Here is a 55,448-nt window from a genome sequence, read left to right on the forward strand (position 1 = left end):
GACCCACAGCTCGTAGGTGGAGGCGTCGAACGCCAGCGGCGAGTGCAGCAGAACTCGCTCGTGCGCTCCGCCGGTGAACCGCGGGTCCGTGGCCAGCGCGACCACGTCGGCGTGCCGGACCGCCACGCCTTTCGGTACGCCGGTGGAGCCGGAGGTGTACTCGACATAGGCCAGGTTCGCGGGTTCGACCGTGACCGTGGCCGCGTCCCCGGTGGACGGCAGCGTCAGTATCCGTCCGTTGTGGACGGTGGCGGCGGTTCCGTGCCACGTCTCGTCGGTGAGCAGAAGCGAAGTGCCGTCGAGTAGAAGGCGCAGGCGGTCGGCCGGCGCACGCAGGTCCAGCGGCAGATAGGCGGCGCCGGCCTTGAGGATCGCCAGCAGCGCCACCACCAGGTCCGCCGAGCGGTCCATCAGCACGCCGACCCGGTCTTCCGGGCGCACACCGAGTTCGATCAGCCGTCCCGCCAGGCGGTCGGCCCGGGCGCGCAGCTCGCCGTAGTCGAGGCGGTCCGCACCGGAGACCACCGCGGGGGCCTGCGGATGCTGCTCGGCGTGATGGTCGAACAGGCGCGTGATGGTCATCGACGGAGCGGGGTACGGCGACGGCAGGAGCCGGCGGTCGGCCTCGGTGAGCAGCGGCAACTCGCCCACCGGACGATCCGGATCGGCGGCGATCCCGGTGAGGAGGGCTTCCAGGCTCGCGGTCAGCCGCTCGATCGTCGCGCTGTCGAAAAGCGCGGTGGCGTACTCGACGGTGATCCTCAGTCCGTCTTCCCTCGGCCAGAACTCGACGACGAGGTCGAACCTGGCCGACGGCCGGGGCAGGTCGTACTCCGAAACCCGCAGACCGGCGACCTCACGCGGGCGGACCAGCGGGCTCTGCAGGACGACGACCGCCTGCACCAGCGGCGTCCGCGACGGATCGCGCTCCGGCTGCACCGCTTCGACGACCCGGTCGAAGGGGACGTCGGCGTGCGCGAACGCCTCCAGCGCCGTCTCCCGGAACCCGGCCAGGAAAGCCGGGAAAGGGCGAGCGGGATCGATTTGCGAGCGAAGCACGAGGGTGTTCACGAAGAACCCCGTCAGCGGCTCCCATTCGGGCCGGTCGCGCCCGGCGACCGCGGTGCCGACCGCGATGTCGCGCTGACCGCCGTAGGCCGACAAGAGGAGTTGCACCGCCGCGGTCAGGGTCATGAACAACGTCGCCCCGTGCGGACGTCCCGCGTCCGTGAGGCCGCGGACGAGTTCCGAGGGCAGATCGTGGCGGTGCACCGCGCCTGCCGTACCGCGCCGGGCAGGCCTCGGGCGGTCGGTCGGGAAAGCCAGCGGTTCGAGTCCGTCGAGCGCGGCACGCCAGTAGCCGAGCTGGGCGTCGTTGTCGGTCTGACGGCGCCAGTGCGTGTAATCGCGGTAACCCGACTCCAGCGGCGGCGGGGTCACACCGGCGTAGAAGTCGAGCAGCTCGCCGGTCAGGATCCCGATCGACCGGCCGTCGGTGACGATGTGGTGCTGGCACAGGACGAGCAGGTGCTCCTCCGGTCCCTGGCGATAGAGCGTGGCCCTCGTCAGGGGGCCGCTGCGCAGGTCGAACGGAACGCTCAGGTCCGCCGCCAATGTGGCATCGTCGGCGGCGGTTCCCTTGACACACAGCGGTATCTCGGCCTTGTCGGCGATGCGCTGCGAACCTTCGTCGAAGGTCGTGCGCAGGGACTCGTGACGGGCGCAGAGCGCGGCCAGCGCACCGCGCAGAGCGTCGACGTCCAGCGGTCCGGAAAGCCGGAGACCGACCGCGGTGTTGTACTCCGCGCTGTCCCCGGTCAGCTCGTCGAGGAACCACAGGCGCCGCTGGGCGGGCGAAAGCGGGAGCACCTGGGTCGACGGTGCGGCCGGGAGCGCGTCGTTCCCGGCGGGTTGTGCCTCGTCGACCAGCCGGGCCAGTCCGGTCACGGTGGGTGCGTCGAACACGGCACGAGCCGACAAGGTCACGCCGAAGGTCCGGCGCAGCCGGGACAACGCCTGCACCGCGAGGAGCGAATCGCCGCCCAGGGCGAAGAAATCGTCATCGTTCGCGACGCGGTCCATTCCGAGCACGCCCGCCAGCACGTCGGCGACGGCACGTTCCGTTTCCGAACCCGGCCCGGTTTCCGTCCGGCTCTCCTCCGGGGGCGCGGGCAGGGCGCGGCGATCGACCTTCCCGTTGGCGTTGAGCGGAAGTGCGTCGAGGACGACGAACGCCGACGGCACCATGTAGTCCGGCAGCACCGCCGCGGCCACCTCCGCGAGATCGTCGAGCGCCTCGCCCGGCGCTGTCACGACGTAGGCGACCAACTGCTTGACGCCCGGCTTCCGCTCACGGGCGACGACCACGACCTCGCCCACACCCGGCGCGGCGGCCAGCACCGATTCGATCTCCCCGAGCTCGACCCGGAAACCGCGGACCTTGACCTGGTCGTCGGCCCGGCCGAGGAACTCCAGTTCGCCGTCGTCGTACCGCACCAGATCACCGGTCCGGTACATCCGGCCGCCGGGTACGCCGGGATCGGCCACGAAGCGGTCCGCGGTCGCACCCGGTCTGCCCCAGTACCCGCGGGCCAGCCCGGCCCCGGACAGGTGCAGCTCCCCCGCCTGCCCGGCCGGGACGGCGTTCAGCGCCTCGTCGAGGACGTGGGCGCGGACGCCGTCGAGTGGGCGGCCGATCGGCACGGGGTCCGGCACATCGTACTTTGTGGACATCGGACGCGAGGTGGCGAAGGTGGTGGTTTCGGTGGGGCCGTAGCCGTCGGTCACGGTGAGGCCGGGGCATGCCTCCAGCACCCGGCGGACGGCGGCCGCCGGGACCACGTCTCCGCCCGTCCATACCTCTTCCACACCAAGGAAACAGTCCGGCGCCTCCTGTGCCACGACCCGGAACAGCCCGGCGGTCAACCAGAGCGAGGTGACCTCGTACCGGCCGAGGATCTCGCGCAGCATCTCCACGTCCGGTTCACCCGGCGGCGCGATCACCACCGTCCCGCCGCCGAGCAGCGGCACCCACAATTCGTAGGTCGACGCGTCGAAGGCGGCCGGGGAATGCAGCAGGACCCGGCGGTGCGCGCCACCCGCGAACCGGGTGTCGGCCGCCAGCGCCGCGACATCCCGATGCCGGACCGCCACTCCCTTCGGCGTCCCGGTCGAGCCCGACGTGTGCATGAGATACGCCAGCTGGTCCGCGTCGACTCGCGGAAGCACCACGTCCGGTGGCGCGAGTGACCGTCCCGCGACGACGATTCGTCCATTGTGGATTCGCGCGGCGCGCTCCGGTTCGTCCGTGATCAGCACCGAGACACCCGCGGTGGCCAGCACCAGCCGCGAACGGTCGTCGGGGGCGCGCCGGTCGAGCGGCACGTAGACCCCGCCCGCCATCACGATCGCCAGCTCGGCGACGACGAGTTCGGCGGACCTTTCGAGCAGCAACCCGACCCTGTCCTCGGCACGCACTCCGAGCCGGACCAGCCGGGCGGCGAGGCGTGCGGCACGGTCGGCGAGTGCGGCGTAGGTCAGCTGTCCACCATGGCCGTCCACGGCGACCGCGTCCGGGGCGGAGCGCACCCGTGCGGCGAACAGTTCCGGCAGGGCGACGGCTCTTTCGGCTCCGGGGGTGGCCGTCGTGTCGAGCACGGTCATCTTTTCGGTACCTTCCAGGCACAACAAGCGAACCCACCGAGGTGGGCCAGGGGGACGGGGAGGGAGAAGGCGGCTCAGTGACGCCGCGCGAGGCGGCCGCCGATTTCGATCGCGGTCGCCTCACCGGGCGTTCCGCGCAGCCGGCCGCACGGTGTCGGGCGACCGGTGACGGGGTCGCGCACCGTGAACGAGGCGTCGTCGTGGAGGGTGAGTCCGGGGAAGACCTCGCCGTCGGCGACCAGTTCGGCTCCGCCGTGTTCGCCGGGACGGATCGTGTAGTCGAGGGCACCGTTGCGATAGGTGCCGAAGTCGCCGGCCGCGATCGGGACCGGGCGGGCCGGTGCGGGCGGCCGCCGCTCCGGGATCGCGAGGCCGAGCGCGCGGAGCTCGGCGACGAGGTCGTGCCACAGGTCCGTGCCAGCGGCACCGTTCGCGGTGAAGGCCACGACGCAGGCACCCGCCTGATCGATCCGCAACTGGCACGAGGTGCCGTCGGCGGTGCCGTCGTGGCCGAGCCAGACTTCGTCGCCGTCCTCGTAGTGCGCGATTCCCAGACCCCAGCCGTCGGCCAGACCGTACGGCTCGGCATCGGGCACCCGGCGGTGCATGTCCGCGGCGGTCACGACGTCGAGCAAGCCCGGCTTTCCCAAATGGACCCGGCCGAGTTCGACGAGGTCCGCGGCGCTCAACGCCAGCGCACCGGCGGGTTCGAGCATCGGCGGAAGGGCCTGCTCGACCGGACGGGCACCGGCCGGGCCCGTGGCGCGTCCGTGCCCGGGAACGGTTCTCGGACTTCCGGCGTAGGCGGGCTCGATCTTCAATGGTCGCAGGAGTATCGCCTCGACGGCTTCACGCCAGGTCATCCCGGTGACCGCTTCGATCAGCGATCCCGCCAAGGCGTAGCCCAGATTCGAATACGAGAACGCGGTGCCGGGCGGGCAGACGGAAACCGCCGCGCGGATCTCACGCAGGCACACCCCGGTGACGTCGGCCGGATCGGAGGGCAGGCCGCTGGTGTGGCTCAGCAGATGTCGTGGTGTCACTCCCTCGGCGAGACCGGGTTCGCCCAAGATCTCGCCGACCGGCTGGTCCAGTTCGAGATCGTCGTCCGCGATCAGCACCATCACGACCGTGGCGGTGGCCACTTTGGTGACCGATCCGATCGGTACGGCGGACGACGGGCCCATCGGTCTCTTTCTGTCCTGGTGCTCGACACCGGTCTGGACCACTGTCGTCACGCCACCGTCGAGCACCGCGAGCTGTGCTCCAGGAACGCCGTGCCTGCCGGCCAAGCGGGCCAGTATCTCTTGGAGCCGTCGTTTCGGCACCGGATTCCGTCCAGTGTGGCCGTACTGTTCCGACGCAGAGCGCATGACCGATTCCTCCCCTGTAGCAGTAAACCGCGATTTGATTGCCGCGTTCCGTACCGCGTCGCATTCCTTGTTCCCCCACCCGTGGAACCGGAAGTCCGCATCGGGCCGGAACAACACGCTGCCCGGACCGCGAGATCGTCTGTACCGCCGATGGTGGGAACAACGATTCGACCGGAAAGCGCCCGGCATTACACAGGGTGGCAATACCTGTCATTCATTTCATCGGACCGGTGTCAATCCACCGCACATCGTGGAATCGCGTCCGGTGGCACACCGAAAGAAGGCATGGACGGACCAGCACATCCACCAGTCGAAGGATGTGTTGACAAGAAATGAATTCCTCTGTTCCGACCGCCGAGCTTGGCCCCCGGCGGGACAATCGCAGACATCCTCCTCTCGTCGCTTTTTCCAGCTCAGCCGCCTTTTCGGAGATGGAACTCCCGAGACGGCGCCTGCTGGTTCCCCACGAGCCATCCGTTCAAACGTGGAAATGCGACAAGCGACCTCGAAGATCATTTCTCCCGCGTCGACGGCACCGCCAACAGCGAAAACAAGAAGGTGATCTTGAAGAATGGGATTCCCACCATGTGAGTAGCACGACCATGCGCACGTGCACCGTATCGTGCAATCTCGCGAACCTGGCGCACAACGGCGGTTTTCGATCATCGACGGCACCCGGAAAAACCGGAAACACGAAGATTCACCCGGTTGCCTGTAACGGTTCCGGCCTCGTCGTGGACACGACGATCGTCGGTTGCCCGGGTGACTCCTCGGCGGTAAATGGGGTCAGCGGGTGCGTGCCACCCCGGCGAGGCCGCGCGACCGGGCGGCGTCCTTGCCTACGCCCTCGGTGTCCGGGTGCCATTGCGGCAGCCACACCAGACCGGGCTCGACCAATTCCAGGTCTCCGAAGAACTCGGCGATCTGCTCACGCGAGCGCATGATCGCGGCGTGATTGGTCCGGCGCCCGTACTCCCGCGCCACTTTCTCGCCGGCGTTCCGCGTCTCGACATCCTCCGGCGCGACGTGAATATGCGAGACCGCCAGGAAACTGCCCGGTGGCAGCATCGTGCGATGGAAACCGAGCGCGGCGTGCGGGTTCTGTTCGTCGGGCATGAAATGCAGCAAGGCGACCAGCAGCAGCCCGATCGGCTGGGTCCGGTCGATCAGGCCCGTGTCGAGCACGCGGTCCCACAGCAGGCGCCGGTCGAAGAAATCGGCGTCCAATGCCGCGTGCCGGTTCGGGTCCGCGGTCTGCTCGAGCAGGATCTGCGCATGCGCTCGGGCGATCGGTTCGTTGTCGATGTAGACCACCCGGCATTGACCCGGCGCCACCTCGTCGGCGACCTCGTGCACGTTGCCCTGTGTCGGCAACCCGGAGCCGATGTCCACGAACTGCCGGATGCCTTGCCCGACCATGTAACGGACGGCACGACCGAGGAACGCGCGGTTCGCGCGGGCGAAGTCCCGGATCTCCGGCAGCACCGCGAGCTGCTGTTCGGCGAAAGCCTGATCGACGGCGTAGTTGTGCGTGCCGCCGAGCAGATAGTCGTACACCCGCCCCACCGAGACCTTGTCCACCGAGGCGGCCACACGGGCGGCGTCATCCATGCTCATCTTGTTCCCCAAGAGTCTTCGGCGAGTACCGGCACACTACTCGTCCCGGCGCCGCCTGGCGGGTAGAACCTGTGCATGGAGTTCTTCTGCTACCACCGCGACCGGCCCGGCTCCATGGCGCTGTGCGAAGAGCTGTCGGAAGAGCACTGGTCCTACATGGATCGGTACGCGGCGGAGATGATCGCCCGCGGGCCGACCCTCGCCGGCGAGGCTGCCACCGGCAGCGTGCACATCGTCGACCTGCCGGATCCCGGCGCCGCCCGCGCGTTCGCCTTCGACGAGCCCAACTATCAGGCCGGCGTTTACCGGGACGTGCAGCTGCGCCGGTGGCGCAACACGCTGGGGCGCACCATGTGGGATTTCCCCGGTGGCCGCACGGGTGGCAACCGGTACCTGGTGCTGGGCCTCGGCACGCGCCGTCCTGACCCAGAACCGGTACGCCGACATCGAGGTCCACGACTGGCGGTTCGGCGGGCGGCCGTCATGAACCGAGGTTTCCGCGTGTCGCCCACCACAGCGAAGAGAACGACAGGAATGCCTTGGGGTCCGCGTCGACACGGTCACCGACCGGATCGAGACGGTCCGGACCCGGACAGTCGCCAGGACTTCCGGGTTCACCGCCGTGCTCGGTCGCCAGTGGAGTGTCGGCACCAGCACATTCCACCGATCGGCCCGTTCCCTGAACCACTGGTAGGTTCGGGACAGGGGTTGAGGCGCCAGCCCTTTTGGCAGCACCCCTGAGCAGGAGTATCGATGACGATTGACGTCGCGCGGACCCGCCCCCGTCCGGCGAAACCGGACATCGGTCCTGCCGATGACTGAACCGGTGATCGCCGCCCCCGCCGGGCGGAGCTGGGACACCGCTCCTTCCCCCGCCCTGGTCGTCGACGGCGACGGGAACCTCCGGGACCTCAACGACGCCGCCCGCGCACTGTTTCCTGAGGCGAGGCCAGGGCTCCCTTTCCGGCACGGTGTGCCGTCCTGGCTTTCGGACGCCGACGGGCTTGTTAGAGGCGAGACGGGAGGCCGTAGCTGGACCGCGTCGCGGGTACCGCACGACGGAGTCGTCACCTGGTGGCTTACCGACCAGACCGAAGCCGAAGCCGCTCGTGACCTGCTGCGACAGGAACGGCAGCGCGTCGCGTTCCTCACCGACGCCTCGGCGGCATTGCTGAGCTCGCTGAACGTCGAACGCTGCATCGAGGTGGCCGCGCGGCTGGCCGCCGAACACCTTGCCGGGGCCGCGGTGGTGCTGGCCCTGCCGGTTCAGGGTGCTCATCCGGCGGCGGCGTGCGTCCGCGGTGAGGCGGTGTCGCTGTGCAGGCTGACCATCGAACCCGCGGAACTGCCGGGTCTGGACGAGGCACTGCGCGGCTTCCCGCCGGTGCCTTCGCGCTGGCTCGACCCCGGCGCCGCGCCGTCGTGGGTGCTGCCTGCCGGCTTCGGCCCGGCCACGTCGATCGTCGTCACGCCCTTGCCGGGACACGGTGTGCCCGCCGGGGCACTGATCCTGCTGCGGACCGGTGACCAGGCGGCGTTCACCGAGCAGGAAGAGATCTTCGCCCGGCTGTTCGCGGCCCGCGCGGGGGCCGCGATCTCGGCGGCCCGGATGTTCGCCCACCAGGCGTCGACGACCGAAACGCTCATGCGCGAACTGCTTCCGCCGCGGCTGGAGCAGCTCGGCGGCGTGGAATTCGCCGGGCGCTACCGGCCAGCCCAGGACGAGGATCGCATCGGCGGCGACTTCTACGACGTTCATTCCGCTGTCGACACCGGCGGCATGGAGTCGCTGGCCGTACTCGGCGATGTCTGCGGCAAGGGCCTCGACGCGGCCGTCCTGACCGGGAAGATCCGGACGACTCTGCGCGCGTTGCTCCCGATCGCCGAAGACCACCATCGGCTGCTGAGCCTGCTGAACGCCTCGCTGATCAGCCAGGACGGCAGCCGGTTCGCCACGCTCGCCCTCGCCTCTTCCCGGCGAGAGGGCGACGGGGTGTGGGTGCGTCTCACCTGCGCGGGACATCCGCCGCCACTGGTCGTCCGCTCGGACGGGGCAGTCGAAGAGGTGGACACCGGCGGCACTCTGATCGGCGTACTTCCCTCGATCCGGACGAGGTCCGCGGAGATCCTGCTCGCGCCCGGCGAAAGCTGCCTGCTCTACACGGACGGCATCGTGGAGGCCCGGGGCGGCCCGCTGGGCGACGAGATGTTCGGCGAGGACCGGCTGATCGCGGCCTTGGCCGAATGCGCGGGCCTGACGGCGGAAGCGGTCGCCGAACGGGTGCACATGCTGGCCGCGCAGTGGATCGGCCGCCGGTCGCACGACGACATGGCGGTGCTGGTGATCACCGCGCCGCCTCTCCCGCTGAGACCCGCGACCCCGTGACCGCCGAGTACTTCGAACGACTGTGGCAGGCGGTGACCACCGGCGACGAGTACGCGGCCGGGGAGGTCGTGGTCCAGGCGCTCGGCGCGGGGCTCGACGCGGAGACCGTGCTGCTGGACATGGTCGGCGCCGTCCAGCGCAAGGTCGGCCACGAATGGGCGGCGAACCGGCTCACCGTGGCGCAGGAACACGCCGCGACCGCGATCAACGACCGGGTGCTCGCGGGCTTCGGCTCCGTGCTCCCCAAGCCGCGGGAGCACCGGGGTCGCATCACGGTGGCGTGCGTCGACGGCGAATGGCACGCCATGCCCGCACGTCTGCTGGCCGAAGTGCTGAAGGTCCGCGGCTTCCGGGTCGACTATCTCGGCGCCCAGGTGCCCGCGCCGCGGCTGGTCGCGCACCTGCACCGCACCGGGCCCGACGCGGTGGCACTGTCGGCCTCGCTGGCCACTCGCCTGCCCGCCGCGCACGCGACGATCACCGCCTGTCGAGCGGCCGCGACCCCGGTCATCGCGGGCGGGGCGGCGTTCGGGCCGGACGGCCGGTACGCGCGCCTGCTCGGAGCGGACGCCTGGGCGCCGGAAGCGCGGGCGGCGGCCGATCTGCTGGCCTCTCCGCTGCCCCGTCCCCGTGCCGGGCATCAGCCGCTCGACGACCTGCCGCATCTGGCCGATCAGGAGTACACCCTCGTTTCCAGCACTTCGAGCGCGCTGGTGAAGGCGATTCTGGCCGGGCTTGAAGACCGTGTCCCGGCGATGCGCGAGTACACGAGCCGCCAGCGGCAGCACACCGCGGAAGATCTCGCGCACATCATCGAATACCTGGCGGTCTCGCTCTACGTGGGTGACGAAGAACTGTTCACCGAGTTCCTCGCCTGGACCGCGGAAATCCTGTCGGCACGCCGGGTCCCGGCCGGTTCCCTGCTGCCCGCGCTGGACCTCCTGCGCGCCGAACTGCACGACTTCCCGCGTTCACGGGCGATGATCGACGCCGCGCGCGTACGGGTGAGCAACGCCCTCTCCTCGTGAATCGCCGCCTTCCACCGTCGGCTTGTCCTTGAGCACCTGACGGCCCGCCGGGGCGGCGGTGACCTCACGGGTCTCGCGCAGGATCAGCAGGCCGGTGACCACCATCAAAGTCGCGGTCAGGCCGTGAACGCCGAACGCGGTGGCCACGGAGCCGTGGTGGGCCAGCACGGTGGTCATGTCGCCGTACGCGGCGAGGGCCTCGACCAGCAGCACCCAGCCCAGCGCCCGGCGGTGGCCCGTCATCAGCAGGATGCCCAGTACCAGTGCCAAGACGACGTCGCGGATTCCCTTGATGATCAGGAAGCCGCCGCCGTCGCCGGACGGCCAGCTCGGCAGGCCGAAGCCCGGCGCCGTCGTGTCCGGGCTCAGGATGAACTCCGCCCCGAACCAGAGGATGAAGAGGATGAAGGCGGCGGTCAGGACGGTGTTGATCTTCTTCAGTGACATTGTTATCTCCTTGTGAGGTGCGGGGTCAGGCCGCGCGGACGCGACGGATGTGGCGGGCGTAGCGGGGGCGGCCGACGACGTGCCAGATGCCGCGTACCGGTGCGGGGAGGGCGGACAGGAGCGTGGCGCGCTCGGCCGGGTTCGCGTCCTCCAAGACGAGGCCGAAGAGCGTGAGCATGGTGAGCTTGGGCGTGTTGGCCAGCATGTGATCGCCCAGAGAGGCCCATTCCTCGTCGGTGCTGTGCTTGGCAGCGAGCGGAAGAAGAGTGGTCTCCTCGTCGTCGAGGTGTTCGAGCAGGACCGCCTGGTGATCGGCGAGGACCGCCACGAGCGTGTCGCGCTCGGCGGCGCCGGCGGTGGCCTCCCACGCCGGGACCGCGGCGTCCAGCCTGGTCAGCGTGGCCGCGATGCGCTCGTGCTGGGCTTCCATGCGCAGGACGATGTCCGCCTCCAGATCGACCCGGGAGAGCAGCGGCGGCCACAGCAGCTCGTCCTCACCCTCGTGGTGGTTCTTCAGTCCCAGCCGGTAGTCGCGGAAGTGGTCGGCGATCACCTTGGCGCGAGCGGTGTCGCCCGGGGCGACCGCCGCGACGAGTTCCTTCAGCAGCCGCGACTCGCGGCGGAAGGCGCGGTGGACGATCTCCATGTCCTGGGTGTTGACGGTCATCTGTTCCTGCCCTTCATCTGTTCGACGTGCTCAAGACTGCTTCCGGGGGTTTGGAAGGCATTTGGAGCCGACTTGGAACGCCTGAGGCGGGCCGCGCATACGATGTGCCACGTCATGGTGTTGATCCGGGTGTTGGGCTCGTTCGCGGCCGAGGCAGGCGGCGAGTCCGTTCCCCTCGGCGGACCGCGGCAGCGTGGCGTGCTGGCCCTGCTGGTGGCTGCGCGTGGGCAGGTCGTGTCGGTCGACCGGATGGTCGAGGACCTGTGGCGCGGCGAACCGCCGTCGCGCGCGTTGGTGTCGTTGCAGGCGTACGTGTCCAACCTGCGCCGCTTGCTGGAACCCGGCCGCCCGCCGCGGGTCCCGGCCCGCCTGCTGGTGACCGCGGCGCCCGGCTACGCACTACGGCTGCCGCCGGGGGCGGTGGACGCATGGCGCTTCGAGGAGCTGCTCGACGAGGCCCGCACGCTCACCGATCCCCGTGCCGCCCGCGCCCGGCTGGACGAGGCACTGGCGCTGTGGCGGGGACCGGCGTTCGCCGAGGTCGCCGACGAGCCGTGGGCCACTGCCGAAACCGCCCGGCTGAACGAGCTGCGCCTGATCGCCCGCGAACTGCACATCACGGCGGGACTGCGGCTCGGCGACCCCGCGGCGGTGGTACCCGAGGCGGAGCGCCTCACCCGCGACGATCCCCTGCGCGAGGCGGGCTGGCGCCTGCACGCCCTCGCACTGTGGAGCAGCGGCCGCCAAGCCGACGCCCTGGCCGCGCTCCGCCGCGCCCGCGCCACCTTCGCCGACGAGCTGGGCCTCGACCCCGGGCCGAACCTGGTGGCCCTGGAAGAGGCGATCCTCACCCAGCGCACGGACGTCCTCCGCGCAGCCGTCCCCCCACCCCCAGCCGACCCGATCCGGGCAACCGCGCCGACGCGTTCGGACAACAGGCCCGGCGCGCCGGCGTTCGTGGGGCGGGAGGGCGAGCTGGCGGCGCTGATGGCGGCCACTGAGGAGGCCGCAGCCGAGGGAGCGCGCGTCGCGCTCGTCACCGGGGAGGCGGGGCTCGGCAAGTCGACGCTGCTGGAGCACCTCGGCACGCGACTCGGCCAGGACGGGTGGCTCGTGGCCACCGGGCGCTGTCCCGAGGTGGACAGCGCGCCGCCCGCGTGGGCGTGGGTCGAGGCGCTGCGCAGGGTGGCCATGAACGTCCCTCCAGGGGAGTTCGCGGACGACCTGGCGCCGCTGCTCTCCGACTCCGTGCCGGTGGACGGCGACGCGGCGGCCGGACGGTTCCGGCTGCGGCAGGCCGTGTGGAACTGGCTCGCGGCAGTCGCCGCCGACCGGCCGGTCGCCGTCGTCCTCGACGACCTCCACTGGGCGGACGCCGCCACGCTGGAACTGCTCGGCGGCGGTGTCGGCGCGCGGGCCCCGATCTTGATCGTCGCGGCCTACCGCGCGGACGAGAGCGAGCACCTCACCGACACGCTCGGGTCACTCGCCCGCAGCGCGCCCCTCCGGCTGGATCTGTCCGGGCTGAACGGCGACGCCGTCGCGGAGCTCGTCCGCGCCGAGTGCGAGGCCGACGACGCGACCGTGGCCGGGATCGCCGAACGGACCGGCGGCAACCCGTTCTACGTGCGGGAGAGCGCGCGACTGCTGAGCGGCGAGGGCGCGCTGGTCGCGCTGTCCGAGGTCCCCGAAGGCGTACGGGATGTGCTGCGGCGCCGGCTCGCGAGGCTCCCCGAGAGCGGCGTGTCCGTCCTGCGGCTGGCGGCGGTGGCCGGCCGGGAAAGCTCGGTGGACGTGCTCGTGAAGGCCGCCGACGCCGACGAGGACGGCGTGCTGGACGCGCTGGACGCGGGCATCATCGCCGGCTTGCTCGACGAGCCAGGGCCCGGGCGCGTCCGGTTCGTTCACGCCCTGGTCAGGGACACGCTCGTCGCCGACGTCAGCCGGCTTCGGGCCACCAGGATGCACGCCCGGATCGCCGCCGCCCTGGAGAGCACCGGCGACGTCGCGGCGCTCGCCTATCACTATGCGCGAGCGGGATCACCGAAGGCAGTCGGCTATTGCGTACGGGCCGCCGAGCTCGCTGAGGCGCGCTACGCCCACGACTTGGCCGCCACGCTCCTCACCGACGCTGTCACCAACTCCAGCGAACCGGACGAGCGTGTCGGACTGCTCGGCAGGCTGCTGCGCGCGCAGATCAGGGCCGGGGCCGTCGCCGCGGCCAGGGACACGCGCGAGCAGGCCGTGGAGTACGCCGAGTCGATCGGCCGCGACGACCTGATGATCGCCGCGTTCACCGCCTGGACCGAGCCCACCTCCTGGCAGGCCCGCACGTACGGCACGATCGACCGTCCGATCGTCGGCCGCCTCCGCCGCCTGCTCAGGCGGACCGACCTCGCCCCCGACGTGCGCTCCCGCCTGCTCACCGCGTACGCCAACGAGCTGGTGGGCGAGGACGACCCGGCGGTCATGGCGGCGGCGCGGGAAGCACTCGACCTCGCCACCGATCCCCGCCTCCGGGCCGCGGCGCTCTGGGTCCTCGCCCGCGACCCCGGACGGGAGGACTACGCCCGCGAGCTGGTGGAGATCGGCGTCGAGCACGACCTGCCCGTCTACCGCGTGAGCGGGCTGCTCAACCAGGCCGTGAACGCCGCCATGGCCAACGACCCGGCGACCATGCGCCGCGTAACCGGGGAGGCACTCGACCTCGCCCGCGCCTACCGGATGCCGGAGGCGATCGGCGCCGCCGAGATCGCGCTGGCGACCCTTGTACTCATCGAGGGCCGGTACGCCGACGCCGAGCGCCTCTACATCGAGGCCACCGAACGCATGAACCGCGCCGGATCGGTACACGTGGGCTTCCTCCCCCTCGTGCAGGCGGCGATCTGGCTGAACGACGGCACGCTCGGCGACCACCTGGACGACGTGCGCACTCTCCACGAGGCGCTCGGCCCGATGGTCGCCGACCTGCTCGCGCTCGCCCTCCACGCCGCCGGCCGCGGCGACGAGGCACGCCGGGCTCGCACGTCACCGAGCCCGATCCGGCCCGATTTCTTCTTCACCTTTCTCACAAGCCTGCGCGCGATGGCGATCGTCGCCCTGAACGACCATGACGCTGCCGAGGAGATCTACGCAGAACTGCTCCCCCACCGCGATGGCCCCCCTGCCGGCGCGGCGAGCCTGTCGCTGGCCCTGCGTCCGGTCGCCCACACCCTCGGCCGACTCGCCCTCCTCCTCGGTCGCGCCGACGAAGCCGCCGCCCACTTCGCCCAAGCCGCCACCATCGCCGACCGGTGGAACGCCCCCCACTGGTCCGCCGACGCCCGAACACACGCCGATCTCGCCCTCAGCGGCAAGATCCGCTGACTCGTCCCGGCCGGGGTAGCGGTTCGCTGTGATCTCGTCGGTGCGCTAGGTGGCGTCCCAGTAGTAGCGCACCGCAGACAGATCGCCTCGGGCTACGGCAGCGGGGTCGCCGAACAGATGCGCGATGCCGTGGTCGCCCCATCCAGTGTCGTACACATCCTCGTCGATCGTGATCAAGACCTGACCGGCAGGCTCACTGCTCGAGGGATAAGCGCGCCGCCCGCGTGGGTCTTCCTGGGTGAAGCCGGCACTGCCTCCCAGCGAACTACCGTGGACGAAGTCGTCACCGAACGAGCCGTGACTGCCGAGGACATGGAAGTTCCATCCGTTGTGCAAAAGATCCAGTGCGTGGTCACTGCGTTCACCGCCCAGCACGGCCAGTTCGCGGACCAGCCTCGCGAGATCCCCTTCCTCGGCAAGGTCGAACTCGGCCAGCTGCGGAAGCGCGCGGCCGACTGTGAACCTCACGCCACGCGCCTCGACGGGGCTGAAGGGGGCGTGCACACCGGGATCCTGGCTCGCCATGTGCCATGGTGTCGGCGACGACGGCGACGCCACCGAGCGCGCAGCAGTGTCTGGATACCAGCGAACCTCGAACCCTTGCGTCCCTTTCGTCTCCCCGTGCGTGAGACCGAAACTCGGACTGTCGGCGCCGACGAACCATTGGAACAACCCTGTCGACGGAAAGCCAGGCAACGGGCCGACATCGGCGAAGTTGACCTGAACAACACAGAACATCGGTACGTCATTGTATTGCGGCCACGGCGCGCCTTCAGGCAGGTAAGGATGACCAGCCAGATAGGACGCCACAGCCGACACAGGCCGGCCTCCATCCAGCCGCAGATCAGCGGCGGGAAGGGAAACCTGGTGGAGAAGCGGCCGCAACTCGTCGATCACTTGCCGACGTCGTGTCTCGTCGACGAACCCCTTCACGCCAACGACAATACAACGACGGAACCAGCGATCACGGCTACCGGAACACTCCCACCATGGAATTGTTTTCAGTACTCGAGGTAAGCGCTGAGCGGTCTGCCGGCGGCGTGCACCCCGGCTGGCGCGCCGGTCTCGCCGGCCGACCCGATGTCACCTTCCGCATTACCCCGCCGACGATCACCTGTTCTTCCCTGCACCGAACTGGCGACGTCAAGATCGGACCGTCCGGCATGCGAAGTACGTAAGCGGCTCTTCAGCCGGTGCCTAAGTCAGGCTCGGCTATCTGGATGCGTACCGTGTGCCGGAGACCGGTCTCCGCCTTGATCAGCTGTCCTCTGGGTTTCGCCGGTGCTCTCGTCGCGGTCTTCCTCGCACGGGCGGGCGACGGCTCACCTCAGCCGCTCGTTTCCGTGTTGCTCATGGTCGCGGTGATCGACGCCGTCGCCTTGCTCGGCACCGCACGGGCCGCCTTCGTCACCACGACGATCTGCTGGCTCCTGCATTCCTGGCTGGTACTGGGGCATCCGTCCGGGCGCGACGCCCTCGTGTTCGCGCTCAATGCCTTGGGCGCCACCGGTTTCGCGTTCCTGTCCCGGGGCGTCAGCGCGGCATCGGGTTCACCCGATTCGGTGTCAAGAACCCGTCAACGTCCTCGAACCGAAGACCAGCGGAACCCCACGCTGACGGCGTGACCACGACACTCACCCGCCCCGAGAGCGGGACCGACCGCTCCGAACGCCACCGCCTTTCCGTCGTCGGCGGGCTCGCCGCGCTCTCCTTGGACGCGATGGCGTCGGTCGCCTACGGACCCGAGGCCATCGTCATCGTGCTGGCCGTCGCCGGTGGCGCGGGACTGGGCTTCACCGTTCCGGTCACGCTCGCGATCGCGGTCCTGCTGGGCGTGCTGACGTTGTCCTACCGTCAGGTGATCGCCGCGTTCCCCGACGGTGGCGGCGCCTACGGGGTCAGCCGGACCTACCTCGGGCGCCGGGCCTCACTGGTCGCGGCGGCGTCGCTGATCGTCGACTACGTGCTCAACGTCGCGGTATCGGTGGCCGCCGGGGTTGCCGCGCTGACATCGGCGTTCCCCGGGCTCCTGCCGTACACGCTGTGGTTGTGCCTCGGCGTGCTGGCGCTGGTCACCGGCGTGAACCTGCGCGGCATCGCCGAGAGCGCCCGCATGTTCGTCGTGCCCACCGTGATCTACGTCGGCGCGATCCTGACCGTCATCGTCGCCGGCCTGTTCCGGTCCGGCCCCGCCGCGGCGGTCGTCGCGCCGGAACACGCGCAGAACCTGCAGACGGTCGGCATTCTGTTGCTGCTCAAGGCTTTCGCGAACGGCTGCGCGGCACTGACCGGAGTCGAGGCCATCGCCAACGCCGTACCGTCGTTCCGCAAGCCCCGGGTACGGCGCGCGCAGCACGCGGAGATCGCACTGGGCGGCCTGCTCGGCGTGATGCTCCTCGGGATCGCCGGACTGATCGGCAAATTCGCCATCCATCCGGTGGACGGCGTCACCGTGCTCTCGCAGGTGACGACCGCGGCGCTGGGCGACGGTTTCGGTTTCTACCTGGTCCAGTTCTCGACCGTGGTCCTGCTCGCCCTGGCCGCGAACACGTCCTTCGGCGGCCTGCCCGTGCTGGCCCAGTTGCTCGCCAAGCACAACAAGCTGCCGCATGTGTTCGCCTTGCGCGCGGAACGCCAGGTGTACCGCTACGGTGTCGGCTTCCTCGCGATCACCGCGGCTCTGCTGCTCGTCATCACCGACGGCGACACGAACACCCTGGTCCCCCTGTTCGCGATCGGGGTGTTCGTCGGGTTCACCCTCTCCCAGGTCGGGATGGTCCGGCACTGGCGGCGGAACCGCCCGTCCGGCTGGCGGGGCAAGGCCACGCTCAACGGCCTCGGCGCACTGCTCACCGCAGCCGCGGCGATCGTGGTCACGACGACCAAATTCGGCGAGGGCGGCTGGCTGATCGTCGTCGCCTTACCGGTCCTGGTGGCGGCCATGGAATGGGTGGAACGAAGCTACCGCCGGATCGGCGAGCGGCTCGAACTCGGCCTGCCCCCCGCTCCCCCGCGACCACACCGCTCACTCGTCGTCGTCCCCGTCCACACCGTCTCCCGCCTGACCCGTGACGCGCTCGCCGCCGCATTGTCGCTCGGCGACCACGTCGAGGCCGTCCACGTCATCCACCCCGAAGACGAACAGTCGGCGCGGAACTTCGTCGCCGCTTGGGAGAAGTGGCACCCCGAAGTGACGCTGGTCCTACTCCACGACGAACGACGCCGTCTCGGCGAGCCGCTGGTGGAACACCTCCGCACGGTCGCCGACCGGCACGTCTTCGTGCTCATCGCCGAGGTCGAACCGGAGCATTGGTGGCAGCGGATCCTGCAGAACCAGCGCGGCGGCGTACTCGCCCGCGCCCTGCGCCGCCACTCGGACGCCGTCGTCTGCCGGATGCGTTTCCGGTTGACCGCCCGATGAGCTTTGCCACAGAAGGAATAGGCCGAGTCCCGGTAGTCGAGCACCGTGAAGAGCGTTCGTGTTCCGGCCAGGCGCTACGCCATGTCGGCCAGCAGCAACGCCAAGCTTCCCAACGGGATCACGCTTCCGTCGCGCCGGGTGATCGTCTGGGCCAGCTGCCGGATCTCGGCGGCCCTGCCCGCGTCGACCTCCCGCACGGGCTGGGCGGCGGCGTCGAGACGGGCGAGCCGGACCGCACGGCGAAGTCGCGCGATCTGCGCACGGTCGCCGGTGCGTGCTGCGATCACCACCGCGTCGTAGACGCCGGGGTCGAGCAGGAGCGCGGTGTCCGCGGTGATGGCCGGATCGTTCTCATACCGTTCGCGTTCGCCACGCTCCCACAGCGCACCGAGCGCGCGCTGCCGTCGTCGCACTGCCTCCCGCCGCCGCTCCAGGGGAGTCACCTGACCACCGCGGCGATCCGGCCCGGCACTCCCGGGCGCGGCCGGGGCACGGCGTTCCGCGTCGCCGTAGACGAGACGCATCCGCTCGGCCCACGATCGGAAGGTGGTTCCCGCGATGGGCGGATCAGGCAGTTCGGAAGGTAGGCGGGTGATGTCGCGTGTGTCGTCCTGCTCGTCAGGATCGGCCGGGATCCAGGCATGCAGCCGCCGCGCGAGGTAGCTCTTCAGCGGTCCGATCGTCGGTGTGTCGCGATCGCTCAGCCACGGCGGCCGCCGGGTTCCGTCCGGGTCGGTGTCCAGCATTCGCACGATCGCCTCGTTGCACCAGCCCGCCCGATACAGCGGAGCGAACAACGCGGTCAGCTCCCGGGCCTGGTCCCGGGGCCAGCGAGCGTTCCCGATCAGGGTCAGGACCGCCGCGGTGATCTGCCGGTCGTTGCCCGGGACGACCTTGCCGGGCCACGAGCGGATCTGTCCCGACCATCCGCCGGCACTGCCACGCGCGGCGACCTGCAACTCGGCGGCGATGATGCCCGGTACCGGGCTGGGTTCGGCGACTGGCTGACTCATCGGACTGGCGTGACTTCCTGTGAGCGGGACCGGCGGCGTCCCCTGATCGTGCCATCGCCCTCCGCTGTGGGCTCGCAGCACCAGCCACGTGTCGCCCACAGCTTCGCCCCGTTGTTTTCTCGCCCGGGTGGCTACTTCGGGTCGTCGGTGTGCCAGGGATAGCGGAACTGTTCGGGGCGTAGGTGCCACGCATCGAGGATGGCGGCCAGTTCCGGTTCACCGGCGGCGGTCGCGGTCTTGATCAGGACTGCTCCGATGTCGTGGTCGAAGCCTTCGAGGCGGTCGGCGTCGTAATCCCAGTGCTGCACCGTGAAGGTGCGGGCGTGGTCGGCTCGTGTCCAGCCCTGGCCACGGGCTTCGGTGTCCGCCGGGGTGGCGAGCGGAGTGATGTCGACGAACGCGCGCCGTCCGGGCCGGGAGGCCGGTAGCTCGGCGACCAGTCGCCGGCCGAGCCGCAATGCGGTCAACGTGTCGGTGGGCCAGGTCGGGTGTGATGGCGTGCTCACGAGGCCCCCACCCGGCCGGTGTCATAGGCCCACATCGCGATCTCGACCCTGTTCCGGGCGCCGATTTTGGTCAGCAGGCTGGCGACGTGGGTCTTGGCGGTGGTCAAGCCGATGAACAGCTCGGCGGCGATCTCGGCGTTCGTGCGGCCGCTGGCGACCAGCGTCAGCACCTCCTCTTCGCGTTCGGTGAGCGGCTCGATCGGCTGGGTCCGTCGGCTCGATGGTTCCCTGCCCGCGAGCGTGGCCAGCAGCCGCCGGGTGATGTTCGGCGCGATCAGGGCATCGCCGACGGCGGCGGCATGGACGGCCTGGACGAGCAGCTCCGTCCCGGCGTCCTTGAGCAGAAAGCCCCGGGCTCCGGCCCGGAGCGCGCCGTGGACGTACTCGTCGAGGTCGAACGTCGTGATCACGACCACCGCGATCGGGTCCGGGACGCCCCGCCCGGAGAGGAGCTTCGTCACCTCGATGCCGTCGAGGCCGGGCATCTGGATGTCGACCAGGCACACGTCGGGGCGGAGCCGATGCGCCAGTTCGACGGCGGCGTGGCCGTCGGCGGCCTGGCCGACGACCTCGATGCCGGGCTGCGCTTCAAGGATCATCGAGAGGCCGGTGCGCACCAGATCCTGGTCGTCGGCCACCAGCACGCGCACCGTCATCGGCGTACTTTAGTCGGCAGTTCGGCGTCGACCGTCCACCCGCCCTCGGGCGTCGGCCCGGCACGCAGCGTGCCGCCGAGCTGCTGCACACGCTCGGTCATCCCCAGCAGCCCGAAACCGTGGCTCACCGACCGCGCCGGGTCGATCCGTCCGTCATCGGTCACGCGTAGCCGCAGCGTTCCCGCGCCGTCCACGACCCGGATCTCCACCCGCGAGGCGTCGCGGGCGTGCCGCAGGGCGTTGGTCAGCGCCTCCTGCGCCAGCCGGTAGACCGCCGCGTCGATCTGGGACGGAAGTTCGTCCAGATCGTCCGGCAACTCCACGTCGACGACCGGGACCGGGGCGCGTCTGGCGAGGAACACCAGGTCGGCAACGCCGGGCTGGGGCGCGAACCCCGCCGTCGCTCCGTCGCGCAGCACGCGGACCATCGCCCGCATCTCCGCGAGCGTTCGCGACGCTTCCCCTTCGATCGCCGCAAGCACCTCGAGCGCCGCCTCGGGTCGCTGCCCGGCGATCGCCCGGCCCGCCTGCGCCTGCACAGCGATCGCCGAGACGTGGTGGGCGACGATGTCGTGCAACTCGCGCGCGAGACCGACCCGCTCCTGGCCGCGGATCTGGTCCGCCTCCCGGCGCCGGCTGTCGGCGCGGTAGCGGAACGCCGCTCCACCCGCCGCCGCGGCCGCGAGGATGGCGAACCCGCCGAAGATCTCGGTCGGCCCGACGTGGTCGGGGACCATACCGATTCCCGCCGCGACCGCCACGACCGCCAGCCCGATGACGATCTCGCGCCCCGAGCCCCAGCGGACCAGCGCGTAGACGAACACCAGGACGTAGATCATCGTGTCGAGGCCCACGCTCGGGATCCCGCCCAGCAGGCTCGCCAGTCCCAACGCCATCGCGGTGCCGAAAGCCACCACGACACAGGCCAACGGGTGGGTACGCCGCCACAGCAGCACCGGCGCGAGTCCGACCGCCACGATCGTCGCGAACGGCCGCCAAGCGAGGTCGTCCCGGAGGACTCCTTCGAGCAGCGCCGTCACCATCAACGCCCCGACCAGCACCCAGTCGCGCGAAACCCGTTCGGGAGCGTCCGTGGCGCGCGGCTCGGCCCACAGCGAGCGCAGGGCATTGGTGGTCACGCGCCCAGCCTAGGGACCGCCGAGGCGTCGGGTACCGACCGAAAGAACGAGACGCCGCTCCTCCCCACGGCCGGGACGGGTCCGGCCTCGACGACGATGTGGCCGCCGCCGGGCTCGGCGATCGTTGGCCCACCGGTCCACACCACGACAACGGAGACCACGATGAGAACACGTCGACCCACCACGACCGCACTGGACGAGCAGCGGATCCCGGTGAGAGCCAAGCTCGCCGCAGCGTGGACGAGCCTCGTGCTCCTGTACGCCTACGTGGACATCCTCGCGTTCTTCAAACCCGGTGTCCTCAAAGACATCGAGGCCGGCGTCGTCTTCGAGTTCGACATCAGCCAGACGTTGTTCACCGTCTTCCTCACACTCATGGCGATCCCGACCCTCATGGTCGTGCTGTCGATGACCCTGCCCGCCAAGGCGAACCGCACCACGAACCTCATCGTGGCCTCGATACAGGTCCCCTTCGCGGCGTTCAACGCGGTCGGCGAGTCCTGGAGGTACTTCTACGGCCTCGGCGTCGCGCTGGAATTGATCGTTCTCGCCCTCATCCTCCGGTACGCCTGGACCTGGCCCACGCGTGAACCCAAGCCCGGTTCCCGTTCTGGGAGCCCGGCTCACCCACCTATTCCGTTGGCCGGGGCGGGCGGCGCGGCGGGAATCCGGCCCGACTCCGGGCCGGCGTTGGCGTCGAAGGACATGCCGGAGTAATCGGGGTCCAGCACGGAGATCGCGTACGTGGCGGGCGCGGCCACCACGGCCGCGGCCCCGACGACGAGCCCGGCGGTGACCAGACGGGGCGAGGTGGTCCTGACCACACGCACCAGGACCAGCGCGACGACAGCGGTCACGCCGAGCGCGAGCGCGCCCCATTTCGCCCACGGCAGGAAATTCGGGTAGTGCGACCAGAGCCACGCGGCCCAAACCACTTCGGCCGTCACCGCGATCGGCAACAGCCAAGACTGCTTGCCGCCCTTCCGGTACGCCCTCCAGAACAATACGAGGCCCAGAGCGGAGAGCGCGGCGACCGCCGGCGCGAGCGAGGCCACGTACGCGGTGTGCGGGACATCGGCGACGCTGAAGACCAGACCGAAGGTCAGCAGCCACACTCCCCACATCACCAGCCCGCCGCGCACCGGATCGATGCGCTCGGCCCCGCGCCGCCACCACAATCCGCACAGCAGGGCCAGCAACGCGAGCGGATACAGCCAGCCGACCGCGACGGCGAGGTGCCCGTCGAACAGTTTGGCCCAGCCCTTCTGGACCGGTCTGCTCGTCGCCTTCGTCGGGTCCTCATCGGGATTTCCCCGCATGGCGGGAAGAATGTCACGTTGCCCGGACGACCGCTGCGGGTCGATCTCGCCGCCGTCGTTGTCGAACTTCCTGGCGCCGGGCAACTGGATGCCGAGGTGCCCGAGGCCGTTGTAGCCGAACACCATGGCGACGGCGCTGTTGTTCGTGCTGCCGTCGACGTACGGCCGGGCATCGGCCGGGGTGAAGGTGTACAGCGCGATCCACGACAGCGACACCGCCAACGTCACCGCACCGGCGACCACCACGTGCTTCACCCGGCGACGCAACCCGGCCGGCGCACTCAGCAGGTAACCGATCGCCAACGCGGGCAAGATCATCCACGCCTGCAACATCTTCGCCTGGAAACCCAGCCCCACCCAGACCCCGGCCCAGACCAGCGACCGCAACCGCCCCTCCAGCACCGCCCGCTGATAGGCGTCGACTGCCAATACCAGGCACATCACGAGCGCGCCGTCCTGCATGCTGTGCCCGAACATCGACGCGGCGACCGGCGTCAGCGCGAAGATCCCGGCCGCCAGCAGACCGGGCACCACACCGGCCCAGCGCCGCACCACCCGGTACATCACCAGTACCGAGACCACGCCCTCGATCACCTGCGGCAACGCCAGCGACCAGGCGTGGAACCCGAAGATCTTCGCCGAGACCACCTGTGGCACGAAGGAACCGGCCAGCTTGTCCAAAGTGGACGTCTCGTCCACGGCCCCGAACAGGAACGCCTTCCAGCTGCCGGACATGGTCTTCACGGCGTCCGAATACAGCGGCGCGAAGTCCACCGTCGGCAGATTCCACGCGTACAGCACCGCTGCCACCGCCGCGATGCCCAGCAATACCGGCCGGGCCCAGCGGGGCTGATCGGCAGGCGAACGCCAGACGGCCCAGCGACGGGACCTGCTTTCGGAAGCGACGTCTTGGGACAACGGAAGACGGGCAAGTGTTTCGGGCACTACGATACCTCCAGGCGCGGCAAACCGGCCGAGTCGTTTCAGTGCTTCCCCAGTGTGCGAATCGGCTCCGCACGCGCGCTGCGGCCGGAGCTCTCGCCGACTCCGACGTTATCCACGAATGATCGTCACCCATACCGCCGATCGGATCTGCGGAGCCGAAAACACCTGTCGACACACGCCTGTGACGGATATCGTCTGTGCAGGAGGGCCGGGTTTCCCGTTCCTCGCAGGTTTCTTGCTCGGGCCTCCAGAACGGAGCACTCTCGTTTACGACCGCGTCCCGCCGAGCGACGAACACTCGCGTTCGGTCGCCTCACCTGCCGACAACGACTTCGCCCTCGCGCCCGGCGAACGCCTGCTCTGGGAAGGCGCGCCGAAACACGTCCGGATCGCCAGGAAGCAGGATCTCGTCGTCGTCTCGTTCCTGATCGTGCCGCTCTATTACCTCTACCCCACCTTCGACAAACCAGGAGGATGGTTCATCCTCGGCCTCACCGCGGGAATGATTGTGGTCAAAGGGGTGCACCGTTACCTGTCCATGCGCGCGAGCGCCTACATGGTGACCGACAGGCGCGTGGTCGCCTGGGCCCGCGGACAGCAGACCATCTCACGCTCTCTCGGCGAGCTCGGGCCGCCACAGGTGAAGGAGCACAAGAACGGCACCGGGACCATCACCTTCGGCGGGCCGGGCGCACCGCTCGTCTCGGTCGACGAAGACCCGCCGGCAGGCACCCCGAAACCTCCGCCGTCGCCCGAACTCGACGGCATCGAGCAGTATCGCCAGGTCCTCGACCTCATCACCAAGGCACAACGCCGGTCACGGCGACCGCGCCCGATCGGCGAAGACGGACTCGGTTCCGTCTGATCTCGACACAGTCACAGCTCCTCGACGAACAAGCGGAATCGCGGAGCACTACGCTTCAGGTAAGAAGGAAGACATCGGCTGAAGGGCACGGACGTGGAACACACCACGGTCAGCGGCCACGAGCGACCGGATGGGGCCGGGTTGCGGATCGTGGACCTGACCGGCACGTCCGGGATACAGGTCATCGGAGTGATCGATCCGGCGACCCGGCCGAGGTGGGAGCAGAGGTTGGACATGCTGGTGGCGGCCGGTGGCGGGACGATCGACCTGTCCCGGCTGGCGTTCGCCGACGTGCGAGGAGTGAGTGCCCTGGTCGACGCCGCCCGCCGGATCCGGCCGCCGCGCTCGCTGACCGTCCGGTACGCGCCCGAACCCGTACGGAAAGTGCTGCGCCTCTTCTGGGCCGAGGAGTACATGAAACTCCTGAACGAGGGTATGCGCCCGTGATGAGCCCGACCACCGAGACCGCGGGCACCGACCCGTTCGTCCACCCCGCGCTGTTCTACCGCGGACAGGACGACTACCTCGCGGGCACCGTCCCCTTCATCCGGCAATGCCTGGACCGCGGCGAACCGGTCGCCGTCTCCGTGCCGGGTCCCAACCTGGAACTCCTGCGCACCGCGCTGGGCCAGGACGCCGAGCGAGTGCGGCTGCTGGACATGACCGAGGAAGGCCGCAACCCCGGCCGCATCATCCCCGGCGTCCTCCGGGCGTTCGCCGACGCCCATCCCGGCCGGCACGTCCGGATCATCGGCGAGCCCATCTGGGCGGAACGGTCCGAGCTCGAATATCCGGCTTGCGCCCAGCACGAAGCGCTGATCAACCTCGCGTTCACCGGCCGCGAGGTCACCATCCTCTGCCCCTACGACGTCACCCGCCTCGACACCCGCGCACTCACCGACGCCGAAGCCACCCACCCGCTCCTGATCGACTCCACCGGTGAACGCGCCAGCAGCGGCTACGACCCCGGGCGCATCATCGACGGCTACAACACCCCTCTGCCCGATCCCGCGCCCATCGAACCCTCCCTGCACACCACCCTCGACGCCGTCACCGGCGACACCGTCTCCCTGGCCCAAGCCCGCGCGATGGCCCGCGACCAGGCACGCCGGGCCGGTCTCACCGACGAGCGAGTGGAAGACGTCGAACTCGTGGTCGCCGAACTCGTCGCCAACAGCGTCGACCACGGCGGCGGGCAAGGACGGCTCGCCATCTGGCCGGAGGACGGCCTGCTGGTCTGCGAAGTCCACGACGCCGGCCACCTGACCGACCCACTCGCCGGACGGCAACCCGCCCCCGCAGGACAGATACGAGGCCGAGGACTCCTGCTCATCAACCACCTCTCCGACCTCGTCCGAGTCCACACGGGCCCACACGGCACGACCGTCCGCGCCTGCTTCGCCACCCCAGGACACTGACTCCCGTCAGACCGATGGCGCGATTGCGTTTCGGCCGATCCGGGTACTAGAAGGATCATGTGGATGGTGCTGGTGATCCCGCTGCTGCTCATGTCCTTCGCGCTGCTGATGGAGCGCGTCGAGGCAGCCATGCCCAAACGGGATCCCAGTCGCTCCCCTGAACCGACCTAGTCACCATCCGGGCGGCCGCCTCTGGTCAGGCTCGGTTGCGCCAGACCTGGTTGCGCGCCGCGAGGCTGCACGGCCACTGGATGAGCTGGACCCCGCTGCTCGTGGAGCCGCCAGGTATGTCCAGGCACTTACCCGACCGTACGTTCTGGATGTAGTGGTAGTGCCAGCCGCCCTCGGAACGGATGTGGCGGAACTGCCACAACTGGCTGCCGCCGGAATCGGATCGGCAGTCCCAGAGGTGGATTTCGGCCCCGGCGGCGGTGCTCTTGTCGGTTACGTCGAGGCACTTGGAGTTTCCGCTTCTGACCTGTAGTTGCAAGGTGTTCTCCCGGTTGAAGTCCTGGGAGAAGTGCCACAGCTGGTTGGTGTCCCCATGACAAGGCCACTGGATGGCTTTCGCGCCTTTGGGCGTGACCTTGGGCCCGTTGCCGTGCGCGTCGAGACATTGGCCGTTCAACGCGCTGACAATCGGCGAGTCGATCACCGCCGCGGCAGGCTGGGCGGTCAGCAGGGCGGCGGCCAGCACCGCCGAGCAAATGGTGGCCATTGTGCGGAGGTTGGTCACGGCTTGCGGGCCTTCCGGTGGGCGGCTGGGTCGGTTTCGTGCTTTATGGACCCGTAACCCTATTTTGATTTGCAGGAAGCCAAATAGCGATAGTCCCAAACAGAATCAGTCATTCGGGTGGCCGTGCGGGCTTCACAGGGCCCGGCAGCCGGTCAATAGAGATCGAGAAGGACGAGCGTGCTTTCTTCGACCTTCACGTGTCCGGCTTCGACGAGATCCGCAGCACGGGCGAGGAACGCGGCCAGCGACGGCGCTATCGGCTCACCGAGGTCCGGCACGTTGGGGCGGGACACGACCTGTCCGAGGGTGCCGAGTTCGCCGGGATCCAGGTCCAGGAAGTAGCAATCGCCCTGGAAAGCGAGGAACGGCAACCAGGATTCCGACCACACCGTCCACCGGAGGCAGGCGGGTTGCTCGACGGGTTCGGCCATGTCGCTGACCACCTCGGTGAGCATCCGGTGCATCTCGATGATTTCGTCGACGGTCAAGAAATGGTGGAAGTTGAGCGGGCCGTCCAGTTGGTCGGGGTCGTCTTGACCCGCCGACACGCGCAGGAGGTCACACAGTTCGACGGGTAGGGCGAGCCCGGTCTCGGTGGCGAGCCGGTCGAGGTCCCGCTCGGACGCGCCGGGCAGGAACGGTGCGGTGTTAGGCAGTTCCCGCTCGATGATGCGCCGCAACCGGGCGAACTCGCGGGCGGTCTGGTTCATGGCGGCCAGTATTCACCACGGCCGGGCAAATCCGGATGACCTTGGCCCGGTCCGGCCAGTAGTCTCCACCCGAACCGGGAAACAGGGGGAGCCAGCGTGTCCAGCCACTTCGGGGCGATCGGGATCGACGTCACGAGCCAGGAAGAGTTCGGGGAACGGGTCGTTTCCCTGATCGGCGCGGGCACCGCCCGGCGGATCACCAAGAAGATCAGCGAGCACGTCTGGACCGATCCGTCCGGTGCCCGGTTGGTCGCGCAGGTCCACAATGGTCAGATCGAGTTCCTTCTGCCTTGTCTGGCAAGCAAAGCGCCCGCGGTTCCCGTGGGCGACATTCGCCTCGTCGACGACGAGACCGCGATGCTCGACCTCCTGGACGGTGTCGGCGGGGAAATGATCTGCCCCATCGCGGTCGAACTGGAGGACCGAGCGGTCCTCGCCCACTCCGGCGGGCGGCTCGAGTCCGGCTCGCTGGTGCTGGCGGCGCTGGCCGAGGAAGTCACCGTGCACGCCGACGCCGACGCGTACTCGGCCTCGCAGGACGGTGAACTGGAATTCGCCGCCGACCATTTCATCCCGTCCGGTACCTTCTCGCCGGGAGAACCCGCGCCAGGCTGGGTGCCCTCGGCCCACGCGCTGTTCGCCGGCGAGGTCGTCGAAGTCGAAACCCCCGTGAACACCGTCACCGGAACGGCATTCCATCGGATCCGGGTCCGCACCATCGCGGCCATCGAACTCGACGTCGCCATCGCGACCACCGAGCTCGAACGGCCGCCCGCACGCGGCAACATCGTGAACGGGACCTTCTTCCTGACCGGAAGTCTGGGTCTGCAGCCGGAAAACCCCGTGAAGCGGCGGAGCTGGTTCCGGCGGTGAGCCCGCCTGCGGTCACCAGTCCAGATCGGGATCTTCGGTGACCGAGTTCAGCGCGGTCACGGTCGCGTGGCCTTCGCTCAGCAGGCGGGCGTCACTGCCCGGCGACAACTCGCCCTCGACCGTGACCGCGGTCAGGGTGAACGCGCCGTCCTCGCCGTTCTGGATGTGACTGCGCACCGCGCCGAAGTCGGCCAGCCCGGTGCGTTTCGGCGGTCCCGCCTCGGCGCGATCCGGCACGTTCAGGTTCAGGACCGTACCGGCGGGCAGTTCCGTCAGCCGGTCGAACAGGGTCGCGGCAACGGCGACCGCGGTGTCCCAATGGGGTCGCGGGCCGGGATCCAGTCCCACGTCGAGAGATACCGCCAGCGCCCTCGCGCCGTTGATCGAGGCCGTCAGCGCCGCGCCCACCGTGCCCGAGTGCAGGATCGCGCGCCCGACGTTCGCCCCGTGGTTCACCCCGGACAACACGATCTCCGGCGCTTCGCCGAACGTCCCCTGCGCCGCCGCCAAGGCGATCAGACCGGGGTGCGCGGCCACGGCGAAGGCGGGGACACCGGCCAGACCGGGCAGCTCACGTCGTTCGATCGCGACCCGCCCCGCTCCCCCGGCGCCGGTCAGGCCCGCGCTGGTCCCGCTCGCCTCCGCCGCGGGCGCGGCGACCACCACGGTCCAGCCGTGGTCCACGGCGCCTTGGGCCAGCGCCGCCAGACCCGGCGAGTCGATACCGTCGTCGTTGGTGATCAGGGCACGCATCAGGAGGCCTCCCACGGTTTCAGGCGTACGCGTCCGGTGAGTTCCCGTACGGCGCCGTCACTACCCGAACCGAGACCATGTCGTGTCACGTTGATCGCGCCGGCCGCCGCCCCGAGCTTCACCGCGTCTTCCAGCGAACGGCCCTGCGCCAGGCCGACCGCGAGCCCCGCGGTCATCGAATCTCCGCCGCCGCGGGTGTCGACCGGCGTCAGATCGGGCGACTCCACCAGCACGAACCGCCCTTCCAGACAGGCGAGTGTCTCCTCGGCCGCGCGGGACACGACGACCGCCCGGGCGCCGCCCGACGCCAGCTCACGGCACCCGTCCGCGAGATCGGCCAGTGAGTCCGACTCGGCCAGTCCGTCCTCGACCATCTCCTCGTGGCTGACCTTGATCACCGCCGGATTTCCCGCGAGCGCCTTGGCGAGCCGTTCCCCGGAGAGGTCCACCACGACCGGCGTGCCGTGCGTGCCCAGATCGCGGGCGAGCCGCTCGTACACCGAATGCGGCACCGGGACGTCGTCCCCGTCCGGTCCGCTGAGTACGGCCACGTCCGCGCGCAAGGCCTGGACCAGGGTCAGCTCGTACAGATCGTCGAGTTCGTGCCGGGTCAACGCGTCCGCGGGCATCCGCACCATCTCGTCGCGACGGCCGTCGCGCCGGTCGTGCACGTAGGCGCCGTTGCGCGCCGCGACCTCGCGGACCTCCGCGTCGACGCCGATCAGATGCCGCAGCACCCGCCCGGTCTCCCCGCCGAGCGCGCAGCACACCACCGCCCGCGCGCCGAGGGCGTCGATCATCCGCGACTGCCACACTCCCTGCCCGCCCGCGTGGACGTGGACGTCGGGCGCCCCGTCCAGTTCCTCCACCGTCACCGTCAGCTGCGGCGACGGCGCGAACACCGCCACTCGACCCTCAGTCATACCGGCCTTTTACCCGTTTTGCCGGATTCCATGCGTGGGACAAGGCGGCCGCAGTGACGGCTAGTGCGTAGGGTGATCGGCAAGGGCCGGCGCTAGACCGACTGTTCGCGACGATAGTGACGAGCGGCTTTCGCGCGGTTGCCGCAGGTTTCCATCGAGCACCACCGCCTGGTGCCGTTCCGCGTCGTGTCGTCGAAGTACAGCGTGCACGCCGGATACGCCGAACACCGCTTGATCCGGTCCGGACGCGTGCGAAGCAGGCCCAAGTAGCCGTATGCCGCGAGCCACGCGGGCCGCCAGGCAGCGTCGTCGACCTCGATCACCTCTTCGACGCCGCCCTCCCGTAATTCCGGCCGCAGACGCCCACGCGCCAGCACCTCGTTCAGCGCACCCTCGGCGGGAGCACCAGGGTTTTCGAGCACCTCGCGCAGGACGGAACGCGTGTGGCGCAAGGGTTTCTCCGCGCCCGGCGGCTCCGGCAGGCCTCGCTCGGCCAGCCATGCGTCGACTCCCCCGGGCTCGTCGAAGACGTCGCGCCACTCACCACGGTCGGGCCACGTGGTGTTCAGCAGATCCAGCGCGAGGGGTTCACCGGTCAGAGGACGTTGCAGCACGAGCGCCATTCTACCCTCCGTCGACCGCTTGACAGGTTAGGTTGCCGCATGCTTGAGTCTAACCGTTCACACGTATTTAGACGGTTAGAGCCAAGGAGCACCTGTCATGTCCGAAGTCACCCGGTCCGCCGGCGAGGTCTTCCACCGCACCGCGACCATCGACGGCCGGAGCGTCTTCTACCGGGAAGCCGGCGACCCCAGCGCGCCGACGGTGGTCCTGCTGCACGGTTTCCCCACGTCGTCGCAGATGTTCCGCACGCTGATCCCCGCACTGGCCGACCGCTATCACGTCATCGCCCCCGACCACATCGGCTTCGGCCACTCCGACGCCCCGCCCGTCGACCGGTTCGAGTACTCGTTCGAGAACCTGACCGCGATCACCCTCGGCCTCCTCGACGCGCTCGGCTTGGACCGCTTCGCCCTCTACATCCAGGATTACGGCGCGCCCATCGGGCTCCGCATCGCGAGCAGACACCCGGAGCGGGTCAGCGCGCTGCTCGTGCAGTCCGGCAACGCCTATGTCGACGGCTTCACGCCGTTCTGGGACGTCCTGTTCGCCCACGCCAAGGACCGCGAAACCCACGAAGAGGCCGTACGCGAACTCCTGGAGCCCGCGGCGACCCGCTGGCAGTACACCCACGGCGTCCCCGCCGACCGGCTGGACCGGCTCTCCCCGGACACCTGGACCCTCGACCAGGCCCTCCTCGACCGCCCCGGGAACAAGGAGGTGCAACTGCAGTTGTTCTGGGACTACCAGTTCAACCTCGACGTCTACCCCGCCGTCCAGGAGTACTTCCGCGAGCACCGGCCGCCGACGCTCATCACGTGGGGCGAGCACGACGAGATCTTCGGCCCCGACGGCGCCCGCGCCTTCCTCCGCGACCTGCCTGACGCCGAGCTGCACCTTCTCGACGCCGGGCACTTCGCCCTGGAGACGCACGGCCCGGAGATCGCCGCCCTCATCCGGGACTTCCTCGGACGCGTCCTGTCCTGATCACGGCCGCCGTATCCTCTAGGCGAGGCGGAGGTGCGGAATGACGGACGAGCAACTGCTCATCGAGTTCGCGCTGACCCGGATGGACAATCCCGGCCTCGACCTCGAGGAAGTGGCCACGCTGACCGTCCGGCGGCTCGGTGAGGACCGGATGCTGGACTTCGCCGGGCACACCCTCGCGAGCCGGGGCGAACTACGCGGAGCCGTGTTCCCCGCCGCGGTGGAACACGTGCTCCGCGTCGTCCTGACCTTGCGCGGCCCGGACGACTGAGCGCGCGGCCCCCTTCCGGGCCGCGCGGACCAGTACGGCGTCGTCAGCCGACGTGGATGCCCGGCCGCAGCGCCGGATCGCGTTCGCTGGTGCGGATGATCTCGCGGACCACCGGGGCGGTGTCGCCGCGGCCGAGGATCAGATAGCGGAACAGGTGTCCGAGCGGATTGCCCTCACTCCATTCGAAATGACACTGCGGCCGCACACCGGTGGCGTCGCGCAACGCGAGCAGGACGGCCGCGATCGCGTTCGGCGCGGCCGGGCTTTCCACTCGCAGGACACGGAAACCTTCGATCTCGACGCCGCGGACCTTTAGCACGTCGCTGAACCCGGACGGGTCGATGACGTCGATCTCGAGGAACAGGACGTCGGCGGCACCCGGCACCGGGTTCAGGCCGCGCTGCTCGGCCTCCTTCGCCCGGTACTCGTCGGCGTCCCCGGCCTGGCGGCGGTTCGCGATGATGGTCAGCGCGCCGTCGTGGGCGATGGAATCGGTGACGAACCGGCGGGCGGGTTCGTCGAATTCGATGTGCTCCACCCGTAGTTCCGTGGTGCGCGTGACCCGCGAGATCAGCGACACCACGATGATCCCGAGGATGAAGAACGCGGAGATCGTGAGACCGTCGGGCTTCTCGATGACGTTCTCCACCAACGCGTAGATCAGGATCAGCGTCAGCACGGCGAACGCGATCGCGGCCTTGCGCTGCCGCTTCTTCGCCGCCGAGATCGCCACCGCGACCGACGCCGACACCATCATTGCGAGGATCCCGGTGGCGTACGCCCCGGCCTGGGCGTTGACGTCGGCGTTGAAGATGATCGTCACCAGGACGCAGATCGCCGTGTACACCAGCACCACCGGACGGACCGCGCGGGCCCAGTCCGGCGCCATCCCGTACGCGGGAAGATAACGCGGCACGATGTTGATCAGCCCGGCCATCGCCGACGCCCCGGCGAACCACAGGATCAGGATGCTGCTGATGTCGTAGGCGGTACCGACCCATTCGCCCAGCAGCTCGTGCGCGAGATACGCCAGCGCCCGGCCGTTCGCCTCACCGCCCGGTTTGAACGCGTCGGCCGGGATCAGGACCGTGGTTACGAAACTCGTCGCGATCAGGTACACCGACATGATCAGCGCGGCGGCGGTGAGCAGCTTGCGGGTGTTGCGGATCCGGTTCGCCAGTTTCTGTTCGGCGTTCTCCCCCTTGGCCGCCACCAGCGGCATCATGCTCACACCGGTCTCGAAACCGGACAATCCGAGCACCAGCAACGGGAACGCCAGGATCGCCGGGCCGACGACACCGCCGAACCCGCCTCCTCCTGAGGTGAGCGCGTCGATCCAGCGGTCGAACGCGCCGGGTTCGGTGAACACCTCGCCGACCCCGGCGACCACGACGACGGCGTTGAGCACCAGGAAGATCGCGACCAGCGGGATCGCGACCCCGACCGCCTCGCTGAACCCGAGCAGGAACACCCCGCCCAGGATCAGCAGCAGGATCACCGTGATCAGCACCTCGTGCCCGTGCAGGAACGACGGGGTGATGGGGTTCTCCAGCGCGTGCACCGTGGCATCCGCCGACGACAGCGTGATCGTGATGATCCACGACGTCGCGACGAAACCCAGCAGTACCAGCACGAAGATCTTTCCGCGCCAGAACGGCAGCAGGTTCTCCAGCATCGCGACCGACCCCTGACCGTGCGGGCTCTCCTTCGCCACCCGCCGGTACATCGGCAACATCCCCAGCAGGGTCAACGCGACGATCAGCAACGTCGCCAGGGGCGACAGCGCACCCGCGGCCAGCGCCGCGATACCGGGCAGATACGACAACGTGGAGAAATAGTCCACGCCGGTCAGGCACATGACCTTCCACCACGATTGCGGTGTCGTGTGCTCCTCGTGGCTTTCCGGCCCCACCGGCTGGACCCGGTGCTCCATCAGCCACCGGCCGAACTTGCCCGTCGGCGCCACCTGCCGATCCGGACTGTCCATCCGATCCGGAACAGCGTATTCCGGCACCTCGGTCATTCTCCTGGCCTCCCCGTGTCGCGTGCACGTACCCGCGCGCCATCTCCCCGGGACAGGGCGGCCGCGCACCGACGCGGACACTAACGACCCAGCGCTAAGAAACGCCGATCCAGCCGTAAAGAAAACATCAATGTCGCGCGACGGGCGGTTCAGTGTCCGCGGGCGATCCATTCGGCCAGGTGCGGGGCTTCGGCGCCGATCGTGGTGGGGTCGCCGTGCCCGGTGTGGACCTTGGTGTCCTCGGGCAAGGCGAAGAGCCGTTCCTTGATCGAGGAGATGATCGTCGGGAAGTCGGAGAACGAGCGTCCCGTCGCGCCGGGTCCGCCCGAAAAGAGCGTGTCCCCGGAGAAGAGCGCCTTGGCCTCGGGAAGATGCAGGCAAACCGATCCGGGCGAGTGTCCCGGCGTGTGGATGACCTCGAGTTCCGTACCGGCGACGGCGATCCGTGCACCGTCCTCCGTGCTCCGGAAACGAACGCCGGGATGGGTCATCTCCCACAGCTCCCGATCCCCCGGATGCAGAACGACGGGCGCGTGCAGGTGCTCGCCGAGCTGCGGAGCGACGGTGACGTGGTCGTTGTGCCCGTGGGTGCAGACGACGGCGACGACATCGCGGCCGCCCACGGCGTCGGTGATGGTCTTCTCGTCGTGCGCGGCGTCCACGATCACCACCTCGTCGTCGTCCCCGACGAGCCAGACGTTGTTGTCGACGTCCCAGCTGCCGCCGTCGAGTTCGAAGACCCCGGCGGTGACGACGCGCTCGATCCGCAGGTTCCCGCTCACAGGATCACCACCGAACGCAGCACTTCACCGGCGTGCATGGCGTGGAAGGCCTTCTCGACACCGTCGAGCGCGATCCGCTCGGTCACGAACCGCTCCAGCGGCAACCGGCCCTGGAGGTACAGGTCGATCAGCATCGGGAAGTCCCGCTCCGGCAGGCAATCGCCGTACCAGGACGACTTCAGCGAGCCACCGCGCGAGAAGAAATCGATCAGCGGCATCTCCAGCCGCATGTCCGGGGTCGGGACGCCGACCAGGACCACGGTGCCCGCCAGATCGCGGGCGTAGAAGGCCGCTTTCCACGTCTCCGGGCGGCCGACCGCGTCGATGACGACGTCGGCGCCGAAACCGCCGGTCAGTTCCTGGATCGCGGCGACCGTGTCGGTGGAACTCGCGTCGACGGTGTGGGTCGCGCCGAGTTCACGGGCCCACGTGAGCTTCCGTTCGTCCCGGTCGACCGCGATGATCGTGCCCGCGCCCGCAAGCCGGGCCCCGGCGATGGCGGCGTCACCGACGCCCCCGCAGCCGATGACCGCGACCGAGTCGCCACGGCCGACGGCGCCGGTGTTGACCGCCGCGCCGAGCCCGGCCATCACCCCGCAGCCGAGCAGGCCCGCGACGGCGGGGTCCGCGGCGGGATCGACCTTGGTGCACTGTCCGGCGTGGACGAGTGTCTTGTCCGCGAACGCACCGATGCCCAGGGCCGGCGTCAGCTCGGTGCCGTCGGTCAGCGTCATCTTCTGTGTCGCGTTGAAGGTGTCGAAGCAGTACTGCGGACGTCCGCGTTTGCAGGCCCGGCACTGTCCGCAGACCGCGCGCCAGTTGAGGACGACGAAATCCCCCGGCCGCACGGAATCCACGCCCTCTCCGACGCTTTCCACGGTGCCCGCGGCCTCGTGCCCCAGCAGGAACGGGAACTCGTCGTTGATGCCGCCCTCGCGGTAGGTCAGATCCGTGTGGCAGACCCCGCAGGCCGCGATCGACACGACGACCTCGCCCGGGCCGGGGTCCGGGATCACGATGTCCGTCAGCTCCACCGGAGCGTTCTCGGACCGGGCGATCACCCCGCGCACCTGCTGTGGCATTCCCTGTTTCCTCCACCGTTCGACGACACAGGCATGCACATGAGCGCATGCTTCAGGTGAGGTTAGGCCGGAAGCAGGCGGCAGCGACCTGGCCATCGGTCCAGTGGATCCTGTCCTTTCGACCAGGCGAGCCGGCGACTACGCTCACCCGATGCCCGACTCCGCCGACCTGACCGCACTACGCGACGTCATCGAGGGCCCGCTGCGCGAGATCGCCGATCGGTTCTCGCGGTTCCTCGCCGACGGCTGGCCGCACCAGGCCCTGGTCATCTTCACCCGCGAGTGCACCGGGCGGCCTCGCAAGGTCACTGGTGCCCGGGAGATCACCGACAAGGTCACCATCGCCGAACTCGAAGCGCTCAAAGCGAGTGTGCCCGCCGGCCATCAGCTGACCACGACGGCCGCCCTCGGCGGTAGCACCCGGACGGTCTGGGCCGTGCAGGATCCGATCGGCACCCTGCTCGTCCTCGTCCCCCGGTCGAGCCGGACCCGCTTCCCGCAACCCGCTGTGCTGGCCGAGGTCTTCGGCATCGTCGCGACCTCGATCCGCCAGCAGGTGACCCAGGCCAGCCCCGACTACCTCGCCGAATCCCGCGCGGCCTCCAGCGAACGCGCCCGGACGATCGCCGAAATGGCCGCGGCACACGAAACCGCGCTCGTCACGATCCTCACCACCCTGCGGTCCGCGCGGCTGGACGACCACCGCGCCCGGCTCGCGGCGACCGACTCCGCCTCGGCCGCGCTGGTCGCGCTCCGATCCGCTCGGGAAACCGATCTCGCGCAATCCGAAGAGCCCGCGCACGCCGCGTTCGGCAGGCTACGGCGGGAAATCCGGCAGATGCTGCGCCATCACGACGCGGAACTGGAGTTCACGGCCCCGGCGAAGGACGGGCAGCCGGTGCCCGGCGAGGTCGCCCATGCCGCCAGGGCGATGACGTGCGCGGCGGTCCTGGCCTTCACCGGCCAGCCGGACTTGACCCGCCTCCGCATCGCCTGGTCGAGCGACAGCACCGCGCTGCACCTCGATATCCGGGACCAGGAATCCGGGAACCTCGACGTCCAGGGTCTGCGAGCACAGCTCGACGGACGCGCGAAAACGCTGGGTGCCACCGTCGAGATCGACGCCGTCCCCGGCTGGGGCAGCCGCGTCACCGTCGACCTCCCGTTCGAGCCGACCTCGGGCCGGTTCGACGAAACTCAGCTGGCGGACCTCAACCCGCGCGAACTCGAAGTGCTCCGGCTTGTGGCACAAGGACAACGCAACAAGTCCATCGCCGCCGCGCTCGGCATCACCGAAAGCACGGTCAAATTCCACGTCGCGGGCCTCTTGAAGAAGCTGAACGTCACTTCGCGCGGTGAAGCTGCGGCCTTGGCACTGAGCGCCGGAGTCTCCGGTACTCAGCCTGCCGTGCCGTAGCCACCGTTCCGGTTCACACTGTGCTCTGATCGAACGGCCCTCGAAGCCACTGATCGACCTGTCGTTGGCCACGCAGCCGGACGACGACGAGATCGGGGTGGCGATTCTCGTCGATCACCTTGCGGACCCGCGCGCGCATGATCGGGTGGTAGCGCCACGCGATCTTGACGATGTGCTGCGGGTCAGTGAAGAACGTGCGCAGCGGGCCCTCGACGTTTCCCCCGGCGATCTTCGAACCCCGCCCGAAACGACGTTGAAGCGTGCGAACGACGACGCGAGTCGTGGCCAAGGCACGCGGATGATCGAGCCACACCAACACGTCGAGCCTCGCCGTCATCTGCTCCCGGACCTGTTCGCCCTGCCACTCGATCGCCCAGACATCCTTGTCGAGGAACCGCAAAACGTCGGACTGCCACGTCTCCCGGACCGTCCAACCAGGACCGTGGTAGAAGGACTCGAACTCGACATACGGCACGCCCATGCGCTCGCACAGCGTTCGCGCGAGGGTCGATTTGCCTGATCCCGCGGGGCCTGCCACCGCGATCCGTCGGACCGGCCGCCGGGGAAGAGGATCGGTTGGCCCGAGCACGTGCATGCGGTGATCATAGATCGACCGACCAGCCACCGACCGGAGCCAGGACATAGGGTCGGCTCATGGCGCGTCTCATCCACATCAATGGTCTCTCACGCGTGGGAAAGTCCACCCTCGCCCGCCGTTACGCCGACGAGCACCCAGGAACGCTCGCCCTCGACCTGGACGTGCTCACGGGGTTGATCGGCGGTTGGAAGGAGAACTTCTTCGGGGCCTTGGAGATCGCCCGCGGCCACGGACGGGACATGGCCGCACGTCATCTTCGCGACGGACACGACGTGATCCTCCCGCAACTTGTGACCGTTCACGACCGCGACCCGGACCCGGCCTTCGAAGCGGTAGCCCTCGCCACCGGAGCCACTTACGTCGAGGTCGCCCTCCTCGTCGACGACCACGAACATCTGCAACGCCTGCACGGGAAGCGTCCGGCCAACGATGTCGAGGCACAGCTCCAGATGCTGCTGGACGATCCCGGTTCCGACCTGCTCGACAGGATCCAGGGTCACTTCGTCGAGTACCTGGCCGAACGCCCGCATGCGATCCGACTCGATACGACCGGCATCGGGGTGGACGAGTCGTACACGCGCTTCCTGAGCGTGCTCGACGTGGCACAGCAGAGGACCTTGTGAACGAAAGCGTGTGACATCGTCTTCCGATGAGCTATCACCTCGCGGTCTGGGAAGGTCCACGCCCCATCGACGACAATGCGGCGCAAGCGGCGTTCGCGCGCCTCCGCACCGAGTACCCGGGAGGACGAAGGCGGATTCGAGCGTCCACCTTGATCCAGCAGTACATCAGCCAGCTACTGGCACGCTGGCCCGATCTCGACTCGGACGCCGAGGACGACGAAGACGACATCCCTTGGTCGGACGGACCATTGATCGACAACGCCAGCGGCCCGCTGTTCTACTTCGGCGTTGTCTACAGCAAGTACGAGGAAGCCACGGAGTTCGCCGTCGAACGCGCCCAGGCGCTGGGGCTGATCTGCTTCGATCCTCAGACCGGGCGGCTTGCGCCTTAACGCGCGGAGCGCGGCACGCTGTCACGCCCGGCTCGCCGTGTACCCATCCCTTGCCGAAGAAGGGATCGGCGTCGGCGAGCCAGGCGTTTGTCGCTCCGCGGCTTCGAATCAGCTCCGCAGCTTCGTCACGGTCCACAGCGCGGTTCCCGCACGGCAGACCCGCAGACCGACGGCTTCCGCCTGACCGCCGCTGTTGTGCAGGCAGAGCCCGGTCGACACGTTGGTGAAGTACTTGTTCGTCGTGGACGACGTCCGCCAGTCGCTGGCATTGGTCTCACAGGATCCGGCGAAAACCGATGACGTTCCGGCGGCGAGACACAGCCCGGACGCCTTGTTCTTGAACTTTCCGGGAGCGTAGTTGTTCCATTTCTGATGATTGTTCCCATCCTGACAAACATGCGTGTACACGCTGCCCGCGGAATTGGAGTCCAGGCAGCGTTGGACCCCTGCCGCGAACCTGATCCAGAAAAGCGACTCGGCTTGCGTATCCGCGGAGGCGACACCGGGCGCCGCGGTGAACGCCAATGCCGTTGTCGCGGCGGCCGCCGCGATCCGGACGAGAATTCCCTTGCATGTCATGATGATTCTCCTCATGGCCGACTGACAAGAATTTCCAGATATCCGAAGATGACAAATAAAATGATATTCTGCCGTGAATCCGACATGACAGACGTCGTGTTCCGAAATCCCCACTCCCCCGAACGGAAATCGACGTTAGCGCCTGCAAGACCCGATTTCGTGGATCGATCACCGAAAGCACTCCAATGGAGGTATGCGTGATCACGCGACACGTCGATTCGCCGCCTCGCACCCCACGTTCAGAGCAGTGCCGTCACCCTTCTGGACGCAGCCGACCCCGCGAACATCGTCGATTAAGCGCCTCCATGCGGCCAAAAGTGTGAACCAGACACCAAAGCGGGAGTTGGGTGTTACATTGCCTAGGCGAAGTGTCACATGGCCGGGGAGGGCGTGCTGTGGGTTTCGAGGTCGATGTCGCGGACATCAGCAGCGCGGCGGGCAAGCTCGCCGCGGGGAAGCCGCCGACACTCGCCCCCGGCGGCGCGCCGAACGTCGGTGCCACCCATCGGGCCACCGGGTTCGCCGGAGACTACGACGTCTGGCTGTTGACCCGGCAGGAGGATTTGGCGGCCTCGCAGCAGCAGGTCACCAGCCTGGCCGAAGCCATCCGTGCCGCCGCGAAGAGCTACGACGGCACGGAGTCGGCCGCGCGCGACACCTTCCTGAAGGCGCTGGACAGAGGCTTCGCGGGGATCGACCGGTGAGCTCGGTCTTCGACAAGATCCACCAGCTCCACGACCAGGTGGCCAAGGGCAGCACGACCGAACTCGACGACCGGGCGCGGGCGTGCCGGACCACCAAGGAAGCCGTGCTGGACGCCAAATCGCTGGTCGAGGCAGTCCGCGTTCAGCTGGCCGAAGGATGGCAAGGCGGAGCCGGCGAGTCGGCGCTCGCCTCGCTCGCGGACTTCAAGAAGAACCGCGACGACCAGGCCCAGGATCTCGAAGAGTCCGCGAAGTCGTTCGACGTGGTCCGCGACGCGCTGGCCAAGGCACAAGGCGACGCCCGCAGTCACCTCGCGGACGCCGAATCCCTGCGGCAGAAGCTGGACGGCGTCTGGAACGACCTCTCGCACGGCAAGGGCAACATCGTCTTCGCTTGGGCACAGGACAAGGCGATCAAAGCGCGGGCACTCGTCGTGCTCGCCGACTTGGAGAGGGTCGTCCTCGGCTACGACGCGGTCCTGCTCGCCGAAGGCCTGAAACTGCGGAACAAAACGGGCCAGGTATGGGAACTCGCGGGCTCGGGGAAGCGGAATCTCGCCGAGATCGCCGCGATCATGCTGCGTGAGATCCCGGGCTTCGCCGAGCTGGTGAAGAACGACCCGAGACTCAAGGCCGCCCTGCTGACCGGCAACTGGGAACTGCTTCTGCAGAATCGCGAGATCGCGCAGAAGATCTACGACTACCTCGGCTTCAAGTACGTCGCGGACGGCGACTACTACACCACCGGCGAACACTCGGTGCAGAGTTTCCTCGGCTGGCACGACCTGTACGACAAGCTCGAAAAGCTCATCGGCGCGAATCTGGACAAGACCGGCGACGACGGCGACAACATGGAGTTCACCGACCCGAAGACCGGAAAGCAATACCGGCTGGAGCTGTGGAAGGGCGGTTACGGGTTCGGCGGCGCGTTCGGCGGTGAAGTCGGGTTCTACACCCGCGAACCGGGCTCCTCGGAACCGTCCGGCTACTTCAACGCCGCCCAGGGCGACGACCAGATCAAGGTGACCCAGACGATCTACGACAAGACCACCGACGAGGTCTACTTCACCAACGACGGCCAAGGTGCCGACGGCAGCGACAAGAAGCACTTCTGGAACCTGGCGATCCGCACCGACCCGGACGTCGATCCGAGCCGGCTGGCCCAGCGCGCCACGATAGAGGTGCGGGACGCTGGCTTGCGCGATCAGCTCTTCGACGAGATGACCCGGTGGGCCGCCGCCCACCCCGAGCAGCACCTCACCGTCACCAAGACGACCGACGTCCCACCGGCCCTGAGCTACACCTGGGAAAAGTGACCCCGCTCAGGTCAAGGACTCCCGTTTGAACTCCCACGGCTCGTCGTCACCGCTTCGCCGCGGGCTCCCGGTTTCCCGCAACCCGGCGAAAACGCCGTCGACGTCGATCAGGCCCGCGACGTCGTCGGCGGCGCGCCGGCCGTGGCGCTCTTCGATCTCTTCGAGCCCTTCGCGCAGGGCGGTGGTCGCGGCGTTCCTGGCCGTGGTCCGCAACGCACGGGCCAGCTGCTCCGGGTCACTCATGAACCCACTCTAGGCGGTGACCGGACCGCGGCGTTCCAGGAAAACGGTGTCCCGCCAAGCGCCATCGCGTTGGACGATCCGCTCGCGGATGCCGACGGTGCGATAGCCGGCACTCTGATGCAGGGCGATGGAGGCGCGGTCATCGGTGAAGAGCGACGTCTGCAGTGTCCAGAGCCCGGCCGCGTCGGCTTCCGTGACTTGCTTGTGCATCAAGGCTTTACCCACACCGCGGCCACGGTGGCTTTCAGCGACATGGACCGATGTCTCGGCGACTCCCCGATAGCACTCGCGTTCCGAAACCGGAACGGCGGCCGCCCAGCCGACGACTTCGCCATCGATCTCGGCGACCCATCGGTGGCCCAAGGTTTCCCGGCTGAGAACCTCGGCTTTGAATGTGGCGATTCCTTCACCCCAGATCCGGCGGACCGAGTCCCGGTCGTCGTCGCGCAGCGCGCGGACGACGACGTCTTCCGGCAGGTTCTCCGGGCAGCACGGACGCGGGGCGAGCAGGCCCATCACGGCGTCGGCGGCGTGCGGCAGCCCGCTGCAGCAGGCCTGGTTGATCGTCACGACCGTGGCCGTGCCTTCCTTGCGCAGGTGCAGGAAGCCGACCTCGGCCAGTTTTCGGACGTGATGGGAGCACGTCGACTGGCTGGTTCCGAGGATCTCCGTGAGCGCGCCGACGGTCAGGCCACGTGGCGAGGTCGCGACCGCGTGCAGGAGTTTGACCCGCATGGGCTCGGCCAGACAGGCGAACCAGCCGGCGTAAGTCGCGGCTTCATGCTCGGGCAGGAGAACGGGCACAACCGTGGTCATGCCGCCCAGTATCGACCGAAATCGATGGTTGCGTCAATCGACGACGGTCGATACATTCCCTTCAATCGAGACAGATCGATGAAAGGGGCCTGGGGATGAACGAGCTGCCTGTCGTGGTGATCGGCGCGGGACCGGTGGGGTTGGCGGCGGCCGCCGAGCTGGTGGAGCGGGGTTTCGAGCCGCTGGTGCTGGAACGCGGCGTGGGGCCCGGTGCGGGAGTGGCCGAGTGGAATCACGTGCGGTTGTTCTCATCGTGGTCCGAGCTCGTGGCTCCGGCGGCCGGGCGGTTGCTGCAGGGCACCGGCTGGACGAGACCCGATGGCGAGACGTATCCGACGGGTTTGGACTGGGCCGAGCGTTATCTGCGGCCACTGGCGACGGCGCTCGACGATCGGGTGCGATTCGGTACCGAGGTGATCGGGGTCGCCCGTCGCGGCCGCGATCGGGTCGTGGACAGCGGCCGCGACGACGAGCCGTTCACCGTGCACGTCCGCGCCGACGGCACGGAGGAACGGATCGCGGCACGGGCCGTGATCGACGCTTCGGGAACCTGGTCGACGCCGAATCCCCTTGGCGGGGAAGGACTTCCCGCCATCGGCGAACGAGCGGCGGCGGACCGGATCTCCTACCGTGTGCCGGATCTGGGCGACCCGGTGGTGCGGACCCGGTACGCGGGAGGACACGTGGCGGTCGCGGGGAGCGGACACTCGGCGCTGACCGCACTGGTCGCGTTGTCCGGACTCGCGAAGGACGCGCCCGGTACGCGGATCAGCTGGGTGTTGCGCCGCGGGTCGGTCGGCAACACCTTCGGCGGTGGCGACGCCGACCAGCTCCCGGCGCGGGGCGCGCTCGGCCTGCGGGCTCAGGAGGCCGTGAGGTCCGGGCTGATCGACGTCGTGACCGGGTTCCGCACAGAAGCGCTCGAACGCGACGACTCGGGGAGGCTCACGCTGGTCTCCTCCGCGGGTCAGCGGATCGAGCACGTCGACGAAGTGGTGACGCTGTCCGGGTTCCGGCCGGACCTGACCTGGTTGTCGGAGCTACGGCTGGAGCTGGACCCGGCTCTGCAGGCACCGGTCGCACTCGCGCCGCTGATCGATCCGAACGTGCATTCCTGCGGAACCGTCTACCCGCACGGCGCGAAGGAACTCGCCCACCCGGAGAAGAACTTCTACCTGGCCGGGATGAAGAGCTATGGCCGAGCGCCGACGTTCCTCGCCATGACCGGTTACGAACAGGTCCGCAGCATCGCCGCCGAACTCGCCGGTGACCACGAAGCGGCGACGCGCATCGAACTGCGCATGACCGAAACCGGCGTATGCGGCGGCGCCGGACTGTTCGACGAGCCGGACGACGCGGCGTCCGGGGGATGCTGCGCTACGGCGGAGGCGGAAGTTCTGACGCCGTCATGATCACCGCCCGCAGTTGCGCTCACTCCGCCAGGGCTTTCGTGGTCCAGCGTTTCCGCAGCCGGAGACTCACGTACACCAGGGCGACCAGCACCGGGACCTCGATCAGCGGTCCGACGACCCCGGCGAGCGCCTGACCCGACGTCACGCCGAAAACGCCGATGGCGACGGCGATCGCGAGTTCGAAGTTGTTGCCCGCGGCGGTGAACGCGAGTGTCGTGGTGCGTTCGTAGGACAGCCCGGACGCCTTGCCCAGCAGATATCCGCTGGTCCACATGACGGCGAAGTAGGCAAGCAGCGGCAAGGCGATCCGGGCGACGTCGAGAGGCCGGGACGTGATGGTCTCCCCTTGCAGGGCGAACAGGATCACGATGGTGAACAACAGGCCGTACAAGGCGACCGGGCCGATCTTCGGCAGGAACGTGCCCTCGTACCAGTCACGGCCCTTGTTTCGCTCCCCCACGCGGCGGGACAGATAGCCCGCGGCGAGCGGGATCCCGAGGAAAACGACGACGCTGAGCGCGATTTCCCACGGTGAGAAGTCGACGCTCGAGATGTCCAGACCGAGCCAGCCGGGCAGCAGGTCCAGGTAGAACCAGCCGAGCACCCCGAACATCAGCACCTGGAAGACCGAGTTCACCGCGACCAGCACCGCCGCGGCCTCGCGATCACCGCAGGCGAGGTCGTTCCAGATGATCACCATCGCGATGCACCGGGCGAGACCGACGATGATCAGGCCGGTCCGGTATTCGGGAAGGTCCGGCAGCATCAGCCAGGCGAGCGCGAACATCAGCGCCGGGCCGAGAATCCAGTTCAGCACCAAGGAAAGCACCATCGTGCGCCGGTCCTTGGTCACCGCGCCGAGCCGGTCATAGCGGACCTTCGCCAGCACCGGGTACATCATCAGCAACAGCCCGAGCGCGATCGGCAGCGACACCTGCCCGATCTTCACCGCGTCCAGCACCTCCCGCAGACCGGGAATCACGCTGCCCAGCAGCAGCCCGGCACCCATCGCGCCAATGATCCAAGCCGGCAGATAACGGTCCAGAAAGGACAGTTGGCGCAGGACGTCGGGTTCGTCGGCGGCAAGCGTCACGTTGGGGCCTCCTGGCTCCGGGAAGTCGTTCAGGCGTCGAGGATTTCGGCGACCAGGCCGCGGACGCGGCGGTCGATCTCGTCCCGGATCGGCCGGACGGCGTCCACGCCCTGCCCTGCCGGGTCTTCAAGGGGCCAGTCCAGGTACCGCTTTCCGGGGACCACCGGACAGGTGTCCCCACAGCCCATGGTGATCACCACATCGGATGCCTCGACGTCCTCTGTGGACAGCTTGCTCGGCACCTCGGCGGTGATGTCCAAGCCCCACTCCGCGAGCGCCGCGGCCGCGGCCGGGTTCACCGTCCCGGCCGGCTCCGAACCGGCCGACCGGACGGCGATACGGCCGAGCGAGTAGTGCTGCAGCAACGCCGCGGCCATCTGCGAACGACCGGCGTTGTGCACGCAGACGAACAACACCTCGGGTGTGCGGGCCATCGGCGGAGTCCTCTCGATGCCGGACTGGATCGAAATCTGCGAATCCAGATTCAAGAGCTTGCATCGATGTTTGTCAATCCACCGGGTACGCTCGCCGTCGAAGGTCACCCGGACCGAGGAGGGCACGTGGCGACGGAGAACGGGCGCGGCCGGAAACCGGTGCCCATCACACTGCTGATGGCCGAGCCCGCGGCGGTCATCGCCCAGGACGAGGCCGAGCAGGCGGCGAAGTTGTTCAAGGCCCTCTCGGATCCGGTCCGGATCAGGCTGCTGTCGCTGGTCCGCTTTTCACCCGGCGGTGAGGCCTGCTTCTGCGATCTCGCCGAAGAGTTCGACATGCCGCAGCCGTCGCTGAGTCATCATCTCCGCGTTCTGGTCGCGGCGGGCATCCTCGCTCGGGAGCGACGCGGCACCTGGAGCTGGTACACCGTCCTTCCCGAGCCGCTCCGATCGCTGGAGACACTTCTGCACGCCGGTGGCCCGCTGGCCGACCGGGCCGCGCCGTTGTCGAAGACGTGACCGTCCGGCTGAGGATATGCCGCGGCACCTGACGGTTCCGCGGGCCACCACAACATGTCCACAACAGTCTCGTGTCGTGCCGCCGGTCAGGATTCCCGCTCGATCTCTTCGACGCAGGGAGGGAACTTGCGCGCATTGAGGAAGCTTTCCGCGATGGTCGCCGTAGTGGCCGCCACCATACTGTGCCCGGCGACGGCCGACGCCGCCGTCGGATGCGCCCAACTGAGCCGGGGCAGCAACATCGACCCCGGTCTGGCGTCGATGCCGAACGGGCCGTTGGACATCTTCCAGGTCAGCTCGGCAGGCAACGTCTTCCGCACTCAGGTGGATCCGCGCACGAACGGGGTGATCAGCGCCGAGAACCTCGGCGGGGTGTCCCGCTCCGAGCCGGGCGCCGTCTCGTGGGGCCCTGGACATTCGGCGGTATTCGTCCGTGGCGCCGACGACGCGCTGTACTTCATGCAATTCGAGAACGGGGTGTCGTCCGGCTGGCAGAACCTCGGCGGGGTCATCACCTGGAATCCGCACGCGGTTTCGGCCGGGCCCGGGCATCTCATCGTCTTCTATCGAGGCTCCAACAAACAACTGTGGTACCGCGAATACGTGAACGGCGTGTGGGGTCCGCACACCAGTCTCGGCGGCGTGCTGACGTCCAGCCCGATCGGGGTCTCCTCGCGGCCGGGCCATGTCGCGGTCGTCACCCGGGGCCAGGCCAACGATCTGTACTACCTGGAACGGGTCGGGGCCGGTTGGAGCAACTGGGTCGGGCTCGGCGGCAGGTTCGCCGTCGACCCGATCGCCGTCTCGCGGGGGCCGGGACTGGTCGACGTGTTCGTGCGGACGACGAACTCGCGGGTCGCGGGGATCAGCTACAACGGCTCGTCCTGGGGCTCCTGGTTCGACCTCGGGGCGCCACGGGGCGGCGCGGTGTCCGAACCGGGCGCGGCCGCGACGAGTTCGGGCGAACTGGTCGTGTTCGCCCGCGGTGACGAGGCTCCCGCGCAGTTCCGCCCCATCACGCGCAACTCCTCGTTCGACGGCGGGGTGACCTGGTCGGGCTGGATCATGGTCGACGCGGGTTATGGCACCCCGTCACCCAACAACCCCGAAGCGACCGCGAACGCGTTCGGCGGCTGGAACTTCGCCGCCACGAACTTCCCGGTCGACGCCCGTGTCGGACCGCTACGGGTCTGCTCGTCCTCGCTGTGACCGCGAAATCGCCGCCGGGGCACCGGTTCCCGGCGGCGGTTCGTGACCTCACTTCTCCCTCAGCCACTGCTCCGCTTTTCGCCAGATGGCCCGCGAATCGAGGTCGACGGCGCGCCAGGTGGTGGCGCGGGTGGTGCCGAGGTCGCGGTACTTCCGCATGATCGCCACGTGGGCGGGCAAGCCGACGAACCCGCGCAAGCCCTCGTGGTCGCGCCACACCGAAACCGAGCCCAGCCGCCGGCGCAACGGTTCCGCCCACAGCCATTGGCCGACCGCGCCGGGCAGCCGGGGCCACTCCTGGCTGAGCACGTAGCCCGCCCGGTAGGCACCTGGCGTGCTCCGGAAGCCGTCGAGCGTCAACGCCGTGACGCTGACCAGCACGTCTCCGGAGAAGTCCGCGGCATGGCCGGGCATCCACTTACCTCTGATCATGCTCGCTCCTCACGTCGCTTCAGCCCGACATAGCTGCGCCACGCTTATGATACGCATATGCTTATCATTGAGGAGTACAGCGGCTGGTGCCATCCTGTGGCGGAGGAGGTGGCTGATTGTCGAAGCGGCGATACGTGGCAAGAGGAGTGCCTGGCGGATACCGGATCTGGGACAACAAGGGGCGGCGATGGTGGGGCGACCATTACGAGTTGTGCCCCGACGATCTGGTCGCCGAGTTGAACGACGCCGCGGACCCAGCGCGGATCACCGCCTTGCTCAAACGCTATCGAGCGCTCCGGCGCTGACCTCGCCGGGCGTTGCGCCGGCTCCCGTTCACGAGGCGCTCGCCGCCGATCAGGTCGGCGATAAGCGAGGCGACATAGGGCGCCTGGGCCAGACCGTGGCCGTTGCAGGCGATCCAGTAGTAGGTGCGAGCGAGCTTTCCCGGTCCGGCGAACTGACTACGCTGGCGGATCACCGGGCCACGCGAGGAGGCAGCGATGCGCAACGAAGCCATGGAGCGGCTGGACGTCCTGGCCGGATCGTGGCGGACGACGCTGAGCGACGCGTGGTTTCTGGAACCGGCCGATCGAAAGGTGCCGGGTTCGGCGACGATCGAATGGCTCGGTGACGCGTTCGTGGTCCTTCGCTGGACGATGGACGGCGAGGAAGGGCAAGCCGCGAGCGAGATGGTCCTGGTTCTCGGCCGCAGCGACACCCGCGACGCGTATACGGCCCTGTATCACGATGAACGAGGTGTGTGCCGGGTCTTCGCCATGACCTTCGACGGAACGAACTGGAGCCTGAGCCGGGAGGACCCCGACATGTTCCAACGGTTCGTCGCGGAGGTCGAGCCGGATCGGATCACGGGCCGCTGGGAGGCGTCCGAGGATCAGGGATCCACCTGGCGCAAGGATTTCGACCTCGTTTTCGAGAGGTAGCCGTCAGGTCTTCCGGACGGCGCCGGTGAAACCCGCGATGAACAGGGTCGCCGACGCCCACGCCGCCAGCTGAAGGGCCCAGCCCGCGACGGTGAGGGCCTGCCCGGCGGCGGTACCGGTGGGGGGCGCACAGCTCTCGCGCTCCCGTCTTGACCAGTGGCAGCCCCAGATCCAGACCCACCCCGATCCGTTCCACGACACCGCACGGCGTCGCCGGTGCGCTCGCGCGGGCGGTATGCGCCAGGCCGCCCTGCCCGCCGAGGACGAGGGCCAGCACGACCGAACCGGCGAGGACGGTGAGCAACAGCAGCAGCGCTCGCCAGGGTTGATAGCCGAAGCCGAGGGCCAGCCCGGTGAACCGGGCCCACATCCGGTCGTGCCACCGAAGCCCGCCGCGGCGGATCTGATCACGCCGTTGCGCCATCAGGATGTCCCGCACCTCGCCGTCGTGGCCGGCCGCGCGGTGGACGGCGGCCAACTGTTGGTAGGGCTGGGCGGCGTAGCCGGGCGTACGGGCACGCAACAGCTCCAGCCACCGGGACAAACCGATCTGCTCCGGAAGGTCTCCGTAGGTCGTTTCGGCAATATCGATCAGAGCCCCCGATGCCCGATCCGACCGGGTCACCTCGCTGGTGTCCAACCACAGCGAGCCCTCGATCGACGCCCCGTTCAACCGGATGACGGCGGGTGCGGTGCCGGTGGCCCGGAACCCGGCGCGGAGGAACACGGCCCGGTCGACCCGCAGACCGTTGGCGTACAAGGCGGGCCCGGCCGGGTTCTCCAGCCACGCGCCATCGCAATCCAGCAAGCCGACGTGGGCGTCGACCAGTTGGACCGCGCCGGTGGCCCGGAATCCGGCGCGCAGGAACACGCCGTGATCGACGTGCAGCCGGTCGGCCTGCAGGGCGGGCCCGGACGTGTTCTCCAGCCGCGCCCCGTCGCATTCCAACACCCCGAGATGGGCCCCGCGCAACCGGATCGCACCGGCCGGAGTGCGGGCGTTCACGACCACACCCTTCATCGTCATCGCCGAAGTGGTGAACCTTTCGGCGTCCACCGGCGGATCCTGCGCGGAATGCCCGAAGCGGGAGCGGTCCAGCACCAGGCCCGGCAGGCGGCCGTCGCGCAGGTCCAGGCCGTCGGGCAGGAAGCAGTCGACCAGCTCGACCCGCCTCTCGCCGGCGATGTTCGCCAGATCGAGGCGGCCGGTGATCCGCGCCCCGCGCAGCCGCAGGCCGTGCGGATCCACCTCGACGTCCCGGCGGCCGCGGACCAGGTCACGGATCAGTGCCGCGGAGACGGTGCGGCTGCTTCCCCACGACGGCATCTCGGCCGGATCGACCCTTCTGCCACCGGTCAGGTCGAGCACCTCGCCGTCGCGGACCGCGTCGAGCAGGCGCTGCCCCATCCCCTCGTCTGACACCCGATCATGCTGGCCCGCCCACGGCACGACGGCAAGCGCGAAACTCGAGTGCGATCGGCCTGATCCGCCACTACGGTCCCGACCATGCCCGCGGATGCTTTCGTACCAGCCGGTTTCGTCCCGCCGACCGTGCTCGTCACCGACGAGTTCCGCCTCGAACCCTTGGGACCGGAACACAATCCGGCCGACCATGCCGCCTGGACGTCGAGTATCGAGCACATCCGCTCCACACCCGGCTATCCCGACGGCGACTGGCCGCCGAGCGACGGCATGACCCTCGACGAGAACCTCGCCGACCTGCGCCGCCACGCCGAAGACTTCGCGCGACGCAGAGGCTTCACGTTCACCGTCCTCAGCCCGGCGGACGGCGACGTCATCGGCTGCGTCTACCTGTATCCCACGGCCTCCGAGGACTGGGACGTCACGGTGCAGTCCTGGGTCCGGGCCGACAAAGCGGAGCTGGATGCCGCGCTCGCCGACGCCGTCGCACGCTGGCTCGTCTCGGATTGGCCGTGGGAACGCGTGGATCGCTGCGGCCGTTAGCGTCACGCAGGTACCGGGCTCCTGTTCCCCCCGTTCCGGGCGGCGGCCGGGTGCGGTCGCACATGGCGTGAAGGCCTACTGGTCCGAAGTCCGTGAAGGCATCCTTGACGGAATCTGGGTCCCTCAAGGAGGCCTTCACGGACTGGGCACACAGGTGAGGCGTGAACGGAGGCGTGACTCGCGTGATTGGAGGCCGCACTCGGGGGGCCGCCTCTGATCACGCGAGTTCCGGCTTCGATCACGTGAGTGCGGTGCCACGTCCTCGTGAGTGGCAAAGACGGTTAGAACCGTCCTCGCCACTCACGAGGCCCCGGCGACCCGAAATCGCAGGTGAGTCGCAACCCCCGTGACAGGTTCGCCCTCCGGCACCAGCTCGCCCCCGCGCCCGCCGAACAGCCCGGCCCCCTGCCCCAGCAGCACCGGGGCGATGTGGAGATGCACCTTGTCGAGCAGGCCCGCAACTAGCAGTTGCCCGGCGACGTCCGCGCCCAGCACCAGGACGTCCTTGTCCCCCGCGGCGGCTTTGGCCCGCCGGACCGCGGCCTCCAGTCCGTCGAAGGAGAACATCCCGCCGTTGCCGCCGCGGAAGTCTTCCTCTATCCGATGAGTCACCACGAAGCTCGGCACGCCGGGCCAAGGCGTACCGCCCCACGGCCGCAGGCCGAGGTCGAAGGTGCGCCGCCCGATGACGGTGGCCCCGACGATCGCGTTCACCTCCTCGACGGCACGGGCGTCGTGCCCTTCCCCCGCCATCCACTCGTGCAGCCGTTCGCCGCCGTCCCCCATCGGCTCGTCGGCCCGCACGTTCGGCCCGGCGGTGAAACCGTCCAGCGACATCGACACGTCCAGCACCACCTTGCTCATCGCAAGGCCTCCTTTGTCTCCGTGGCGCCGCCGTCCGGGCGCGTTCATCGAAGGGTCGGAGCCGGCCCGGCCATCTCGACATCGGCGATTGCGCGATCCGGCCGACGCGGTCTATGTTCCTACGTGTCCGGATAGCGTCCCGGACTGTCCGATTATCGGACACCTCGCCGGAATCGGCCGAAGACGAGGAGCGAAAGTGACGAACGTGCCCGCCTCGCGCGCGACGGCCGATTCGAGTGTCAGCCGGTCGGCGTTCCGGCGGGTCCTGGCGGGCAGTACGGCGGGCGCCGTGCTCGAGTGGTACGACTTCGCGCTCTACGGAATCCTGGCGGCCACTGTTCTCGGCCCGCTGTTCTTCCCCGGTGGCAACGGATTCGCCCAGTTGCTGCTCGCGCTGGCGACACAGGGGCTCGGTTTCGTCGCCCGCCCGATCGGCGGCATCGTCTTCGGGCATCTCGGCGACCGCCTCGGGCGCAAACCCATGCTGGTGACCACTTTCCTGCTACTCGGGTTGTCGACCTCCGCGATCGGGCTGCTCCCCACCTATTCGCAGGTCGGGATCGGGGCGACGATCTCGCTCGTCGTCCTGCGGCTGATCCAGGGATTCGCCCTCGGCGGCGAGTTCGGCGCGGCGGTGCTGATGGTCAGCGAATACGGGAGCCCGAAACGGCGCGGGTTCTGGTCGGCGTGGCCGCAGGCGGGAGCGCCTCTGGGCACGGTGCTGGCCACGGCCGTGGTCGGCGGGATCGCCTTGGTACTTCCCGACAACGCCTTCGATCAGTGGGGCTGGCGAGTCGGGTTCCTGTTCGCGATCCCGCTCCTGGTCATCGGTTTCTGGATCCGGCGGCGCATCGACGAGTCGCCGGTGTTCCAGGAAGCACGGGCACGGGCAGCCGCGAAACCCGTCCGCGAACGGTCGAGCATCCTCGAAACGCTCGCCCACCCCGGCCCCGTCCTGCGCGGTCTCGGCGTGCGTCTGGGCGAGAACGTGGCCTTCTACGTCTACACCGTCTTCGTGGTTGCTTACGCCACAAAGACTTTCGGCTACGAGAAGTCTGACGTGCTCCTCGCCGTCGCCATCGGGTCGCTGCTGCAATTCGCGGGGATGCTCGTCGGCGGCCACTGGTCCGACCGCGTCGGGCGGCGCATCGCGATGCTGGTCCCCGCGCTCGGTCTCGCGGTCTGGGCGCCGGTCTTCTTCGCGATCGTTCAGGCCGATGCGCTGCCTCTGCTGTATCTCGGTGTCGGCGTCGGCGCCGCGCTGCACGGGCTCCTCGCCGGGCCGGAAGCGGCTTGGATCGCCGAACTCTTCCCGACGCGCCGCCGTTTCGCCGGCGCTTCCCTGGTCTTCCAAGGATCTTCGATCATCGCCGGTGCGCCGGCCCCGCTCATCGCGGTGTGGCTGGCCGAAAAGCAGGGTCCCACGGCGGTCGTGCTGTACCTCGTGGGCACGATCGCCGTCACCGTCGTCGCCCTGCTCCTCAGCGCCGAAACCCGTGGAGCCGACCTGAACTAGGCGTCGATGGGCACGAGCAGCCCGAACACCCGCGTCGCGATCCGCCCCTCGGCGACCAGCGCCGGGTGATCCGCCACCACCGCTTCGCCGCCCGACCACGGTCGGCTGTCCAGCAGGACTTCGTTGTTCAGCAACGCGCCCTCGTTGTGCGCGACGAACAACCGGAGCCCGTGCACCTTCCGGCTGAGCTTCTCCGCGCGCAACGCTTCCAGCAACCGGTCGAGCAGCGGTTCGACGGAAGGCACGTTCTCGGCGAACAGGGTGATCTGCGCGCCCAGCACCAGTTCGAACGCACCGTCCGGATGGTCGTACCGCTCGCGGTCGACCTGATCGGCCGCGGCGCCGGGCGACAGCAACCCGTCGACGATCGGATGCAACGCCCCATGGCGGAAACCGTCCACCGCACGGCCGATCGCCTCACGCCAAGTGGTGCCGTGCCCGGCGAAGCTCTCGACGAGCCACGGCTCGGCCAGCGCGGGATGCGACACGGCGAAGTCGACCTGAGCCATCACCATGCCTTCCGGGGCGGGATGCACGATGAGTTTCGTATCGACACGAGTGTCATCGCCCAGCAGGACACCGTGCTCGCGAAGGAAAGCCTCGAATACCGCTTGCGGTGAAGGCACACCGCCGTCGCCCTCGACGACCGGTTCCAGATCCTTGAACAACACGGGTTCGCCGAGCTCCAGGTCCGCGAGCTGCGATCCGGCGTTCAGCGCCTCGTTGATCACGGCGAACGTGCTGCTGCGGAGCGCGATCCGCTCGAATTCCGCACGGGTCGCGTACTGGGCACGCTCGTACGCCGCCACGAAGACCGGCTCCTGCGCGAGGAAGACCTGCCCGCGGGAGTCGCGCACGGTGTCCGGATACGTGACGTCCGGCAGCAATCGCCGGACGTAGGCCATCGGCAAAAAGACGAGCAGCCGCTCGGCCAGCCACGGCTCCACTCCCGCGCCGGTCAGCCGTTCCCAAAACATGTCGTCGCTCGGCGGTTCTTCGCCCGCGCAGAACGCGGCGATCCCGATTTCGAGCGCGGCATCGAGCCCCCATGATGCGATCACCGCCGAAGTCTAGGGGAGGACCTAGGGACCCGGTGCACGCCAGCCCTCGACGATGGCCGCGATGACCTTGGTGGTCGCCTCCCCCGCGTCCGCGCTGACGACGTGCCCGGCACCGGGGATGACGTGTTCGGCCACGCCTTCGGCCTTCGCCCAGCGGGGCATCGCGGTCGCGATGTTGCCGGTGCGGTCGTCTTCACCGCGAACGAGCGCGAGCGGAACGGGCGTGCGATAGCCCGGATCCGGGTCCACGAGCGACACGGTGGCCCGCCAGACGTCGAGGAAGACGCGTTTGGGCATCCGCGCGAACGTCGCCTCGCATTCGGCGATCCCCTCCGGCGTCACGGCGGACGCGCGGGCCATGAGTCCCGGCAAACGCCCGGCGGGGATGAGCGCCAGCGAGGGCGCGGCGAGTTTCAGCAGAAGCCGTTCGGCGGCGGTCAGCGGACCTTCGTTCCACGTCGAATCCACGACGATGAGGCCCGAAGCGCGGTCCGGGAAACGGCGGACGAGCGCTTGCGAGAGATTCCCACCGAGTGAGTGTCCGATCAGGACCGGGCGTTCGAGCCCGAGGTGGTCGAGGAGCGAGCGGAGGGAGTCGAGCGCGAGAGCCGCGCTGAACCGCGTGCCCGGCAGGAGGCTCGACTCCCCATGAGCGGGTTGATCCCAGCTGATCACCCGATGACCGGCGTCGTGCAGGGCGTGCGCCTGCACGTCGAACATCCGGTGATCCATCCCGGCGCCGTGGGTGAAGACGACGGGCCGCCGCTCCCCCGCCAGATCGCCGTACCGCAGCTCGTAGCCGTCCTTTCGGAGCACCTCGCTCATTTTCACCATGTTCTGAACATACTGTAAGTAGGTCAGGAGCCGGTTTCGAGCCACTCCTGAAAGGTGGGGCCTGCCAGCTTGGCGTGCGGGCCGGGCAGGAACCCGCCCTTGGCGGCGATCTCGCCGTCGGGCAGGTTCGCCGCGTCGATGCCGACGACCTTGATCCCCTGGGTGTTACTGGCGAGCCGGGCCGCTTCCGCCATGATCTGCTCGCGCGGCACCGGCTCCCCAGCCGAGCACCGGGCCGCGCTCCAGGCCGTCGGCTGGTGGAAACGCGGGGCGGAACGGACCGTCGAGCCGGTCCAGGTCAACGGCGGCCCCGGTCTGCTCATCCGGATCGGCGGCGAGATCGACGGTGTGCTGGCGGTGCGGGTCGAAAACGGCCACGTCACCGGCGCCTACCACGTCCGTAATCCCGAAAAACTCTCAGGTGTGGCCAGGGAAATCACGGTGAGCCGATGACGAAAGCGTCCTTCGCCGCATCAGACGCGGCGAAGGACGCTTTCAGCCCGTCCAGGGTCACTCCCGGACGGTGGCCGGGGCACGCTGGGGTTCGTCCGGAACGGGATCGACGGGCGCGGCCGGAACCGCCGGCTTACCGCGCCGCCTGCGGATTTCGAACCCGATGAGGATCAGCGCGAGCGTCACGGCGCTGAGCCAGAACTGCGAGCGGGTCGACGGCAGCAGCGCCATCGCCAGGATCACGCCGCCCATCAGCGCGATGGTCGCGTAGCTCAGCCACGGGAACAGCCACATCTTGAGCGTGAGCTTGTCCGGATCCTCCCGCTCCAGCCGACGGCGGAGCCGCACCTGCGCGAGCGCGATCGAGAGGTACACGAACAGCGCGACGGCGCCGTAGGAGTTGACCAGGAACTGGAAGATCAGGTCCGGCGAGGTG

At 69.0% G+C, this 55,448-nt stretch carries 58 protein-coding genes (2 of these 58 running past the window's edge); 26 read left to right on the top strand and 32 right to left on the bottom strand.

Annotated features, from left to right (window positions below; genetic code table 11):
* The 3 genes from DMC64_RS28075 to DMC64_RS28085 form a co-directional block, all read right to left on the bottom strand.
* Positions 1–3,663 carry the start of a non-ribosomal peptide synthetase gene (locus tag DMC64_RS28075; protein ID WP_125735954.1) on the bottom strand. The gene continues 13,899 nt to the left of window position 1, outside the view, so only the first 3,663 of its 17,562 coding nucleotides appear in the window; it begins with the start codon at positions 3,661–3,663; its stop codon lies off the left edge, out of view.
* Between the two features lie 74 nt (positions 3,664–3,737).
* Complete coding sequence (locus DMC64_RS28080; RefSeq protein WP_233629839.1) at positions 3,738–5,036, bottom strand: serine hydrolase; 1,299 nt, start codon at positions 5,034–5,036, stop codon at positions 3,738–3,740.
* A 786-nt stretch (positions 5,037–5,822) separates the two neighbouring features.
* Positions 5,823–6,647 (bottom strand): SAM-dependent methyltransferase, encoded by an 825-nt coding sequence (locus DMC64_RS28085; RefSeq protein WP_125736248.1) that lies wholly within the window; start codon positions 6,645–6,647, stop codon positions 5,823–5,825.
* 81 nt (positions 6,648–6,728) lie between these two features.
* On the opposite strand from DMC64_RS28085, the gene DMC64_RS43340 reads away from it, so the two are divergent.
* The 3 genes from DMC64_RS43340 to DMC64_RS28100 all read left to right on the top strand — a co-directional run bounded on the left by DMC64_RS43340 (position 6,729) and on the right by DMC64_RS28100 (position 10,067).
* On the top strand, positions 6,729–7,394 hold the full coding sequence (locus DMC64_RS43340; RefSeq protein WP_233629840.1) for a YciI family protein: 666 nt from the start codon (positions 6,729–6,731) through the stop codon (positions 7,392–7,394).
* A gap of 73 nt (positions 7,395–7,467) precedes the next feature.
* On the top strand, positions 7,468–9,039 hold the full coding sequence (locus DMC64_RS28095) for a PP2C family protein-serine/threonine phosphatase (protein WP_125735955.1): 1,572 nt from the start codon (positions 7,468–7,470) through the stop codon (positions 9,037–9,039).
* Positions 9,036–10,067 carry a B12-binding domain-containing protein gene (locus DMC64_RS28100; protein ID WP_125735956.1) on the top strand — a complete coding sequence of 344 codons (1,032 nt, stop codon included), beginning with the start codon at positions 9,036–9,038 and terminating at the stop codon, positions 10,065–10,067. Before DMC64_RS28095 ends, DMC64_RS28100 begins: the two co-directional genes overlap by 4 nt.
* Here DMC64_RS28100 and DMC64_RS28105 read toward each other — a convergent pair.
* Both DMC64_RS28105 and DMC64_RS28110 read right to left on the bottom strand, forming a co-directional pair.
* Positions 10,011–10,514 (bottom strand): DUF4267 domain-containing protein, encoded by a 504-nt coding sequence (locus DMC64_RS28105; protein ID WP_199755120.1) that lies wholly within the window; start codon positions 10,512–10,514, stop codon positions 10,011–10,013. The genes DMC64_RS28100 and DMC64_RS28105 overlap by 57 nt on opposite strands.
* A gap of 25 nt (positions 10,515–10,539) precedes the next feature.
* Complete coding sequence (locus DMC64_RS28110) at positions 10,540–11,181, bottom strand: hemerythrin domain-containing protein (protein ID WP_125735957.1); 642 nt, start codon at positions 11,179–11,181, stop codon at positions 10,540–10,542.
* 114 nt (positions 11,182–11,295) lie between these two features.
* Here DMC64_RS28110 and DMC64_RS28115 point away from each other — a divergent pair, with 114 nt between their 5' ends.
* The gene (locus tag DMC64_RS28115; RefSeq protein WP_125735958.1) at positions 11,296–14,547 is read left to right on the top strand and encodes a BTAD domain-containing putative transcriptional regulator; all 3,252 of its coding nucleotides are present in this window, start codon (positions 11,296–11,298) and stop codon (positions 14,545–14,547) included.
* Positions 14,548–14,592: 45 nt separating this feature from the next.
* Here the strand turns inward: DMC64_RS28115 and DMC64_RS28120 are convergent, their stop codons facing one another.
* Entirely contained in the window at positions 14,593–15,480 is an 888-nt protein-coding gene (locus DMC64_RS28120) for a DUF1963 domain-containing protein (RefSeq protein ID WP_158634264.1), read from the bottom strand.
* 287 nt (positions 15,481–15,767) lie between these two features.
* Between DMC64_RS28120 and DMC64_RS28125 the strand changes: the two genes are divergently transcribed.
* The gene (locus DMC64_RS28125) at positions 15,768–16,172 is read left to right on the top strand and encodes a hypothetical protein (RefSeq protein WP_125735960.1); all 405 of its coding nucleotides are present in this window, start codon (positions 15,768–15,770) and stop codon (positions 16,170–16,172) included.
* Positions 16,169–17,968, top strand: a complete 1,800-nt coding sequence (locus DMC64_RS28130) for an APC family permease (RefSeq protein WP_125735961.1) — start codon at positions 16,169–16,171, stop codon at positions 17,966–17,968. Before DMC64_RS28125 ends, DMC64_RS28130 begins: the two co-directional genes overlap by 4 nt.
* Positions 17,969–18,042: 74 nt before the next feature.
* On the opposite strand, the gene DMC64_RS28135 is transcribed toward DMC64_RS28130, so the two are convergent.
* The 4 genes from DMC64_RS28135 to DMC64_RS28150 form a co-directional block, all read right to left on the bottom strand.
* On the bottom strand, positions 18,043–18,981 hold the full coding sequence (locus DMC64_RS28135) for a hypothetical protein (RefSeq protein WP_125735962.1): 939 nt from the start codon (positions 18,979–18,981) through the stop codon (positions 18,043–18,045).
* A gap of 131 nt (positions 18,982–19,112) precedes the next feature.
* Positions 19,113–19,487, bottom strand: coding sequence for a hypothetical protein (locus DMC64_RS28140; RefSeq protein ID WP_199755121.1), 375 nt, complete (start codon positions 19,485–19,487; stop codon positions 19,113–19,115).
* On the bottom strand, positions 19,484–20,143 hold the full coding sequence (locus DMC64_RS28145; protein ID WP_125735963.1) for a response regulator transcription factor: 660 nt from the start codon (positions 20,141–20,143) through the stop codon (positions 19,484–19,486). The genes DMC64_RS28140 and DMC64_RS28145 overlap by 4 nt, the downstream gene beginning before the upstream one ends.
* Complete coding sequence (locus DMC64_RS28150) at positions 20,140–21,282, bottom strand: sensor histidine kinase (protein WP_125735964.1); 1,143 nt, start codon at positions 21,280–21,282, stop codon at positions 20,140–20,142. The genes DMC64_RS28145 and DMC64_RS28150 overlap by 4 nt, the downstream gene beginning before the upstream one ends.
* A gap of 162 nt (positions 21,283–21,444) precedes the next feature.
* Here DMC64_RS28150 and DMC64_RS28155 point away from each other — a divergent pair, with 162 nt between their 5' ends.
* On the top strand, positions 21,445–21,999 hold the full coding sequence (locus DMC64_RS28155) for a DUF6326 family protein (RefSeq protein WP_233629841.1): 555 nt from the start codon (positions 21,445–21,447) through the stop codon (positions 21,997–21,999).
* On the opposite strand, the gene DMC64_RS28160 is transcribed toward DMC64_RS28155, so the two are convergent.
* Complete coding sequence (locus DMC64_RS28160) at positions 21,906–23,546, bottom strand: glycosyltransferase family 39 protein (RefSeq protein WP_199755122.1); 1,641 nt, start codon at positions 23,544–23,546, stop codon at positions 21,906–21,908. The genes DMC64_RS28155 and DMC64_RS28160 overlap by 94 nt on opposite strands.
* Before the next feature lie 235 nt (positions 23,547–23,781).
* Between DMC64_RS28160 and DMC64_RS28165 the strand changes: the two genes are divergently transcribed.
* From DMC64_RS28165 to DMC64_RS28175, 3 genes are all read left to right on the top strand, one after another.
* Complete coding sequence (locus tag DMC64_RS28165; protein WP_125735965.1) at positions 23,782–24,411, top strand: hypothetical protein; 630 nt, start codon at positions 23,782–23,784, stop codon at positions 24,409–24,411.
* Positions 24,412–24,504: 93 nt separating this feature from the next.
* Positions 24,505–24,858: an STAS domain-containing protein gene (locus tag DMC64_RS28170; protein WP_158634265.1), complete on the top strand. Its 354-nt coding sequence runs from the start codon at positions 24,505–24,507 to the stop codon at positions 24,856–24,858.
* A complete protein-coding gene (locus DMC64_RS28175; protein WP_125735967.1) occupies positions 24,858–25,829 on the top strand; it encodes a sensor histidine kinase in 972 nt (323 codons plus the stop codon). Before DMC64_RS28170 ends, DMC64_RS28175 begins: the two co-directional genes overlap by 1 nt.
* 196 nt (positions 25,830–26,025) lie before the next feature.
* Here the strand turns inward: DMC64_RS28175 and DMC64_RS28180 are convergent, their stop codons facing one another.
* Both DMC64_RS28180 and DMC64_RS28185 read right to left on the bottom strand, forming a co-directional pair.
* The gene (locus DMC64_RS28180; protein WP_125735968.1) at positions 26,026–26,547 is read right to left on the bottom strand and encodes an RICIN domain-containing protein; all 522 of its coding nucleotides are present in this window, start codon (positions 26,545–26,547) and stop codon (positions 26,026–26,028) included.
* A gap of 170 nt (positions 26,548–26,717) precedes the next feature.
* Positions 26,718–27,275 (bottom strand): SMI1/KNR4 family protein, encoded by a 558-nt coding sequence (locus tag DMC64_RS28185; RefSeq protein ID WP_125735969.1) that lies wholly within the window; start codon positions 27,273–27,275, stop codon positions 26,718–26,720.
* Positions 27,276–27,371: 96 nt separating this feature from the next.
* Here DMC64_RS28185 and DMC64_RS28190 point away from each other — a divergent pair, with 96 nt between their 5' ends.
* Complete coding sequence (locus tag DMC64_RS28190) at positions 27,372–28,148, top strand: hypothetical protein (protein WP_125735970.1); 777 nt, start codon at positions 27,372–27,374, stop codon at positions 28,146–28,148.
* 12 nt (positions 28,149–28,160) lie between these two features.
* Here DMC64_RS28190 and surE read toward each other — a convergent pair whose 3' ends face one another.
* From surE to DMC64_RS28205, 3 genes are all read right to left on the bottom strand, one after another.
* Positions 28,161–28,901 carry a 5'/3'-nucleotidase SurE gene (surE, locus tag DMC64_RS28195; RefSeq protein ID WP_125735971.1) on the bottom strand — a complete coding sequence of 247 codons (741 nt, stop codon included), beginning with the start codon at positions 28,899–28,901 and terminating at the stop codon, positions 28,161–28,163.
* Entirely contained in the window at positions 28,901–29,824 is a 924-nt protein-coding gene (locus DMC64_RS28200; protein ID WP_037339170.1) for a 1-phosphofructokinase family hexose kinase, read from the bottom strand. Before DMC64_RS28200 ends, surE begins: the two co-directional genes overlap by 1 nt.
* A 92-nt stretch (positions 29,825–29,916) precedes the next feature.
* Positions 29,917–30,447 carry a CGNR zinc finger domain-containing protein gene (locus DMC64_RS28205; RefSeq protein ID WP_125735972.1) on the bottom strand — a complete coding sequence of 177 codons (531 nt, stop codon included), beginning with the start codon at positions 30,445–30,447 and terminating at the stop codon, positions 29,917–29,919.
* Positions 30,448–30,544: 97 nt separating this feature from the next.
* Here DMC64_RS28205 and DMC64_RS28210 point away from each other — a divergent pair, with 97 nt between their 5' ends.
* Positions 30,545–31,432: an alpha/beta fold hydrolase gene (locus tag DMC64_RS28210; RefSeq protein WP_125735973.1), complete on the top strand. Its 888-nt coding sequence runs from the start codon at positions 30,545–30,547 to the stop codon at positions 31,430–31,432.
* 40 nt (positions 31,433–31,472) lie between these two features.
* On the top strand, positions 31,473–31,703 hold the full coding sequence (locus DMC64_RS28215; RefSeq protein WP_037339177.1) for a hypothetical protein: 231 nt from the start codon (positions 31,473–31,475) through the stop codon (positions 31,701–31,703).
* Positions 31,704–31,746: 43 nt separating this feature from the next.
* Here the strand turns inward: DMC64_RS28215 and DMC64_RS28220 are convergent, their stop codons facing one another.
* The 3 genes from DMC64_RS28220 to DMC64_RS28230 all read right to left on the bottom strand — a co-directional run bounded on the left by DMC64_RS28220 (position 31,747) and on the right by DMC64_RS28230 (position 35,590).
* On the bottom strand, positions 31,747–33,726 hold the full coding sequence (locus DMC64_RS28220) for an amino acid transporter (protein ID WP_125735974.1): 1,980 nt from the start codon (positions 33,724–33,726) through the stop codon (positions 31,747–31,749).
* A gap of 149 nt (positions 33,727–33,875) precedes the next feature.
* Positions 33,876–34,508, bottom strand: a complete 633-nt coding sequence (locus DMC64_RS28225) for an MBL fold metallo-hydrolase (RefSeq protein ID WP_125735975.1) — start codon at positions 34,506–34,508, stop codon at positions 33,876–33,878.
* On the bottom strand, positions 34,505–35,590 hold the full coding sequence (locus DMC64_RS28230) for an S-(hydroxymethyl)mycothiol dehydrogenase (RefSeq protein WP_037339183.1): 1,086 nt from the start codon (positions 35,588–35,590) through the stop codon (positions 34,505–34,507). The genes DMC64_RS28225 and DMC64_RS28230 overlap by 4 nt, the downstream gene beginning before the upstream one ends.
* A 151-nt stretch (positions 35,591–35,741) precedes the next feature.
* On the opposite strand from DMC64_RS28230, the gene DMC64_RS28235 reads away from it, so the two are divergent.
* Complete coding sequence (locus DMC64_RS28235) at positions 35,742–37,007, top strand: helix-turn-helix transcriptional regulator (protein WP_125735976.1); 1,266 nt, start codon at positions 35,742–35,744, stop codon at positions 37,005–37,007.
* Positions 37,008–37,020: 13 nt separating this feature from the next.
* On the opposite strand, the gene DMC64_RS28240 is transcribed toward DMC64_RS28235, so the two are convergent.
* Positions 37,021–37,602, bottom strand: a complete 582-nt coding sequence (locus DMC64_RS28240) for a (d)CMP kinase (RefSeq protein WP_125735977.1) — start codon at positions 37,600–37,602, stop codon at positions 37,021–37,023.
* A 59-nt stretch (positions 37,603–37,661) separates the two neighbouring features.
* On the opposite strand from DMC64_RS28240, the gene DMC64_RS28245 reads away from it, so the two are divergent.
* Positions 37,662–38,228 (top strand): AAA family ATPase, encoded by a 567-nt coding sequence (locus tag DMC64_RS28245; RefSeq protein ID WP_125735978.1) that lies wholly within the window; start codon positions 37,662–37,664, stop codon positions 38,226–38,228.
* 26 nt (positions 38,229–38,254) lie between these two features.
* Positions 38,255–38,620 carry a hypothetical protein gene (locus DMC64_RS28250; protein ID WP_037339192.1) on the top strand — a complete coding sequence of 122 codons (366 nt, stop codon included), beginning with the start codon at positions 38,255–38,257 and terminating at the stop codon, positions 38,618–38,620.
* Between the two features lie 108 nt (positions 38,621–38,728).
* On the opposite strand, the gene DMC64_RS28255 is transcribed toward DMC64_RS28250, so the two are convergent.
* A complete protein-coding gene (locus DMC64_RS28255; RefSeq protein WP_125735979.1) occupies positions 38,729–39,199 on the bottom strand; it encodes a ricin-type beta-trefoil lectin domain protein in 471 nt (156 codons plus the stop codon).
* Between the two features lie 395 nt (positions 39,200–39,594).
* On the opposite strand from DMC64_RS28255, the gene DMC64_RS42755 reads away from it, so the two are divergent.
* Both DMC64_RS42755 and DMC64_RS28260 read left to right on the top strand, forming a co-directional pair.
* Complete coding sequence (locus tag DMC64_RS42755) at positions 39,595–39,903, top strand: hypothetical protein (RefSeq protein WP_158634266.1); 309 nt, start codon at positions 39,595–39,597, stop codon at positions 39,901–39,903.
* Positions 39,900–41,219, top strand: a complete 1,320-nt coding sequence (locus DMC64_RS28260) for a DUF4474 domain-containing protein (RefSeq protein WP_158634267.1) — start codon at positions 39,900–39,902, stop codon at positions 41,217–41,219. Before DMC64_RS42755 ends, DMC64_RS28260 begins: the two co-directional genes overlap by 4 nt.
* Positions 41,220–41,225: 6 nt before the next feature.
* Here the strand turns inward: DMC64_RS28260 and DMC64_RS28265 are convergent, their stop codons facing one another.
* On the bottom strand, positions 41,226–41,462 hold the full coding sequence (locus DMC64_RS28265) for a hypothetical protein (protein ID WP_125735981.1): 237 nt from the start codon (positions 41,460–41,462) through the stop codon (positions 41,226–41,228).
* A 9-nt stretch (positions 41,463–41,471) separates the two neighbouring features.
* Positions 41,472–42,278: a GNAT family N-acetyltransferase gene (locus tag DMC64_RS28270; RefSeq protein WP_125735982.1), complete on the bottom strand. Its 807-nt coding sequence runs from the start codon at positions 42,276–42,278 to the stop codon at positions 41,472–41,474.
* Between the two features lie 95 nt (positions 42,279–42,373).
* Between DMC64_RS28270 and DMC64_RS28275 the strand changes: the two genes are divergently transcribed.
* Entirely contained in the window at positions 42,374–43,690 is a 1,317-nt protein-coding gene (locus tag DMC64_RS28275; RefSeq protein ID WP_125735983.1) for an NAD(P)-binding domain-containing protein, read from the top strand.
* A 19-nt stretch (positions 43,691–43,709) separates the two neighbouring features.
* On the opposite strand, the gene arsB is transcribed toward DMC64_RS28275, so the two are convergent.
* Positions 43,710–44,783, bottom strand: a complete 1,074-nt coding sequence (gene arsB / locus DMC64_RS28280; protein ID WP_125735984.1) for an ACR3 family arsenite efflux transporter — start codon at positions 44,781–44,783, stop codon at positions 43,710–43,712.
* A 29-nt stretch (positions 44,784–44,812) separates the two neighbouring features.
* A complete protein-coding gene (locus DMC64_RS28285; protein ID WP_125735985.1) occupies positions 44,813–45,217 on the bottom strand; it encodes an arsenate reductase ArsC in 405 nt (134 codons plus the stop codon).
* 126 nt (positions 45,218–45,343) lie between these two features.
* Here DMC64_RS28285 and DMC64_RS28290 point away from each other — a divergent pair, with 126 nt between their 5' ends.
* Positions 45,344–45,736, top strand: coding sequence for a helix-turn-helix transcriptional regulator (locus tag DMC64_RS28290; RefSeq protein WP_199755123.1), 393 nt, complete (start codon positions 45,344–45,346; stop codon positions 45,734–45,736).
* A gap of 126 nt (positions 45,737–45,862) precedes the next feature.
* Positions 45,863–46,945, top strand: a complete 1,083-nt coding sequence (locus tag DMC64_RS28295) for a hypothetical protein (RefSeq protein WP_125735986.1) — start codon at positions 45,863–45,865, stop codon at positions 46,943–46,945.
* 48 nt (positions 46,946–46,993) lie between these two features.
* Here the strand turns inward: DMC64_RS28295 and DMC64_RS28300 are convergent, their stop codons facing one another.
* Complete coding sequence (locus DMC64_RS28300; protein WP_199755124.1) at positions 46,994–47,377, bottom strand: hypothetical protein; 384 nt, start codon at positions 47,375–47,377, stop codon at positions 46,994–46,996.
* A gap of 116 nt (positions 47,378–47,493) precedes the next feature.
* Between DMC64_RS28300 and DMC64_RS28305 the strand changes: the two genes are divergently transcribed.
* On the top strand, positions 47,494–47,682 hold the full coding sequence (locus DMC64_RS28305) for a hypothetical protein (protein WP_199755125.1): 189 nt from the start codon (positions 47,494–47,496) through the stop codon (positions 47,680–47,682).
* Positions 47,683–47,877: 195 nt separating this feature from the next.
* On the top strand, positions 47,878–48,318 hold the full coding sequence (locus DMC64_RS28315; RefSeq protein ID WP_125735987.1) for a hypothetical protein: 441 nt from the start codon (positions 47,878–47,880) through the stop codon (positions 48,316–48,318).
* Here the strand turns inward: DMC64_RS28315 and DMC64_RS28320 are convergent.
* Positions 48,242–49,741: a hypothetical protein gene (locus tag DMC64_RS28320; RefSeq protein WP_125735988.1), complete on the bottom strand. Its 1,500-nt coding sequence runs from the start codon at positions 49,739–49,741 to the stop codon at positions 48,242–48,244. The two genes, DMC64_RS28315 and DMC64_RS28320, sit on opposite strands and share 77 nt — an antisense overlap.
* An 84-nt stretch (positions 49,742–49,825) precedes the next feature.
* Between DMC64_RS28320 and DMC64_RS28325 the strand changes: the two genes are divergently transcribed.
* Positions 49,826–50,284: a GNAT family N-acetyltransferase gene (locus DMC64_RS28325; RefSeq protein WP_125735989.1), complete on the top strand. Its 459-nt coding sequence runs from the start codon at positions 49,826–49,828 to the stop codon at positions 50,282–50,284.
* Between the two features lie 300 nt (positions 50,285–50,584).
* Here the strand turns inward: DMC64_RS28325 and DMC64_RS28330 are convergent, their stop codons facing one another.
* Positions 50,585–51,148 carry a dihydrofolate reductase family protein gene (locus tag DMC64_RS28330; protein WP_125735990.1) on the bottom strand — a complete coding sequence of 188 codons (564 nt, stop codon included), beginning with the start codon at positions 51,146–51,148 and terminating at the stop codon, positions 50,585–50,587.
* Positions 51,149–51,344: 196 nt separating this feature from the next.
* Here DMC64_RS28330 and DMC64_RS28335 point away from each other — a divergent pair, with 196 nt between their 5' ends.
* The gene (locus DMC64_RS28335) at positions 51,345–52,664 is read left to right on the top strand and encodes an MFS transporter (protein WP_125735991.1); all 1,320 of its coding nucleotides are present in this window, start codon (positions 51,345–51,347) and stop codon (positions 52,662–52,664) included.
* Here DMC64_RS28335 and DMC64_RS28340 read toward each other — a convergent pair.
* The 3 genes from DMC64_RS28340 to DMC64_RS28350 are packed head-to-tail and all read right to left on the bottom strand — an operon-like array spanning position 52,661 to position 54,771.
* Positions 52,661–53,725 (bottom strand): DUF6348 family protein, encoded by a 1,065-nt coding sequence (locus DMC64_RS28340; protein WP_125735992.1) that lies wholly within the window; start codon positions 53,723–53,725, stop codon positions 52,661–52,663. The genes DMC64_RS28335 and DMC64_RS28340 overlap by 4 nt on opposite strands.
* Positions 53,726–53,746: 21 nt before the next feature.
* A complete protein-coding gene (locus DMC64_RS28345) occupies positions 53,747–54,559 on the bottom strand; it encodes an alpha/beta fold hydrolase (RefSeq protein ID WP_199755126.1) in 813 nt (270 codons plus the stop codon).
* 23 nt (positions 54,560–54,582) lie between these two features.
* Positions 54,583–54,771, bottom strand: coding sequence for a hypothetical protein (locus DMC64_RS28350; RefSeq protein WP_125735993.1), 189 nt, complete (start codon positions 54,769–54,771; stop codon positions 54,583–54,585).
* Between DMC64_RS28350 and DMC64_RS28355 the strand changes: the two genes are divergently transcribed.
* A complete protein-coding gene (locus DMC64_RS28355; RefSeq protein WP_233629842.1) occupies positions 54,752–55,012 on the top strand; it encodes a hypothetical protein in 261 nt (86 codons plus the stop codon). The genes DMC64_RS28350 and DMC64_RS28355 overlap by 20 nt on opposite strands.
* 57 nt (positions 55,013–55,069) lie before the next feature.
* Here DMC64_RS28355 and DMC64_RS28360 read toward each other — a convergent pair whose 3' ends face one another.
* On the bottom strand, positions 55,070–55,448 hold the end of the coding sequence (locus DMC64_RS28360; RefSeq protein WP_199755143.1) for an amino acid permease. The gene runs 998 nt beyond the window's last position; the window shows 379 of its 1,377 coding nt (coding positions 999–1,377); its start codon lies beyond the right edge, outside the window; the stop codon is at positions 55,070–55,072.

Origin of the sequence: Amycolatopsis sp. WAC 04197 (assembly GCF_003947475.1) — a bacterium.
Taxonomy (GTDB): Bacteria; Actinomycetota; Actinomycetes; order Mycobacteriales; family Pseudonocardiaceae; genus Amycolatopsis; species Amycolatopsis japonica.

Excerpts from the sequence above, each read along its gene's own strand:
- DMC64_RS28265 (WP_125735981.1), bottom strand. The coding sequence starts at position 41,462 with ATGAGTGACCCGGAGCAGCTGGCCCGTGCGTTGCGGACCACGGCCAGG.
- DMC64_RS28125 (WP_125735960.1), top strand. The coding sequence starts at position 15,768 with ATGCGTACCGTGTGCCGGAGACCGGTCTCCGCCTTGATCAGCTGTCCT.
- DMC64_RS28235 (WP_125735976.1), top strand. The coding sequence starts at position 35,742 with ATGCCCGACTCCGCCGACCTGACCGCACTACGCGACGTCATCGAGGGC.
- DMC64_RS28240 (WP_125735977.1), bottom strand. The coding sequence starts at position 37,602 with ATGCACGTGCTCGGGCCAACCGATCCTCTTCCCCGGCGGCCGGTCCGA.
- DMC64_RS28105 (WP_199755120.1), bottom strand. The coding sequence starts at position 10,514 with ATGTCACTGAAGAAGATCAACACCGTCCTGACCGCCGCCTTCATCCTC.
- DMC64_RS28315 (WP_125735987.1), top strand. The coding sequence starts at position 47,878 with ATGCGCAACGAAGCCATGGAGCGGCTGGACGTCCTGGCCGGATCGTGG.
- DMC64_RS28185 (WP_125735969.1), bottom strand. The coding sequence starts at position 27,275 with ATGAACCAGACCGCCCGCGAGTTCGCCCGGTTGCGGCGCATCATCGAG.
- DMC64_RS28205 (WP_125735972.1), bottom strand. The coding sequence starts at position 30,447 with ATGGCGCTCGTGCTGCAACGTCCTCTGACCGGTGAACCCCTCGCGCTG.
- DMC64_RS28145 (WP_125735963.1), bottom strand. The coding sequence starts at position 20,143 with ATGACGGTGCGCGTGCTGGTGGCCGACGACCAGGATCTGGTGCGCACC.
- DMC64_RS28080 (WP_233629839.1), bottom strand. The coding sequence starts at position 5,036 with ATGCGCTCTGCGTCGGAACAGTACGGCCACACTGGACGGAATCCGGTG.
- DMC64_RS28215 (WP_037339177.1), top strand. The coding sequence starts at position 31,473 with ATGACGGACGAGCAACTGCTCATCGAGTTCGCGCTGACCCGGATGGAC.
- DMC64_RS28115 (WP_125735958.1), top strand. The coding sequence starts at position 11,296 with ATGGTGTTGATCCGGGTGTTGGGCTCGTTCGCGGCCGAGGCAGGCGGC.
- DMC64_RS28175 (WP_125735967.1), top strand. The coding sequence starts at position 24,858 with ATGAGCCCGACCACCGAGACCGCGGGCACCGACCCGTTCGTCCACCCC.
- DMC64_RS28110 (WP_125735957.1), bottom strand. The coding sequence starts at position 11,181 with ATGACCGTCAACACCCAGGACATGGAGATCGTCCACCGCGCCTTCCGC.
- DMC64_RS28330 (WP_125735990.1), bottom strand. The coding sequence starts at position 51,148 with ATGAGCAAGGTGGTGCTGGACGTGTCGATGTCGCTGGACGGTTTCACC.
- DMC64_RS28200 (WP_037339170.1), bottom strand. The coding sequence starts at position 29,824 with ATGACTGAGGGTCGAGTGGCGGTGTTCGCGCCGTCGCCGCAGCTGACG.
- DMC64_RS28285 (WP_125735985.1), bottom strand. The coding sequence starts at position 45,217 with ATGGCCCGCACACCCGAGGTGTTGTTCGTCTGCGTGCACAACGCCGGT.
- DMC64_RS28230 (WP_037339183.1), bottom strand. The coding sequence starts at position 35,590 with ATGCCACAGCAGGTGCGCGGGGTGATCGCCCGGTCCGAGAACGCTCCG.
- DMC64_RS28085 (WP_125736248.1), bottom strand. The coding sequence starts at position 6,647 with ATGGATGACGCCGCCCGTGTGGCCGCCTCGGTGGACAAGGTCTCGGTG.
- DMC64_RS28245 (WP_125735978.1), top strand. The coding sequence starts at position 37,662 with ATGGCGCGTCTCATCCACATCAATGGTCTCTCACGCGTGGGAAAGTCC.
- DMC64_RS28270 (WP_125735982.1), bottom strand. The coding sequence starts at position 42,278 with ATGACCACGGTTGTGCCCGTTCTCCTGCCCGAGCATGAAGCCGCGACT.
- DMC64_RS28210 (WP_125735973.1), top strand. The coding sequence starts at position 30,545 with ATGTCCGAAGTCACCCGGTCCGCCGGCGAGGTCTTCCACCGCACCGCG.
- DMC64_RS28275 (WP_125735983.1), top strand. The coding sequence starts at position 42,374 with ATGAACGAGCTGCCTGTCGTGGTGATCGGCGCGGGACCGGTGGGGTTG.
- DMC64_RS28220 (WP_125735974.1), bottom strand. The coding sequence starts at position 33,726 with ATGACCGAGGTGCCGGAATACGCTGTTCCGGATCGGATGGACAGTCCG.
- DMC64_RS28300 (WP_199755124.1), bottom strand. The coding sequence starts at position 47,377 with ATGATCAGAGGTAAGTGGATGCCCGGCCATGCCGCGGACTTCTCCGGA.
- DMC64_RS28155 (WP_233629841.1), top strand. The coding sequence starts at position 21,445 with ATGAGAACACGTCGACCCACCACGACCGCACTGGACGAGCAGCGGATC.
- DMC64_RS28095 (WP_125735955.1), top strand. The coding sequence starts at position 7,468 with ATGACTGAACCGGTGATCGCCGCCCCCGCCGGGCGGAGCTGGGACACC.
- DMC64_RS28325 (WP_125735989.1), top strand. The coding sequence starts at position 49,826 with ATGCCCGCGGATGCTTTCGTACCAGCCGGTTTCGTCCCGCCGACCGTG.
- DMC64_RS28355 (WP_233629842.1), top strand. The coding sequence starts at position 54,752 with ATGATCTGCTCGCGCGGCACCGGCTCCCCAGCCGAGCACCGGGCCGCG.
- surE (WP_125735971.1), bottom strand. The coding sequence starts at position 28,901 with ATGCGTGCCCTGATCACCAACGACGACGGTATCGACTCGCCGGGTCTG.
- DMC64_RS28255 (WP_125735979.1), bottom strand. The coding sequence starts at position 39,199 with ATGACATGCAAGGGAATTCTCGTCCGGATCGCGGCGGCCGCCGCGACA.
- DMC64_RS43340 (WP_233629840.1), top strand. The coding sequence starts at position 6,729 with ATGGAGTTCTTCTGCTACCACCGCGACCGGCCCGGCTCCATGGCGCTG.
- DMC64_RS28345 (WP_199755126.1), bottom strand. The coding sequence starts at position 54,559 with ATGGTGAAAATGAGCGAGGTGCTCCGAAAGGACGGCTACGAGCTGCGG.
- DMC64_RS28180 (WP_125735968.1), bottom strand. The coding sequence starts at position 26,547 with ATGGCCACCATTTGCTCGGCGGTGCTGGCCGCCGCCCTGCTGACCGCC.
- DMC64_RS28250 (WP_037339192.1), top strand. The coding sequence starts at position 38,255 with ATGAGCTATCACCTCGCGGTCTGGGAAGGTCCACGCCCCATCGACGAC.
- DMC64_RS28135 (WP_125735962.1), bottom strand. The coding sequence starts at position 18,981 with ATGAGTCAGCCAGTCGCCGAACCCAGCCCGGTACCGGGCATCATCGCC.